The following is a 41,310-nucleotide window of genomic DNA, read 5'->3' on the forward strand; positions in this document are numbered from 1 at the left end:
TGGCTCAGGAAGACTCTATTAATTGGTACATGCGACGAGATGACCGCATCGCTGATTTTAAGAGACTTGGACATAATCCCGCCTATCTGACAGGGGTGAAATTCGACACGAAGCGTATCACTTTCAGTTCTAACATCAACGATGTCGTGAAGGAATCGGATACACTGATTTTCGTCACCCCCTCTCCTTATCTGAAAGCTCATCTGAAAAAGCTGAAAACAAAGATTAAGGATAAGTTTATTATCACTGCTATCAAAGGAATCGTACCCGATGACAACGTGATTGTATCGGAATATTTCACAAAAGAATATGGCGTACCACCCGAAAACATCGCAGTACTGGCAGGTCCCTGCCACGCAGAAGAAGTAGCGCTGGAACGCCTCTCTTATCTGACCATCGCCTGCCCGGACAAGGACAAAGCGCGCATCTTCGCCCGCCGTTTGGGAAGCAGCTTCATCAAGACTTCCGTCAGCGACGACGTAGCCGGCATCGAATACAGTTCGGTGCTTAAAAATGTATACGCCATTGCCGCCGGCATCTGCAGCGGACTGAAATACGGCGATAACTTCCAGGCAGTACTGATATCCAATGCGATTCAGGAAATGAACCGCTTCCTGAATACAGTACATCCCCTGAACAGAAATGTAGATGATTCTGTTTATTTAGGAGACTTATTGGTGACAGGATACTCCAACTTCAGCCGTAACCGCACGTTCGGTTCGATGATAGGCAAGGGATATTCCGTTAAAAGTGCGCAGATTGAAATGGAAATGATCGCGGAAGGATACTACGGCACGAAGTGCATCAAAGAGATCAACAAGCATCACCACGTCAACATGCCGATACTGGATGCCGTATACAATATCTTGTATGAACGCATCTCACCCATGATAGAGATCAAATTGCTGACTGATTCTTTTAGATGAGAAAAATAGGTAATAAGTAATAAGTATTAGGTATTAACCGTAGCCACCTAAGCTTTACGTCTCATGCATAATACTTATTACTTAATACCTATTACCTATTACATATTACTTAAAATTGATAGATATGATTAGCTTGAACATTGAAAAAACATTTGGATTCATCTCCAAAGAAAAGGTTTCTGCTTATGAAGCCGAGGTAAAAGCTGCACAGGAAATGCTGGAAAAAGGAACAGGAGAAGGTAACGACTTCCTGGGATGGTTACATCTGCCTTCGTCCATCAGCAAAGAGCATCTGGCTGACCTGAACGCTACTGCAAAAGTATTAAGAGACAACTGCGAAGTAGTGATCGTAGCAGGTATCGGTGGCAGCTATCTGGGCGCACGTGCCGTAATCGAAGCGCTGTCTAACAGTTTCACATGGTTGCAGGACAAGAAAACTGCTCCTGTCATGATCTATGCTGGACATAACATCAGCGAAGACTATCTGTATGAACTGACCGAATATCTGAAAGACAAGAAATTCGGCGTTATCAATATCTCCAAATCGGGAACGACTACCGAAACCGCTCTTGCTTTCCGTCTGCTGAAAAAGCAATGTGAAGACCAACGCGGCAAAGAAACCGCCAAGAAAGTCATCGTTGCCGTGACAGACGCCAAGAAAGGTGCTGCACGTGTGACTGCCGACAAAGAAGGATACAAGACATTTATCATTCCGGACAACGTAGGCGGACGTTTCTCTGTGCTCACTCCGGTTGGTTTGCTGCCGATCGCAGTTGCCGGATTCGACATCGACAAACTGGTTGCCGGTGCTGCCGATATGGAAAAGGCATGCGGTTCTGACGTTCCGTTTGCAGAAAACCCTGCGGCTATCTACGCTGCTACCCGCAACGAACTGTACAGACAAGGCAAGAAGATTGAAATCCTTGTCAACTTCTGCCCGAAACTGCACTACGTAAGTGAATGGTGGAAACAGCTTTACGGAGAATCCGAAGGTAAAGACAACAAGGGTATTTTCCCCGCATCTGTTGACTTTTCTACCGACCTGCACTCTATGGGACAATGGATTCAGGAAGGCGAACGCTCGATCTTCGAAACTGTGATCTCACTGGATAAAGTAGACCATAAACTGGAAGTTCCTTTCGATGAAGCTAATCTGGACGGCCTGAACTTCCTTGCCGGCAAACGGGTGGACGAAGTGAACAAAATGGCCGAACTGGGAACTCAGCTGGCTCACGTAGACGGCGGTGTACCCAACATGCGCATCGTTCTTCCGGAACTGAGCGAATACAACATCGGCGGTCTGCTGTACTTCTTCGAAAAAGCTTGCGGCATCAGCGGCTATCTGTTGGGCGTGAATCCTTTCAACCAACCGGGCGTGGAAGCATACAAGAAAAATATGTTTGCTTTGCTGAACAAACCGGGATACGAAGAAGAATCAAAGGCTATTCAGGCTAAACTGTAATATCCAATAACTGACAATAAAAAGAAGCGGCCTCTCCGGAGACCGCTTCTTTTTATTATATTTCCTTCGTTACGTTAAAGTGACTCACTCCCTTTCAGGATTCATTCATTCTCAACGACTTCTGTTTTCAAGTCAATCACTTCCTGCGCTCCTTCACACTCCGCTTTTGAAGAGAGATAAAAAGATAATTGTACATCACCATTTTTATCTACATGCTCAATAGTGGCATGAACCAGCACCTTAGTCTTTGTCACGCCATCTTTGAAGCGCAACTGCCCTTTTTCTTCGTCTGTCAGATTTCCTTCGGTAGTGACTTCTGTCTTTTCATAACGGAGCTCAGTCTTCATCTCTTCCCCATTCTGAAGCTGGAAAGATTTCAGTTCGGCTCCATTGCCGTCCAAGATCAAAAACGCATCCACCTTATCTCCCACTTTCAAAGCAGGCATTTCACTCATCCGGTTTGCATAGTCTTCGCGGATGGTTTCTCCATCGCCTTGATCTACTTTCACATATAGCTTTTCTATCGTGATAACAGGGCTTTCTCCGCTATCCGAACAAGCACCCAGAAACAATGGCAGCAGAAACAATACTTTCTTTTTCATGCTATTGACTAGTTTTATCATGCTACAAAAATACATATTATCTTCTAAACGACAAATTATCATACGATTTATCATCCAAAACACAACCAGCAACTATCTCCTCCATTCTGTTATATCTCTCATTTTTTATGACTATCTTTGCTTCGTATATCTCTTTTTATCCCAAGAATAAATGAATTCTAAATAAAAGAACAATGGAAAAATTAGTAAGAAGACCGAATGCAGTGATATTGTTTATCAGCTTGTCACTACTGATGATGTTAACCACCGGTTGTCAGGAAATCAAACTCAAAGCAGGCATCGAGGCTGCCAACAAACAATGTCCGATAGACATGGGAGAGACCGGAAAAATCACCAGCATCGTCTATGATGGAGAGAACGTAGTGTATACCTTTTATCTGAACGAAGAGGCTGCCAACATCAAGACTCTGCAGAAAAATCCGGAAAGCATGAAGACTTCCCTGAAAATCATGTTCCAGAATCCGAATAAAGAAGTAAAGTCATTGCTGGACCTTGTTGTAAAATGTAAAGCGGGCCTGCAAATGATATATATAGGTAAAGATTCGGGAGAGCAGGTAGTCTGCGAACTGACAACAGATGAAATTAAGGAAATTCTCAATAAGGATGTCGACACCACCGAAAGCGACCTGGCTAAACTGGAAACGCAGGTACAGATGGCAAACTTACAGTTCCCGATACAGGCAAGTGAGGACGTTCTGATCGAGAAAATCGAACTCAGCGATGAAGCAGTGATTTATATCTGTCGTGTTGACGAAGATCTGTGTGATATGAACCAGATTAAAGCAAATGCCGCAGAGGTGAAACAAGGTATTATCGAAACATTAGGCAATCAGACCGATCTTGCTACCCAACTGTTTATCAAAAGTTGTGTGAATTGTGACAGAAATATAGTCTACAGATATATCGGCAAACAATCGGAAGCTCAGCATGATGTAGTGATCACCGTGCCTGAACTGAAAGATATGCTGAAAAAAGAATAAATATCAAACAGATTCCATCTAACCCAATTATGAGAAAGAAACTGAAAGCCGTCCTGTTCGATATGGACGGCGTGCTCTTTAACTCCATGCCCTATCACTCCGAAGCATGGCATCAAGTCATGAAAACTCACGGCCTTGATCTGAGCCGGGAAGAAGCATATATGCACGAAGGACGCACGGGGGCATCGACTATCAATATCGTATTTCAACGTGAATTAGGAAAAGAGGCCACACAAGAGGAAATAGAAAGTATATATCACGAAAAAAGTATCCTGTTCAATTCTTATCCGGAAGCAGAACGTATGCCCGGCGCATGGGAACTTTTGCAGAAAGTAAAGAGTGAAGGGCTGACTCCTATGGTAGTCACTGGTTCGGGACAGCTTTCTTTGTTGGAACGTCTGGAACACAATTTTCCGGGAATGTTTCATAAAGAGCTAATGGTGACCGCTTTTGACGTGAAATATGGCAAACCTAATCCAGAACCTTATCTGATGGCATTAAGAAAAGGAGGGTTCAAAGCTGACGAAGCAATCGTTATCGAAAATGCCCCATTGGGCGTGGAAGCAGGACATAAAGCCGGAATTTTCACAATCGCGGTCAATACCGGTCCGTTGGACGGACAGGTGTTGCTGGATGCCGGAGCCGATCTGCTGTTTCCTTCTATGCAGGCACTCTGCGATAGCTGGGATACAATCATGTTATAAACCTATAAATACCGATTCTACTATGCAAAAGTTATTATCCTTACCTCCCAACTTAATTGACAGTTTTCATCAACTGGAAGAAGTGAATCATACTGACTGGTTTTGTACATCAGACCCTGTAGGCAGCAAGTTAGGCTCCGGAGGAGGAACGACCTGGCTGTTGCAGGCCTGCCATCAGGCTTTTGCACCGGAAGAGACTTTCAGCAAATGGATTGGAAACGAAAAAAAGATTTTGCTGCATGCGGGAGGACAAAGCCGCCGCTTGCCCGGCTATGCTCCTTCGGGCAAAATACTGACTCCCATACCGGTTTTCAGTTGGGAGAGAGGACAAAAGCTGGGACAGAATCTGCTGTCGCTGCAACTTCCGCTATACGAAAGAATCATGAAGCAGGCTCCGAAAGGCTTGAACACGCTGATAGCCAGCGGAGACGTATATATCCGTTCGGAAAAACCGCTGCAAAACATTCCGGAAGTAGATGTCGTATGTTATGGTTTATGGGTGAATCCTTCACTGGCTACTCACCACGGAGTATTCGTATCGGACCGCAAGAAGCCGGAAGTGCTCGACTTCATGTTGCAGAAACCTTCTTTAGAGGAATTGGAAGGATTATCAAAGACCCATCTTTTCCTGATGGATATCGGTATATGGATATTAAGTGACCGTGCCGTTGAGGTATTGATGAAACGGTCATTAAAAGAAGGCACGAATGATATCAGCTACTACGATTTATATTCGGATTATGGCCTGGCACTGGGAGAGCATCCCCAAACGACAGACGACGAAGTAAACAAACTTTCGGTAGCAATCCTGCCTTTACCCGGCGGAGAGTTTTATCATTTCGGAACGAGTCGGGAACTGATTTCTTCCACACTCGCCATACAGGATAAAGTGCGTGACCAAAGGCGTATCATGCACCGGAAAGTAAAACCGAATCCTGCCATCTTTATACAAAACTCGTTTACCCAAGTGAAGTTATCTGCAGAGAACGCCAATTTATGGATTGAGAACAGCCACGTAGGAGAAGGATGGAAATTAGGTTCACGACAGATTATTACAGGAGTTCCCGAAAACCATTGGAATATAAACCTGCCGGACGGAGTCTGCATCGACATCGTTCCTATGGGAGACGCAGCCTTTGTCGCACGGCCTTATGGGCTGGATGATGTTTTCAAAGGTGATTTAAGAAATGACTCGACCACCTACTTGGGGAACTCTTTCACACAGTGGATGAAGGAAAGAGAGATTGGGCTGGAAGACATAAAAGGACGTACAGATGATCTGCAAGCTGCTCCTGTTTTCCCCGTAACGACTTCCATCGAAGAACTGGGTATTTTAATACGCTGGATGACAGCTGAGCCACAACTAAAACAAGGAAAAGAGTTATGGCTGAGAGCTGAAAAACTATCCGCTGACGAGATATCGGCACAAGCGAACCTGGAACGTCTTTACGCACAGCGCAGCGCTTTCCGCAGGGATAACTGGAAAGGATTGTCCGCCAATTATGAGAAGAGTGTATTCTATCAGCTTGACTTGCAAGACGCAGCCAATGAATTTGTCCGGCTCAATCTGGATGTTCCCGCTGTCTTGAAAGAGGATGCCGCACCCATGGTGCGTATACATAACCGTATGCTTCGGGCACGTATCCTGAAGCTGCAAGGCAATGAAGGCTGCAAAGGAGAAGAACAAGCTGCGTTCCAGCTACTCCGTGACGGATTACTGGAAGCCGTTGCCGGAAAAAAGAACTATCCGAAGCTCAATGTTTATTCGGATCAGATCGTATGGGGACGTAGTCCGGTGCGCATTGACGTTGCAGGAGGATGGACAGATACACCTCCTTACTCTCTCTATTCGGGAGGAAGTGTAGTCAATCTGGCGATTGAGTTGAATGGGCAGCCGCCGTTACAAGTATACGTCAAACCATGTCACGAGTTCCATATCGTACTTCGTTCCATTGATATGGGAGCTGTGGAGGTTATCCGAAGTTATGAGGAATTGCAGGATTACAAGAAAGTCGGTTCGCCTTTCTCCATACCGAAGGCAGCACTTACCTTGGCAGGATTTGCCCCATTATTTGCGGCGGAATCTCATGCGTCATTGGAAGAACATCTAAAAGCGTTCGGTTCAGGACTGGAAATCACTTTACTGGCTGCCATTCCGGCAGGTTCGGGACTAGGTACCAGTTCTATCCTTGCATCTACCGTACTCGGAGCTATCAATGATTTTTGCGGACTGGCATGGGATAGGAACGACATCTGCAATTATACACTGGTATTGGAACAATTACTTACCACCGGCGGCGGATGGCAGGATCAATACGGCGGCGTATTCCCCGGCGTAAAACTGTTGCAATCCGAATCCGGCTTCGAACAACATCCATTAGTACGGTGGTTACCCGACCAGCTCTTTGTGCAGCCGGAATATCGGGATTGCCATCTGCTTTATTATACCGGAATCACCCGTACAGCCAAAGGCATCTTAGCTGAAATTGTCAGTTCCATGTTCCTTAACTCCGGAAAGCATCTTAGTTTATTAGCAGAGATGAAAGCCCATGCGATGGATATGAGCGAAGCTATCCTGCGAGGTAATTTCGAAACTTTCGGCAATCTTGTCGGCAAAAGCTGGATACAAAACCAAGCATTGGACAGTGGCACGAATCCACCGGCAGTAGCAGCTATTATCGAACAGATTAAAGATTATACGCTAGGATATAAATTGCCCGGTGCAGGAGGTGGCGGTTACTTATATATGGTGGCTAAAGATCCGCAAGCGGCCGGATGCATCCGTCGGATATTGACCGAACAGGCTCCTAATCCGCGTGCACGCTTTGTTGAAATGACGCTTTCCGATAAAGGATTACAGGTATCGAGAAGCTAAGAAAAAAGTTATATAAGAACAAAAATCCCTTGATAACCACTGATTATCAAGGGATTTTTATGTGACCCCGGTGCGATTCAAACGCACGACCTTCAGAACCGGAATCTGACGCTCTATTCACTAAGCTACGGGGCCATTTCCTAAATGCGATGACAAAAGTATAAAAAATCTTCTCATCTTCCTAATGATTCATCTTTTTTTATAGTTCTTAAGTCAGTATCGCCCCTTAACATTCTGTTATTTTGAAATGCTTTAGAGCATATACTTTATCAATTTGACAATCTTTTAGAGATTATCCAATACAGATATCAATATTATTCCTATCTTTGCCGACAATTAACAATCAACAATCCTATGAGTTACTTGATAAAACCAAAGAACTATAAACCGTTACTCGACTTAAAACAAACAGAGTTGGGAATCAAACAAATAAAAGAGTTCTTCCAGTTAAACTTGTCATCCGAATTACGCCTCAGACGCGTGACAGCCCCTCTTTTCGTATTGAAAGGGATGGGTATCAATGACGATTTGAATGGTATAGAACGTCCCGTTTCATTCCCTATCAAGGATTTAGGTGACGCACAAGCAGAAGTCGTTCATTCATTAGCCAAATGGAAAAGATTAACTCTCGCCGATTACAATATCGAACCGGGATACGGTATCTATACCGACATGAACGCCATCCGTTCTGATGAAGAACTCGGAAACCTCCATTCGCTCTATGTAGACCAATGGGACTGGGAACGTGTCATCACCAACGAGGACAGAAACGTAGAATTCCTGAAAGAGATCGTAAATCGTATCTACGCTGCCATGATCCGTACAGAATACATGGTATATGAAATGTATCCGCAGATCAAACCTTGTCTGCCCCAGAAATTACATTTTATCCATTCGGAAGAACTACGCCAACTCTATCCGAACCTGGAACCCAAATGCCGCGAGCATGCCATCTGCCAAAAATACGGTGCCGTATTTATCATCGGTATCGGTTGCAAGCTAAGCGACGGCAAAAAACATGACGGACGTGCACCGGACTATGATGACTACACATCCACCGGCCTGAACAACCTGCCCGGACTGAACGGTGACCTTTTACTTTGGGATGATGTACTGCAACGCTCCATCGAACTATCCTCTATGGGTGTTCGTGTAGACAGAGAAGCGCTACAACGCCAGCTCAAAGAAGAAAACGAAGAAGAGAGACTGAAACTTTATTTCCACAAACGATTAATGGACGACACACTTCCACTATCTATCGGTGGCGGTATCGGTCAATCCCGTTTGTGTATGTTCTACCTTCGCAAAGCTCATATCGGAGAAATACAAGCCAGCATCTGGCCGGAAGATATGCGCAAAGAATGTGAGGAACTTGATATACACCTTATATAATTGCTATGAACGTACAAATAGAAGAAAGCTGGAAAACACACTTACAGCCGGAATTTGAAAAAGATTACTTTCGCACACTGACGGAATTCGTAAAAAGTGAATACAGCCAGTATCAGATTTTCCCTCCGGGAAAACTTATTTTCAACGCCTTCAACCTCTGTCCTTTCGACAAGGTGAAGGTAGTAATCATCGGACAAGACCCGTACCACGGACCGGGCCAGGCACACGGGCTCTGTTTCTCTGTAAACGACGGAGTACCTTTCCCTCCTTCTTTGGTCAACATCTTTAAAGAAATAAAGGCAGACATAGGTACAGACGCTCCTACTACCGGAAACCTGACTCGCTGGGCTGAGCAAGGAGTATTATTGCTCAACGCCACTCTGACTGTACGCGCTCATCAGGCAGGCTCTCATCAGAATCGTGGATGGGAAGCTTTTACAGATGCCGCTATCCGCGCACTGGCAGAAGAACGGGAACATCTTGTATTTATCCTGTGGGGAGCTTATGCTCAACGAAAAGGAGCTTTCATCGACCGCAACAAGCATCTGGTACTTAGCTCTGCCCATCCCTCTCCCCTTTCTGCCTACAATGGTTTCTTCGGAAACAAACACTTCAGCCGTGCAAACGATTATCTGAAAGCAAACGGAGAAACGGAAATAATATGGTAAGAAGTTGAGAATTGAAAATGGAAAGTTGAGAGTCGGCTGCACAATAAATGATGACGCTGCATAGTAACTCTCAACTCTCCATTCATCTTATTATTGCTAGATATTGTTATATATCTGTCTACACTTTTCTATTCTTAAATATCCGCATTAGCTTACCTTACACAACACTAAGTCTATTTAATCTTAAAAAAATATTTCTCATACATAAAGCTAGCCAATAGATCAATCCTATAAAACAAGATTAAATCCAAACACCATATAATATTATCAGTATTTATTTCACTACTACAAAATATACAATGAACTATTGTTCATAAATTCTATAGAATTGAAAATCATTAATTTAAGTTCAGTTCTTTTTCCATAAATAATTCTACCTTTGCTTTGTACTCATGAGACAAAAAATTATCAACCTTTAAACCAAAAGTAAAATGAAACGAACAAATTTATTTTTCGGTTTGGCATTTGCATTATTCTGCTCATTGCCAATGTATGCACAAACAGTATCTGAAGATGTAGATATCAACACTACATCAGAATCTGCAACTCCCAGATTTGTCAACATGTTCATTAATGATAATGGTGCCATTTATCCCATTTACGTACCCAATTTATCTGAAAACACAAAGATTCAGGAAGTTTGGAATGAAGCCTCTGCTATCTTGGGCACAAGGTATTTTGATCTTTACTATAATGGTCAAAAGTTGAGCTTAGACAAGAGTTTCGCTGATTATTGGATCACAGGTAATATTTCTGTTTACCTTGAAGTTAGAAGGCGTTAAGTTAACAATTACTTTTCTTACAGAGAGAGTGTGTTGTCCGGAGCACACTCTTTTAAACAAATACTTTTTCTTAGTCTATTTCTCTCTCTTGCCTAAATAAATTATATATACTATATTGATCAAACACATGCATTTTCATTTCTTCATCGCCAAAATCTGTATTTAATAGACTTTTATCTATTTCGTATCTGAATTCAAATCACAAAATACAAAATTAAGTGATTATATATAAATGATAAATATATTCTTAGATAAATATTCATCATTCATAAACTTAAGTTCATCAACACCTCTATATTTGCATTTTTTATTACTAATACATATTAAACGCATAGCATTTTCCATTACATTTATAACAAAAAGCCTACCATAACTCATAATAAAACGAATAATATGCATAGTAAAAATGATTTCAACATTGAAAATTACATAAAAGCTCTATCCACATACATACCAGCGTCCTCCATGGTCAAACTAAAAAAAGCATATAAAGCCTTCACTTTTACAAAACACCCTAAATCAACTATTCTTGAAAACAGACAACTGAATGATTCATTTTGCATCCTTATATGTGGGACCATAAGACATTACACAATAGATAGTAACACAGCAGAAGAACAAACATTACGATTCACCCTCTCAGGCAATTTACTGTGTCAATATGGAACCGCTACAGAAGCAACAGAATATTTAAGCTGCCTATCTGAATGTACCATTTTATCTGTCTCAAATACAATTTTAGCAGAGATAGGAGAAGAAACAAATTTGAGAATATACTGTCAAAATATTATAAAAGAAAACTTAGAGTTAGAAGTGGCTCTATTAAGAATGCCACCAGAAAAGCGATATATAAAACTATGCAAACAATATCAAAACATATTTCTGACGGTCCCATTAAAATACATTGCGTCATTTTTAGGAATCACTCCCCAAGCTTTATGCAGAATTAGAAAGCGTTTACTAATAACACCCTAATACCACTGAATATTACTTTGCGTCTGACTTCTCTGCTCATATTTCAAGTCTTGAAGAATACTTGCATTAGCACGAATCGTAACATTATAGTATTTCCAACGTCCAAATGGTGAAAGACTGGCAGACAAGTTAAAGCAGTGCAAATCACGAGAAATCGTACAGGAAGTCTGCGTTATTTCCTTCGCTTGGAAATCGTAACCCGAATTGAACGAAAGCGACCAGTTATTGGAAATCTTCACATTACCATTCATATTGATATTGTGAGTATAAGTAAACGGATATCTCATCGAATAGCGATTAATAGGCTTAGTCCTATCTTCACGAATATTAAATGAATAACTGAAACTTAAAGACCAAGGCATCTTGAATACTTGATAACCATCCGGGTCGGCTTGCGCCTTCTCTACTTTCTTGGTCGTAGTTCCATCTTCCGTACCTTCAGAATCTTCTCCGTCTCCATCTTCTGACTCCTTCTTGTCTTTATCCTTCTCGTCTTCCTTCGGACCGAACCACTTTTTCCAGGTATCGTTATTAAAGGTATAGTTAAAAGAAGAACCATACCCCTGAAAACGTCCGAAACGTCCATACGACCATTCAGTTCGATTACCTTCGACCACATTACCACTTTTATCAAACGTATAAGCGTAAGTAGCAAATGATGCATTCATATTGAAAGTATAATTCTTTGTCAGTTTCAGTCGAAGATTCATACTCAAGGGGCTCCATGGCTTTTCCTTTGCAGCCATATTATATGACATATTCACACTCAAATCATCAATCAAGCTGACTTTCTTTAATGTATCCTTCTTAGCATCATAATATTTCATCTCCAGATTATTAGCAATCGAGAAACTAACCGTTCTCGAACCCTCACGTGAAGGGACTCCAAAAGGCTGTCCCGTATAGGGTGAATAATACTGAGTATTTCCGTTATTATCCGTATACTCTTCCCAGTATTTACTAAATGCAGGAGCACCACTGATACCAACCTGCGGAGTGACAACGTGGCGAATCTGTATCTCTTTCTTCTTCATGAAAAGAGGTTTGTACATACCATACAGTTTAGTACTTAAAGACAAACTGGCTGAATAGTTGGAAACACGATAAAAGCCATTAATAGTATCATTCAGATTCTGTTCCAAACGCCCTGTTTCCTCATTATACGTCTGATTTATCTTGCGGGTGTACCAACGCTCCGTATAATTCACCGAAGGATTGACCTGCAAATACTTGAACAGTGTAAAAGTAGCACTGACAGGAATATTATGGTTCATCGCATTTTCCCATCCGCTGATGCCGGTCTTGAACAGACGGTCGTCTTTAGTACGGATACTGTTCGTCAGACGTCCTGTATAGCTGACAGAAATCTTCTCATACCAACGCTCGGCTCCGGCAGCCTTCTTCCGCTTGAAGGGAAACAGACGGCTCAATGTAATATTAAGGTCAGGAAGCGTTACTGCAATGGATGAGTCACGCATGGTCTGCGCAATATTGGTCGTTCCAGACAAGGTCAGACCGATATCGGGGAAACTACGGGAGTAACTGATACTTGATGTCTTTGTATTCTGAGTCAACAACTGGGAGTTATAAAGGTTGTTGATGTTAGATCGTTCGTAACTACTGGTAGAGAAGTTCACACTGGCGGAGAAAGTACTGTTCGGACTTGCCTTGGCATCCTGACGGTGGTTCCACACTACCTTGAAGTCTTTGGCAACCGTATAATCCGGCATTCCTTTGTCTCCGGTCTTGGTCACCTGATAATCCGCCTGCAATGTACCGGAGTATTTGTACCTCTTATTATAATTGGTCAATCCGGAAAGCCGCCATGAACCTTTCGTGAATATATCTCCTGTCAGCTTCAAGTCCATGATGTCACTCATAGCAAAGTAATATCCGCCTTCCGCCAGACCGAAACCACGGCTTGAATCATCCATATACGTCGGCATAATGAAACCCGAAGAATAGCTGCTGGAGAAAGGGAAGAAGAAAAACGGCACAGCCAGCGGCAGGGGAACATCTTCCACCACAAGATAGGCAGGTCCTGTCACTACATTCTTCTTGGGGCGCACTTTGGCTCTTGTCAACTGCATATAGAAGTGAGGATGGTCATGATGATCACAAGTCGTGTAGCGACCGTGCTCCATAAAGATTTCATCATTTGCTCCTTTCTTGGCTCTGCTACCGGTCACATAACCTTCACCCTGTTGAGTGATAATATCGGTGATTCCCGCTTTTTTGCTCTTGAAGTTATAGCTGATTGTTTCTGTATCGTATGCAGTTTCACCTTCTTTAAAGACAGGTTTACCTTTGATCGTTCCCGTCGTGTCTTTAATACCATAGGCGTGTACTGTACTACTGTCCAGATTCATGGAAATCACTTCCGCTGCCAGCTCAATGTTCTGATAGTTGACTTTGCCGCTACCATAAAGCGTAGCGGCACCTCCCAATGTAAAAGTGGTGGAGTCGTTAGATTCATAAATAACCGGTGCATCGAGCGGTTGTTTCTTTGTCGGTGCTACAGAGTCAACGCGTACCACAACTGTATCCGCCCCTAACGAATCTTTCCTGTTAAGGGAATCCGTTTGTGCAGTGTTGGAGGCAATCATCCCTCTTCTTCGACGCTGAGACGTAGCCTCATCAGGAAGCATCAGCAAGACAATCAGCAATATGAATGATATAATTATTTTTGCTCTCAATGGCGCCATTAACTAATAGTTTTACGCTTGAAGTGGCAAAAGTACACAATCTTCATCAATAATGCGTGAGAATCTCCGTTATTTAATTATTTTTTAGTGCTATAAAAACAAAGAGCACCACCCATCAAAGCGGTTTAGACCTTCTTCACCATATTTTGCAATGCTTTTCCGGGCTTTTTCTACTGTCTTTTCTTCGTCAAGATGAGTTTTAGAAAAGAATTTATCGGCAAAACAGATTATTTGCTCTTCCAGAGTGACGGGCACCATCTCACGATGAGGAACAGGAAGCTGGCGTTCTATGATTTCTTCCAGTGTCAGTCCGGCTCCGGTGTGACGTTCGCAAACCAGTGCATGGCGTTCAAAACCTTCTTTTCGTAAAAGGTCTGCACCCAGATAGCCGTGCGCGATGTAGGGATGCTCTCCGAAACATTGGATGGTGGGAGCATCGGTCATAAAGATTCCTATATCGTGCAGAAGCGCGGCTTCTCTGACAAAGCTGCGGTTGATAGGTAAGTTAGGATGTGCATCTACAATCTTCAAAGCTTTTTGGGCTACAGAAAGGCTATGTATTAGTAGAATGTGTCGTTGTTCCGTATCCTGCGGATAAAATTTGTCGATGATTTCTATTGGATTCATACTTTTTCACTAGTTATTACTTGTTCCCTTACTGATAAATGATATTTTTGTGCAATATTACAAAAATTTACTGATATGCAAGCCAGAAGTTCCCTCATTCTTTTCTCTCTGTTCATAATACTGTGTTCTACATACGCCAGTGGAAAAGTAATTACGGGTGCCGAGCGTATGGATCAATACCTGCCGTTAATCAAAGGAAAGCGGGTAGGAATGGTGGTAAACCACACTTCCATCGTCGGCACAGAGCCAATTCATCTGCTGGATACTTTATTAAAACAAAAAATCGATATAGTGAAAGTCTTTGCACCGGAACACGGTTTCCGCGGCAACGCGGATGCCGGTGAAACAGTAAAAGACGGAAAAGACAGCCGTACGGGAGTAACCATCGTCTCGCTCTACGGAGATAATAAAAAACCGACTGCCGCCCAACTGAAAGATATCGATGTAATCTTGTTCGACATCCAGGATGTGGGCGCACGTTTCTATACATATATCAGTACGATGTATTATGTAATGGAAGCTTGTGCGGAAAACAAAAAAGAGATGATTATACTGGACCGCCCCAATCCATGCGATTACGTAGAGGGACCTGTATTAAAAGCCGGATATAAAAGTTTTGTCGGAATGCTGCCTTTGCCGGTTCTTCACGGTTGTACTATCGGAGAGCTGGCGCAGATGATCAATGGAGAAGGATGGATGACTACCCAGGCAAAGACTTGTCCGCTGACTGTGATTCCCGTAAAAGGGTGGAAACACGGACAGCCCTATGTACTTCCCGTGAAACCATCTCCCAACTTGCCCAATGCACAATCCATCCGCCTTTATGCCTCACTTTGCCCTTTTGAAGCAACACGTGTCAGTGTGGGACGCGGAACGACCTTTCCTTTTCAGGTGTTAGGCGCACCTAACAAAAAGTATGGCGATTTTGCCTTCACTCCGCGCTCCCTGCCGGGATTCGACAAAAATCCGATGCACAAAGGAGTCACTTGTTATGGCGAAGATTTACGGAACGTAACAGACGTAAACGGTTTCACGCTCCGTTACTTTCTGCGTTTCTACCGTTTATCCGGCGAAGGCGCAGCATTCTTCTCCCGTCCCCGATGGTTTGACTTACTGATGGGAACGGATTCGGTACGCAAAGCGATCCTTAAAGGAGAATCGGAAGAGGAAATCCGTGACAGCTGGCAAAAGGAGTTGCAGACCTACCGTGATATGAGACAGAAGTATTTACTTTACTAAGGAACGGTTCCTCCACTTCTCAGCATTCCGTTCGAACTCTTCGGCTTTCTTTCCACTCAACCTTGCAGGCATTTCAAGTATCTCCGGAATGTCTTTTGCATTGTCAATGATTTGAGTGCCGGAAGCGTTCTTCACAATACGGACATCATCGTACAGTGAGTCATTCTCCAGATAAGCTTGCATCCGGAGCGTGTCTCCCGTCACGTCGATATGCTGGTAGAAACGGTGGTTCGTCCCGAAACGATCATACTTATCATTGAAAGATAGACGGTAACTCTTCGGGGAAGCGTGGCTTACCAGATACAACGGGGTGGTCATTTCGCCCTCATCGTTCTTATTAGTCATACGGGCATAGTTATGCTCATGTCCCTGAAGCACTAAGTCTACTCCATATTCACGGAACAGTCCGTCGAACATCCAGCGCACGGCAAGGTTGTTCGTCTTACCTTTTATAGAATATACCGGGTGATGGAGCATGACGATCTTCCATTTCTTTTTCGAAGCCTTCAGCGTTTTCTCCAGCCATTCCCGTTGAGAGAAGAGGAACCAAGGATCACGGTTACTATCCAGCGTGATGATAGTGGCATCGTTGTAATCAATAGAATATACATTATTATTTTTATACCTCGATTCGAGCAGATAAGAAAAGACATAAGCAAATCGTTTCTCCAAAACACGTACCAGTCCTTTTACATATTCATGATTTCCCGGAGAAACCAATATCGGTTTGGTGGGAGCTATGGAATCCACGCTCTGATAGGCTTCATCCCAGTAACAGTTCATCGGACGCTCTGCAAAGTCACCGGCAAACATATAGAAGTCCGCCTGCGGATAGCGATGGCGCACATTTTCCATAAAGCCACGTGTCTTTCCACGCAAAGTATCCTGCACGTCACCTATAAATACAAAGGAGAAATGATCAGTCGAATCGGGTTGCATCGTGAACGAATACCAATCGGATGAGCGATCGTCATTCCATACCCGATAAGAGTAGGAATCGCCATAAGAGAGTTCTTTAAATTTTGCCCAGTTGGCATAACCGAACCCGCCCAGTGTACGGAGAAATTTGGAAGAGCCGTCAACGAGAAGAGTATCTCCGGAACCGATCTTTGTATATTCCAGCTTTGCCTGCTTGGAAACGCCTCCGCACACCCAGCTCACATTACGGGACAGTTCGCCGTCATTTCCGAATGTCAGAAATACCCGTTGCGGGTCTTCCGTCAGCACATAGCGTATTTCAGGGATATTGTGGAACCAGACTTTCCAGCGTATCTTACAAATGACACCACCGACAATCAATATCAGGAGAACGATGCCCCAAGCTATTTTCTTCTTCGTAATCTTCATTTTTCCGATTTTAAAAACTGGTAGCAAAGATAAATATAGTGTCCCATAAATCGGAAATTATGTCCTTTTTTAACCTTTAACAAATTCACCTCTACATGAGAATTTAAATATCTAAAATTGCTGTCATCTGTCACCAAAAGCTAAATAACACACTGATTATAAGCTAATAAAGAGGTGACAGCAGGGCGTGACAGCATTGTGACAGCACATTTTGTTGTCACAATGCCGTCACGCTTTGCTGTCATATCCTGCTACTATCATATATTGCTCCTTGGAATGATAAATCAAAGAATAGCTTAGTCTAGTTGGTTTCCATGCGATGAAACTATAGTTCCAAGCTGAAGAAACCAAAGTTTCAAGCAGAGGAAACTCCAGTTTCAAGACGATGAAACTAAAGTTTCATCAAGCAAAAAACAATTTCTACAATAGGAAACTATCAGCAGTAAGGTAGCTTCAGTCTCTTGTTTTTCTCTTCTTCCACAATTGCCAGCTATTAATAATATTTTGCCACATATTAACACATCACCATACAAATCTGATTATCAGCAAATAAATCCACCTATTACTAATAGCAGGTAACAAAAAAACGAAGAAAATCGCTTAGTGGTGGGCTTCGTGTACAAAGGCAACAAAGGGAAATTACCTGCCAAAAAAGAGATAGGCTTTCGCTCTACAATAACTTTCTCAGTTCCTCAATGTCAGGCAAGGCGTTACGAAGTCGTTCCGGCATATCTTTGGATGTACGGTAAGTAGCGACTCCCATCGGCTTGTTATAATCACGAACTGCAAATTCTACAAAAGTTTGATTCATTTCTCTGCAAAGTATTATTCCGATAGAGGGATTCTCGTGCGGTTTTCTCACATATGAATCCAAAGCGGAAAGATAAGTATTCAGTTGTCCTAAATACGAACTGCGGAATTTCCCGGACTTCAATTCAACCGCCACTAAAGAATTAAGTTCCCGATTGAAAAACAACAAATCAATGAACATTTCCTCTCCAGCCACTTCAACACGATATTGATTGCCTATAAAACTGAAATCCTGCCCAAAAGTCATAATAAACTTCTTCACGTTGGCAACAATCGACTTTTCTACTATCTTTTCGTCTAAATCCTCTTCCTGCTCATCCAGTTCCTCCACATTGATGAAATCAAGCAAGTATTCATCTTTGAATGAACAAACAGCTTTTAGCGCTTGCTTAGTATCAGGCAATGTTTGTGCGAAATTGTTAGGCAAAGTTCCCCGGTGGCTGTACAGGTCTGCTTTTAAGTAATCCCTTAAAGTGTATTTACTCCAATAGCGAATAGCGCACTCATGTATATAAAATAGCCTTGCTTCCAAAGTTTTAGCTTTGGATATTATTTCGATATGATGACTAAAGCCGATTGAAAAGAAGTCTGACCAGTTAAATTCATCAGCCAGTGGCTGGCGAATTACGCTCAACAGCAATTTTTCATCTAATACCAAATCGCCAGCCAGTGGCTGGCGATTTAGAACAGGTTCCCATTCTTCATAGAAAACTCGCATATTCTTTATATTCGAAGTTGAAAATCCCCTTAGCCCCGGCAATTCTTTTTGCAACAGAGAAGATATTTGCTCTATTGCTCCTTTACCCCAAAAGCCTATACGGGAATTTTTCGACACGTAACGTCCGATGCCGTAATAAAGAGATAGCTGTTCTTTGTTCACCGATGTGGCTGCACGGTACTGGCTGCGCAGAATAGCTTCTTTTATGGTCTTTACCGCTTCTCTATAATTCTGATTTATATCCATTTGCGTTTTGTTATATGCGACAAAAGTACAAAAATAATGCTGGCGAAAAGAAAACAAAGGTGTTTTTCTCTTTTCGCCAGCATACATATTTTGCTGTTCATGGAAGGAACAATGCTCCTACAGCCGAATCATATTCTGTTGAACCATAATGATAGCTATCTATACGCTCCTCTATATAAGTAGGAAAATAGGAAAAACAAAGGAAAAGAGAGATACAAACAACAAATAACTAAATATCAATATCTTATATTCACTATTTTATCTCTTTCTTTCTCTTCTTCCACAACTGCCAGCTATTGATGATGTTCTGCCACAGGACATACGAACCGGGAGCAACAGACGATAACGGGTTCAGATAAGTATGCGCCATCCAGATAGCAAGAATCGTATTCTTCTGCCCCAGTGCCTGCCCGCCACTGATGCGGTCATTATAGACCGAGCCGATAGTCTTTCCCAAAAAGAACTGCAAGCAACAGGCAATCAAGGCACCGACCGCAATCATTATTTCCGTGAAACCATCCGCAGGATCGTTTAGTAACGAATACAGGGTCTGAGCCGTCACAATAGCCAAAGAGACCGCCCACAAATAAAAGGCGAGTTCATGATATCCCAGTAACTTCTGATGCACTTTCGGCAGGAATTTACTCAACAGCCATGCTGCAAGGAAAGGGCAGATCAACAAGGGGAACACCTTACTCAAAATAACCCAAAATGCTCCCCAAAAACTTACATCCGGATTTACCTCTATCAAAGGGAAGAGAATAGGCACCGCAATAGCAGCACCGATATTACCCAACAATGTATAAGTAGTCAGACTTGCCGCACTCCCTCCCAACTTGGAAGTAATCACCGCAGCAGCCGTAGCCGTAGGACAAATAATACATACCATCACCCCCTCCGCTACAATCTTATTGAAACGGTAAAGCAATAAATAAGCAAGGAAAGCACCCCCGATCTGAATCAGCAACAACCATGCGTGCAACGGTTTAGGCTTCAAATCATGCGGTGATACCTTACAGAAAGTCAACAGTAACATCGTAAAGATAAGATAGGGAGTCAGAAAAGAAAAGTAGATAAATATCGGATAACCGACAGCACCTACCAGCATCGCAATAGGCAACGTCCAATTCTTCAAAAACTTAAGCATCGTCGTATATTTTTTCTTGGAGATGCAAAGTAACAGAGATTTCGGGAGAAAAGCTACCATTAAACCGAAAAAAACACAAAACTTAAGTGTAAATCATGAGTTTTCTGCAAAATTCTACTACATTTGCACCGTATTTAAATATGAAACCGCATAGAACCTACATATTATATATATCAATCTGCCTCTGGCTACTTGCTTCTCCCCTATGTATCGGCAATTTATGGGGGAAAGATTTCGTAGTAGTCATCGATGCCGGACATGGCGGTCACGACCCTGGTGCCATCGGGAAAATATCCAAAGAGAAAAACATCAATCTGAACGTCGCACTGAAACTGGGAAACCTGATCAAAAAAAACTGCGATGACGTCAAAGTGATCTATACCCGCAGCAGGGATGTCTTTATCCCCCTGGACCGACGGGCAGAAATAGCCAATAACGCAAAAGCCGATCTCTTTATCTCTGTCCACACCAACGCTCTGGCAAAAAACCGCACCGCCAAAGGAGCTTCTACATGGACACTGGGTCTGGCCAAATCCGATGCCAATCTGGAAGTAGCCAAACGAGAGAACTCGGTAATCCTCTATGAAAGCGACTATCAGACCAGATACGCCGGCTTCAACCCGAACTCGGCGGAATCCTACATTATCTTCGAATTTATGCAGGATAAATACATGGAACAAAGCGTACATCTGGCATCACTTGTACAGAAGCAATTCCGCCATACCTGCAAACGGGTAGACCGCGGAGTGCATCAAGCCGGATTCCTGGTGCTGAAAGCAAGCGCCATGCCAAGTATCCTGGTAGAATTGGGCTTCATCTCAACTCCGGAAGAAGAACGCTATCTCAACTCGGAAGCCGGAGCCAACACAATGGCCAAAGGCATCTACCACGCATTCTTAAACTACAAAAGAGAACAGGAGATACGCCTGACCGGAGCCAGCAAAACAATTATCCCAACCGAAGAACCGGCAACAAGCGCTCCGGAACAAAGGGAACTGATGGCCGAAGCAAGTACAACACCCGCCACCGCCACAAAAACAGCTCCCAAACGACCTATTGTCTCAGAAAGCGCAACCAATGACAGCGAAATAACGTTTAAGATACAGATACTCACCTCCTCAAAGCCTCTTACTAAGAATGACAAACGACTGAAAGGACTGAAGGATGTGGATTATTACAAAGAAAAAGGACTGTACAAATATACGTATGGCGCTTCCAGTGATTACAATAAAGTATTACGCACCAAGCGTACCATCTCGGCACAATTCAAAGACGCATTCATCATCGCCTTCCGAAACGGCGAAAAGATGAATGTCAACGAAGCGATAGCCGAATTTAAAAAAAGAAGAAATAAATAGAAAATAAAATGAAGTACATTACAAAAGAAGTTCGAATAGGAATTGCAGGTATCGTAGCATTATGCGTGCTTGTCTATGGAATTAATTGGCTGAAAGGCATACATATGTTTCAGCCTTCAAGCTATTTCTATGCCAAGTTTCAGAATGTAAACGGACTGACCAAGTCGAGCCCTGTTTTTGCTGATGGCGTTCGTGTAGGTATTGTACGCGACATCGAATATGACTATGTAAATCCCGGAAATGTGATCGTTGAAGTCGAACTGGACACCGAACTCCGCATCCCGAAAGGAAGTAGCGCAGAACTTGTATCCGAACTGATGGGAGGCGTACGCATGAATATTCTTCTCGCCAACAACCCGCGTGAGAAATATGCCATAGGCGACACCATCCCCGGCACATTGAACAACGGAATGATGGAAAGCGTAGCGAAACTCATGCCCCAAATTGAGAGTATGTTACCGAAACTGGATTCCATCCTCACCTCACTGAACAACATCGTAGGTGACAAGAGCATCCCTTCTACGCTGCACTCTATCGAAACGACTACCGCCAATCTTGCTGTAGTCAGCTCTCAGATGAAAGGACTCATGAGTAAGGACATCCCCCAGCTGACCGGCAAGCTCAATACCATCGGAGATAATTTTGTAGCGATCAGCGGTAACTTGAAGGAAGTGGACTACAGCGCCATTTTCCAAAAAGTTGACGCAACACTCGCTAACGTAAAAATGATTACAGAGAAGTTGAACAGCAAAGATAACACTATCGGACTGCTCTTCAACGACCCTGCTTTATATAACAATCTGAACGCTACCACAGAGAATGCGGCGAGCTTACTGGAAGACCTGAAAGCACACCCCAAACGGTACGTTCATTTCTCTTTATTCGGGAAGAAAGACAAGTAGCAAATCTTTCTTATATAGATTTTATCTAAATAAGCAGGCGGTATATAAAAGGGAGTATAACCTCTGCAAAAGTCTATCTACAGACCGAAATAATATTCCCGTACAAACAAGTACGGGAAGTATAAAAGAGTAAGAATAAAACGATAAACAACTAAAATACAGATACTTATAATTTTGCAAGAGAGGGGAAACAGACAGTGTTCCAACACAATTCTATAAGTCATTGAAAGTAAACACATTATTGTTTGCCCGAGAAAAACAAGAAAAAGCTAATTTGTTTTTTCCAAATAAGATTCCCAATTTTGCAAACGTAGAAGTTTCGCTTAATTTAATAAATGTATTAAAGTCACTATGATTGAATCAAATCATGTTGTACTTTGGAACCGCTGTCTCGAAGTAATTAAAGACAATGTTCCAGAGACGACATATAATACTTGGTTTGCCCCGATTGTTCCATTAAAATATGAGGACAAAACATTGATCGTACAGATCCCGAGCCAGTTTTTCTATGAAATACTGGAAGAGAAATTCGTGGATTTGCTGCGAAAGACATTGTACAAAGCTATTGGCGAAGGCACCAAGTTAATGTATAACGTCATGGTCGACAAGACTTCGATTCCGAATCAAACCGTGAATCTCGAAGCAAGCAATCGTTCTACAGCTGTTACTCCTAAAAGCATCGTCGGTGGCAACAAGGCGCCCAGTTTCCTGAAAGCTCCTGCCGTACAGGACTTAGACCCGCACTTGAACCCGAACTATAACTTCGAGAACTTTATAGAAGGATACAGCAACAAACTTTCAAGAAGCGTAGCAGAAGCGGTTGCGCAAAATCCAGCAGGTACTGCCTTCAATCCATTGTTCCTTTACGGAGCGTCCGGAGTGGGGAAAACACACCTGGCAAACGCAATCGGTACTAAAATCAAAGAATTATATGCCGATAAAAGAGTATTGTATGTTTCGGCACATCTGTTTCAAGTGCAATATACAGACTCCGTACGTAATAACACGACCAACGACTTTATCAACTTCTACCAGACAATTGATGTATTAATCATTGATGATATTCAGGAATTTGCCGGAGTAACGAAAACTCAAAATACTTTCTTCCATATCTTCAATCATTTACATCAAAACGGAAAGCAGCTTATACTGACTTCCGACCGTGCCCCTGTATTATTGCAGGGTATGGAAGAACGTCTGTTGACCCGTTTCAAATGGGGAATGGTGGCAGAACTGGAAAAACCGACTGTCGAACTCCGCAAAAACATCCTGCGGAACAAGATACACCGCGACGGTCTGCAATTCCCACCGGAAGTGATCGACTATATCGCTGAAAATGTAAATGAGAGTGTACGAGACCTGGAAGGTATCGTCATCGCCATTATGGCACGCTCTACTATTTTCAACAAAGAAATAGACTTGGATTTAGCCCAACATATTGTACACGGCGTAGTTCACAACGAAACAAAAGCAGTTACCATTGACGATATACTGAAAGTAGTATGCAAGCACTTTGATCTGGAAGCATCGGCTATTCACACCAAATCCAGAAAAAGAGAAGTGGTTCAGGCACGTCAGATTGCAATGTACCTGGCTAAGAATTATACGGATTTCTCAACTTCAAAAATCGGTAAGTTCATCGGCAATAAGGATCATGCGACAGTGCTGCATGCTTGCAAGACTGTAAAAGGTCAGTTGGAAGTAGATAAAAGCTTTCAGGCTGAGGTACAGGAGATTGAGTCGTTGCTGAAGAAGAAAGCATAATTCAAGTAATAGGTATTAAGTAATAGGTAATATCGAAGCTGCATAAACAAGTGCAGTCCGCATAGCTATTACCTATTACTTATTACCTATTACTTATTACCTATTACTTATCATTAGAATCCTTGTTGACGAAGCACTTTCAACAAGTTCTCAGACATAAATTCATTGTCTTTCTTTGTATAACGTACATCCGTAAATACTTGTGCCAGAGTTTCTTTCTTATTTTCTTCTATAAACTGTTTATTTTCCGGCAGTGATTCTTTATACTCGTACAAGCGATCGATGTCTTCCGGAGTATAATCATGGTAAACTTCCTGATGCACGGCAGCTTCGAGAGGCAAGCGGTCCACCTGGGCCGGAGTACCGTCCGGATAGCCGACTGTGATCGTCGTAATAGGGAATACCAGTTTCGGCAGTTGAAGTGTATCGATGATCATTTGCGGGTTATAAGTAGTCGTTCCCAGATAACAGATACCCAAGCCTGCCTCTTCTGCCAATGTGCAGAAGGTTTGCGCAACCAACAAGGTATCCATAGATGCATTCATAAAAGACATTAAATTATCGTAGCCGGGAACAGCGTTTCTCTGTTCACACCACTTGCTGAAACGGCGGAAATCGGCACAAAAAGTAAGCACGACAGGTGCCCCTTTTACCATCGGCTGATTGAAATGAGCAGGAGAAAGTTTCTCTTTCATTTCTGCATCGCGAGTCACTATAACACTATAAAGTTGCATCCCTCCCATCGTAGAAGCGCGGAAAGAGGTTTCGAGCAAATCATTTAACAAATCAGGAGCAATATCTTTTTGCTGGTATTTCCGGATTGTTCTTCTGTTCTTTACGGTTTCAAACATATCTTTTTTTTGCAAAGATACAAAAAGAAATATTATTTTGCCATATCAATGAAATAATCTAATTTTCTTTTTGGAAAACTTAAAGCCATGAACAAAAAGCAAAGTTATCTGTTAATCAAAGACTTAACAATAACAAACGGAAAACTTAAAGCCTGTTGATAAAATGTTGCATTTTTATTTTGATAGATAAAAAAACATTCTTAGCTTTGCAGCCACATTTGTTACTGATAAGTAAACTTCTACACATTACTTATTAAATAATAAAATCTAAGACACATTGGATCGTGGAAAAACAAATTTATTCTTATGACGAAGCCTACGAAGAATCTTTACGATATTTTCAAGGCGACGAGCTTGCTGCAAGGGTTTGGGTAAACAAGTACGCAGTAAAGGATTCTTTCGGAAACATCTATGAAAAATCTCCGGAAGATATGCATTGGAGAATTGCCAATGAAGTAGCACGTATCGAGGCAAAGTATCCGAATGCACTGACAGCAAAGGAACTGTATGATCTGCTGGATCATTTTAAGTACATCGTTCCGCAAGGAAGCCCGATGACGGGTATCGGTAATGACTATCAGGTCGCTTCACTATCCAACTGCTTCGTAATCGGGGTAGACGGCGCAGCAGACTCTTATGGCGCTATCATCAAAATCGACGAGGAACAAGTACAGCTCATGAAAAGACGTGGAGGAGTAGGTCATGACTTGTCTCACATCCGCCCGAAAGGTTCTCCCGTTAAAAATTCGGCATTGACTTCCACTGGTCTCGTTCCGTTCATGGAACGTTATTCCAACTCTACCCGCGAAGTCGCTCAGGACGGTCGTCGTGGTGCACTGATGCTGAGTGTGTCTATCAAGCATCCGGATTCGGAAGCCTTCATCGACGCTAAAATGACGGAAGGAAAAGTTACCGGAGCCAATGTTTCCGTAAAGCTGGACGACGCTTTCATGCAGGCGGCAGTTGACGAGAAACCTTATATACAACAATATCCGATTGAATCGGCAAATCCGACTACCACTAAAGAAATAGATGCTTCCACATTATGGAAGAAGATTGTGCACAATGCATGGAAATCGGCAGAACCCGGTGTTTTATTCTGGGATACGATTATCCGTGAATCTGTGCCCGATTGCTACGCAGATTTAGGTTATAAGACTGTATCTACCAATCCATGCGGTGAAATTCCATTGTGTCCTTATGACTCTTGTCGTCTGCTGGCTATCAATCTATATTCTTATGTAGTAAATCCGTTTAAACCGGATGCCTATTTTGATTTCGAATTGTTCAAAAAACACGTTGCGCTGGCTCAACGCATCATGGACGACATCATCGACCTCGAACTGGAGAAGATCGAACGTATCATGGAAAAGATCGATCAAGACCCGGAAGGCGAAGAGGTAAAACATGCCGAACGCAACTTGTGGAACAAGATATATAAGAAGAGCGGTCAAGGTCGCCGTACAGGTGTGGGAATCACTGCGGAAGGCGATATGCTTGCTGCTTTAGGTCTGCGCTACGGAACCGAAGAAGCAACCGAATTCTCTGAAAAAGTACATAAGACAGTGGCCCTCGGTGCCTATCGTTCTTCGGTTGAAATGGCAAAAGAACGCGGTGCTTTCGAAATATACAGCAATGAGCGCGAACAGAACAATCCGTTCATTCAGCGTCTTGCCGAGGCTGATCCGGAACTGTATGCAGAAATGAAGAAATATGGCCGTCGTAATATTGCATGTCTGACGATTGCTCCTACAGGAACAACCAGTCTGATGACACAGACGACTTCCGGTATCGAACCGGTCTTCCTACCCGTTTACAAGCGCAGAAGAAAAGTAAACCCGAACGATACGAATGTACACGTTGACTTTGTTGACGAGACAGGCGACGCATTCGAAGAATATATCGTATTCCATCATAAATTCGTGACATGGATGGAAGCTAACGGATACGATCCCGCCAAGCGTTATTCGCAGGAAGAGATTGACGAGCTGGTGGCCAAGTCACCTTATTATAAAGCGACTTCCAATGACGTAGACTGGTTGATGAAAGTGAAGATGCAGGGAAGAATCCAAAAATGGGTAGACCACTCTATCAGCGTAACCATCAACCTGCCGAACGATGTAGACGAGGATCTTGTCAACCGCCTGTATGTAGAAGCATGGAAATCCGGTTGCAAAGGATGTACGGTATACCGCGACGGCTCACGTTCCGGAGTATTGATTTCAACCAAATCGGATAAGAAAGAAACTCTTCCTCCTTGCAAACCGCCTACGGTAGTAGAAACACGCCCAAGAATACTGGAAGCCGACGTGGTTCGTTTCCAGAATAACAAAGAGAAATGGGTGGCTTTTGTAGGACTGCTGGATGGACATCCTTACGAGATATTCACCGGTTTGCAGGATGACGATGAAGGTATCCTGTTGCCGAAAAGCGTAACCAGCGGACGTATTATCAAGAATATAGACGAGGATGGAACCAAGCGTTACGACTTCCAGTTCGAAAATAAACGTGGATACAAGACGACTATCGAAGGATTGTCAGAGAAGTTCAACAAGGAATACTGGAACTATGCAAAACTGATCTCCGGTGTACTCCGTTACCGGATGCCGATCGAGCAGGTTATCAAGCTGGTAGGTTCTCTGCAACTAAACAGCGAGAGCATCAACACTTGGAAGAACGGTGTAGAACGTGCATTGAAGAAATATATTCAGGACGGAACGGAAGCCAAAGGAAAGAAATGCCCGAATTGCGGTAATGAAACTTTGGTCTATCAGGAAGGCTGTCTGATCTGTACCACTTGCGGTGCTTCCAGATGCGGTTAACATGTGATGTATGTTAATTAATATATAAACAAAAGATTAAAAGGAGTCCTAATACGGCTCCTTTTATTTTTTATTCAAAAAAATGTCTTATACTTGCATAGTCATTAGTGTCTAATCAAAATCTAATATATATGACTGTATCATTTAACATCGAATATCGTACCAGTTGGGGAGAAGAAGTCAGGATTGCCGGGCTGCTGCCGGAGTCGATCCCCATGCATACCACAGACGGCATATACTGGACGGCAGACGTGGAACTGGAAGTTCCCAAAGAAGGAATGACTATCAATTACAGCTATCAGATAGAACAAAACCAAATCATCATCCGCAAAGAATGGGACAGTTTTCCGAGACGTCTCTTTTTATCCGGTAACTCTAAAAAGAAGTATCAGATTAAAGACTGCTGGAAAAATATCCCCGAACAATTGTATTACTACAGTTCGGCCTTCACGGAAGCCTTGTTAGCCCATCCCGACAGAGCTGAAATTCCGCATTGTCACAGAAAAGGGCTGGTCATCAAGGCATACGCCCCACGCATCAACAAAGACTATTGCCTGGCAATTTGCGGAAATCAGAAAGCATTGGGAAACTGGGACCCGGACAAAGCGATTCCCATGAGCGATGCCAACTTTCCGGAATGGCAGATCGAGCTGGATGCAAGTAAGCTGAAATTCCCGCTGGAATACAAATTCATCCTTTACCATAAAGAAGAAAAGAAAGCAGACTGCTGGGAAAATAACCCCAACCGCTATCTTGCCGACCCGGAACTGAAAACAAATGAGACGCTGGTCATCTCCGACCGATATGCATATTTCGATATTCCGGTATGGAAAGGGGCCGGTATAGCCATCCCTGTCTTTTCACTGAAATCAGAGAACAGTTTCGGAGTAGGAGATTTCGGAGATTTGAAACGCATGATTGACTGGGCTGTAAGTACCCAACAAAAGGTTATACAGATATTACCGATCAATGATACGACCATGACTCATGCGTGGACCGATTCTTATCCATATAATAGTATCTCCATTTATGCTTTCCACCCGATGTATGCGGATATAAAGCAGATGGGAACACTGAAAGACAAGTCAGCCGCAGCGAAGTTCAACAAAAAACAGAAAGAACTCAACGGCCTGCCGGCGATGGATTATGAAGCTGTCAACCAAACGAAATGGGAATACTTCCGACTGATCTTCAAGCAGGAAGGAGAAAAAGTATTAGCCTCCGGAGAGTTCGGCGAATTCTTTAATGCCAATAAGGAATGGCTGCAACCTTACGCTGTTTTCAGCTATCTGCGCGATGCCTTTCAGACACCTAATTTCCGTGAATGGCCCAGACATTCCGTTTATAATGCACAAGATATAGAGAAGATGTGCCGGCCGGAATCTGTAGATTACCCGCACATCGCACTTTATTATTATATCCAGTTTCACCTGCACCTGCAATTGGTAGCCGCTACGAAATACGCCCGCGAACACGGTGTCGTACTCAAAGGAGATATCCCTATCGGCATCAGCCGCAACAGTGTGGAAGCATGGACCGAACCTTATTACTTCAATCTCAACGGGCAGGCGGGCGCCCCTCCCGATGATTTCTCGGTGAACGGACAAAACTGGGGATTCCCCACGTACAACTGGGACGTCATGGAAAAGGACGGCTACCGCTGGTGGATGAAGCGTTTCCAAAAAATGTCAGAGTACTTCGACGCTTACCGGATTGACCACATCCTCGGTTTCTTCCGTATCTGGGAAATCCCGATGCATGCCGTACACGGATTACTCGGACAGTTCATTCCCTCCATCCCTATGAGTCGGGAGGAAATCGAAAGTTACGGACTCCCCTTTCGGGAAGAATATTTGATTCCATATATTCATGAATCCTTCCTCGGGCAAGTATTCGGTCCGCATACCGATTATGTGAAACAGACTTTTCTGCTTCCTGCCGAAACACCCGGTGTTTATCACATGAAACCGGAGTTCACCACCCAACGGGAAGTGGAGAGTTTCTTTGCAGGAAAGAATGATGAAAACAGTCTTTGGATTCGGGATGGACTATACACTTTGATCAGTGATGTTCTTTTTGTACCGGACACGAAAGAAAAAGATAAATATCATCCGCGCATCGGAATACAACGCGATTTCATCTTCCGTTCACTCAATGAACAGGAGCAGAATGCGTTTAACAGACTGTATGATCAGTATTATTATCACCGCCACAACGAGTTCTGGCGCCAACAGGCTATGAAGAAACTACCGCAACTGACACAATCGACACGTATGCTGGTTTGCGGAGAAGACCTGGGTATGATTCCGGATTGTGTTTCGTCCGTCATGAATGATCTTCGTATCCTCAGTCTGGAGATTCAGCGGATGCCAAAGAATCCGATGCACGAGTTCGGATATTTAAATGAATACCCATACCGGTCGGTTTGTACCATCTCCACTCATGATATGTCTACTTTGCGAGGCTGGTGGGAAGAAGATTACCTGCAGACACAGCGTTACTACAACACGATGCTGGGGCATTACGGAACCGCACCGACAGTCGCCACTCCCGAATTGTGCGAAGAAGTGGTGCGCAATCATCTGAAAAGCAATTCCATACTTTGTATTCTGTCCCTGCAAGACTGGCTGAGCATTGATGGCAAATGGAGAAATCCGAATGTGCAGGAAGAACGGATTAATGTACCATCCAATCCGCGCAATTATTGGCGTTACCGGATGCACCTCACTCTGGAACAGTTGATGAAAGCAGAAGAACTCAATGACAAGATACGTGAGCTAATAAAATACACCGGCAGAGCTCCCAAGAAATAAATATCTTTAGGCACGGGTGACACGGATTAACACGTTTTTTAGACCTATAATCTCTTAAAACTGTAAATCCGTGTCATCTGTGCCTGAATAAAATCAACTGATAGTTTTGACACCTCCGTTTCTCTCCCATGCGGCAATTCTTTATCTTCCTTCATTCCGTTTTTTCCAATTAATCAAGTATCTTTGCAACGCAAAAACGCAACGCAAAATAAATGGGAGACAATCAGCATCGGCGTATTGATTTTGTGGACTTAACCAAGGGAGTCTGCATTATTCTGGTAGTGATGGCGCATATCGGAGGCGCTTTCGACCAACTTGACAAGCATTCCATGCTATCCTGCTTTCGCATGCCTCTCTATTTCTTTATATCAGGAATTTTCTTCAAGCCTTATGAAGGATTATACGGGTTCATTATCCGAAAGACCAATAAGCTAATCATTCCCTTTATCTTCTTCTACGTCAGCGCCTTTCTACTAAAATACATTGTATGGAAGATTGCACCGGGAACTTTCCATCTCCCTGTGTCATGGAGAGAATTACTGTTTGTCTTTCACGGGCACGACCTCATCAAGTTCAATCCTCCCATCTGGTTTCTGCTTGCTCTGTTCAACTGCAATATCCTGTTCTATCTGATTCATTATCTGCGTGACAAGCATTTATCTCTGATGTTTGCAGCAACGTTACTGATCGGATGCACAGGATTCTTCCTGGGCAAATTTCACATCGAACTTCCTTTGTATATAGACGTTGCCATGACTGCCCTCCCCTTCTATGTGGCAGGTTTCTGGGTTCGCCGATATAATTTCTTCCTGTTCCCCAGTCATCGGTTCGACAAGATTATTCCCTCATTTGTCCTGCTGGCACTGGTCGTAATGTACTTCACCGCCACCACGCCGGGTATGCGGACCAACAATTATCCCGGCAACATATTCCAGGTATACATTGCCGCATTTGCCGGAATCTTTATGATTATGCTGATCTGTAAGAAAATAAAAAGAATAAGCATCGTTTCTTATCTGGGGCGATATTCCATTATCACACTCAGTATTCATGGACCGATTATACACTTTGCAAGACCGGTCGTTTCGCATTATATTCATAACGACTGGGCAGAAGCAAGCGCACTGCTCCTGCTGACATTGACCATCTGCATTCTCTTTACCCCTATCCTGCTTAAGATAATTCCACAGTTGGTGGCACAAAAGGATTTATTAAAAGTCAAATAACAAAACATTGTGCAAGCCAAACTTTTCTTAACTCTAAGTTTAATTATCAAATAATTTACTACTTTTGTTCCAAAGAACTATAGACCGAGAACAAATGAATATAACGATTGTCTTAGGAGATAAAATTCCATCTATAAAATACGGCGGAACTCAAAGAGTAATGTGGTATCTGGGTAAAGAACTCAATAAGCGCGGACACAAAGTCACCTTCATCGCAGGAAAAGGTTCCTCCTGCCCTTTCGCTAAAGTGATAGAACTGGACCCTAGCGTAAATCTGAACACCCAAATCCCCACAGACGCGGACATCGTACATTTCAACATTCCCGTTCCCGAAGGAATCACCAAGCCGCACTTACTGACCATACACGGCAATGGAATCCCGGCCAACGCAGACCGGAACATCGTTTTTGTCTCACGTAATCATGCACAAAGACTTGGAAGCGAATCATTCGTTTACAATGGACTGGACTGGGATGACTACGGTCCCGCCAACCTCACCCTTTCCAGAAAAAACTACCATTTTCTAGGCAAAGCAGCCTGGAAGGTCAAAAATATCAAAGGAGCTATCGCCGTTGTCCAAAGCATCAAGAACGCACAACTGGACGTTTTAGGCGGTTATCGCCTCAATCTCAAAATGGGCTTCCGATTCACATGGAATCCACGGATTCATTTTCATGGAATGGTAGATGATTCAAAGAAAAAAGTTATTATTGAGCAGTCAAAAGGGCTTATTTTCCCCGTTACATGGCACGAACCTTTCGGACTTGCAATCACTGAATCCTTATACTTCGGAGCTCCCGTATTCGGTACTCCCTACGGTGCGCTTCCCGAACTCGTTTCACCGGAAGTCGGTTTTCTGACCGCCCACGGACAGGAAATGGCCGAACATATACAGTCAGCACAATATTCTCCGAAAGTCTGCCACGAATATGCCAGAGATCTATTCAATTCAAGTGTCATGGCAGAAGCCTATTTAAAGAAATATGAAACTGTACTGAACGGCGAACCTTTGAATAAAGAAGTCCCCCATATTATAGATATCGCACGACGTCTTCCATGGGACTAAAAATGGCAGTTGAATTACATAGCTGATGAGTACAATCTCATTTATAAAGCCTTTCATTCATTTAATAAGCGAACAAAAATGATCGAAAACACTTTATAAAAAGAAATAAAGCCTTACCTTTACTTTTTTAGAAAACAAAAGATATGAAGATAAACAACAGCTATATTTTGCTGAAAGACATCTGCTGCTTTGCTTATCATGGAGTAGCCCCCCAAGAGAATATCATTGGAAATGAGTATATTATCAACTTGAAGTTGAAGGTAGATATCAGTCAGGCTATTCAAACAGACGACGTGGTGGATACGGTCAACTATGCCGAAATACACGAAGCCGTGAAAGCTGAAATGTCCATCCCGTCGAAGTTGCTGGAACACGTATGCGGACGAATAGCTAAAAGACTACTGGCAGAATTTCCTGCCATTGAAGAAATAGAACTTCGTCTTTCCAAACGGAATCCGCCTATGGGAGCAGACATCGACTCAGCCGGAGTAGAACTGCATTGCAGCAGATAAGTACCTTTGCTTTATCAGTTTGTGTTATTATCAAGAAGCACATTGGTCTGTCATCCTATCATCCGGACTGCCACATCCGGTCAACTTATTTACAACACCCTATCATTCCGCTTGTGCCAAGTAATGGGCACAGTTATGCCAAAGGAGTGTCACGGTTGTGACAAGGGTGTGGCACAGTTGTGACAAAGGCTTGGAAACAGTTGTGACAAGGGCATGGCACAGTTGTGCCAAAGGCGTGGCATCGTCGTGCCAAAGGCATGGCACAAGTAAGGCTGCCTCATTTCTACTTGAAGCAGCCTCACACTATCATATTTTCAGTCTATAACGACCTATCTCTTCTTTCTTTTTCTTTTATTTACCGATTCTACAGCTTCCGTTACCACGGATTTGTTTTCGAACCGTTTCGTATAACTGGAATAGTCCGGATGGGTACGTTCGTAATCGGGATCCATAAACAGAGGGCTGGAAATGATATGATCCGCCGTAGAACGGTTACAACAGAAAACGATGTTCTCAACACCGGCCAGTCGGGTTAATGCTTTAACATCCGTATCATGTGGCTGCAAAGTCATAGGGTCAGTGAAAAAGAATAGATAATCAATCTGACCGTCCACAATACGCGATCCCATCTGCTGGTCACCTCCCAAAGGACCGGATTTCAGAATTGTGAAGTCCCACTCCACTTCAGGATGCTTCTCCTTCAGTGCTTCCAGAATCAGAGTACCTGTAGTACCTGTACAATAGAATTTATTTCCCATCAACAGTTCCGAGTTCCACAGCACCCATTCGATGAGGTCTTTTTTCATGGCATCATGTGCTACCAGCCCGATGCCTCTCCTTACTTTTGGTTCCATTTTGTTATCCTTTTAAATCCGACAATTGAGAGAATCTTTTGCACCCTCCCACATAAAACTGCCACAAGATACTACTTTTTATCCGTTCAGGGATTGGATTCAAAGAAGTTTTTCTTAAGTTTTCTTTACGGGAAGAAGAAAATGAAGGACAAATCTGTTTATATTCTTTCCGGGCACGCATCACCGCACGGGCGTTGTCTAACTGCCCCTTCAGCAGAAATGTGAATGCAGCCACGTAATCGAGACAAGTCCGGATACGCATCACTTTATTTAACTCTTCGTCCGAAAGATTCTTATAGAGCATGACAAGATTATTACGAAAATTCAAAAAAGTCTTGCGGGGATTCTCCTTTTTCAGAGTTGCACCACCGACGTGATAGACCGTACTTTGAGGAATGCAAACGATTTCCCGACCACGGGAACGTAGTCGCCAGCATAAATCAATCTCTTCCATGTGGGCAAAGAAACGTCCGTCCAGTCCGCCCGCCTCACGATAATCCGCATGACGGATAAACAGGGCGGCTCCCGTTGCCCAGAAAACTGGCAGGATCGTATCATACTGTCCCTCATCCTTTTCAACCACTCCCATTATACGCCCACGACAGAACGGATAGCCGTACTTATCTATAAATCCTCCGGCTGCTCCGGCATATTCAAAATACTCTTTTTGCCGCTGGCTACGGATTTTCGGCTGACAGGCAGCTACCTCCGGATGGCCATCAAGATAGGAGATCATCGGTTCAAGCCAATGTTCGGTCACCTCAACATCAGAATTCAGAAGTACCACATACTCCGCTTCTACCTGCTGCAAAGCCAGGTTATATCCATCTGCGAATCCATGATTCTGATCCAGCACAATGATCCGGACACAAGGAAATTCCTCCCGAAGCATTTCCACAGAAGCATCCGTAGAGCCATTGTCGGCCACACAGACTTCTACTTCTTCGCTCTTCGAATAGCGGATCACGGACGGAAGAAAAGTACGAAGCATATCGCACCCGTTCCAATTCAAAATAACCACTGACACTTTCATCCTTACCCCCTTTCACATTCAGCCTTAGAAGCTTTCCAACGTTTATGAGACCACAGCCAATAAGCCGGTTCCCTGCGAATCGTCTGTTCCAGATAATCAGCAAACATTTCCGTAATTTCTCCTTCACCCGTCTCCTTCGGTTTCTCTGTCATCAGCTTAAACTCAGCTACACAATACCCTCTGCCGGGTTTTGTCAGATCACAATAGAACACAGGGAAGTTCATCATTTTCGCAATGCGCTCCGCACCATTCAGAAAGGCGGTTTCCTGCCCCAAAAAAGTAGTCCAGTATTTTTCGTTTCCGCTGGGCCACTGGTCAGTAATCAGACCGACAACCATCTTTTTGCCTTCACGCTTCAACTTGATAATTTCGCGTGCCGTAGAATGTTTCGGAACGTTATATCCTCCGAAGCGGGAACGGATGCGCTGGAACAATTCGTTCAAGTATTTATCTTTCAGAGGTTTATAGACTTGCATCGGTACATCACCCGGTTTCATAATAGATCCCATCCCGATCAGCCATTCATAATTGGCATAATGAGGAATCATTACGATGATTCCGCCATATTTCTCGGTCAGTTCCAGATATTGTTCCGTATTCTTATAAGTCATCCGCTTATAAAGGTCTTCGGGTGACATATGAAGCATTTTCAAGTCTTCAAGCATATAGTCGGAAAGGTAACGATAGAAACGGCGTTCGATCTGCAGCCTTTCTTTCTTGTCTTTTTCGGGAAATGATTTCTTCAGATTCTCCCGTACTACTTTCCGGCGATACCTCCCTATACGGTACATCAACAGGTAATTGAAATCCGAAAGTAAGTACAATATCCGGAAGGGAAGCGCCGAAAACAGCCACATCCCGCTATATACCAGCCAATAGATAAATCTAGACTTCATAATTCATCAGAATTGTGCCTTTAAGCGCTGTCATGTCTTCATTAAATTCTCCCAGTCGGACGTTAATCATCTGATTGTCCAATGATTCGTCATTCTCCACTTCTACGCGGATATAGTTAGCGGTAAACCCGTGCATCGGTGTACCTGCTTTTGATTTTTCCATCAATACCTGCATGGTCTGCCCGATATGACGGGTATAGAAAGCCCGTGTCTTTTCATCAGAAAGTGTCAGCAAGCGCTGGCTGCGCTGATGTTTCTCTTCCGGCGAAACCACATAATCTATCTTCAAGGCCTGCGTCCCCGGACGTTCGGAGTAGCTGAACACATGCAACTGTGTCACATCCAGTCCGGAAATAAACTGATAAGCCTGTTCAAAATACTCTTCCGTCTCTCCGCGAGTACCTACAATCACATCGACTCCGATAAAGGCATCCGGCATCACTTCCTTGATTTTCTTTACTTTAGAGGCAAAAAGAGCCGTATCATAACGACGGCGCATCAATTTCAGCACTTCATCGCAACCGGATTGCAACGGGATATGAAAATGAGGCATAAATCTACGGGAACGGGAAACGAACTCGATGATTTCATCAGTCAGCAGATTGGGCTCGATAGAAGAAATGCGGTAACGTTCGATGCCTTCCACCTGATCCAGCGCTTTCACCAGATCAAAGAAAGTCTCACCGGTAGTCTTACCAAAATCGCCGATATTCACGCCTGTCAGTACGATCTCTTTTCCGCCTTCGGCAGCAGCCTGCCTTGCCTGCTCCACCATAGAGGCAACAGTACCGTTACGGCTGCGTCCACGGGCAAAAGGAATGGTACAATAAGAACAGAAATAATCGCATCCGTCTTGTACTTTCAGGAAGAAACGAGTACGGTCGCCCCGTGAACACGAAGGAGAAAACGAACGGATATCTTTGGTGGTGGTAGTAAATGCCTCTCCCTCTTCATGCTTATGGAGGTCGCCGAGATACTGCAACAAGTCTCCTTTCTGCTCGGCACCCAGCACTACATCTACTCCTTTTATCTTTGCCACGTCGCCGGGTTTCAACTGCGCGTAACATCCGGTCACTACCACAAAAGCTCCGGGATGCTGCTTGACCAACCGATGAATAGCCTGACGACATTTCTTGTCTGCCATCTCCGTCACCGAACAAGTATTTACTACACAGATGTCTGCTTTTTCCCCTTTACGTGCAGTCCGGACTCCTGCCTCCCGCAGGATTTTGCCGATAGTTGAAGTCTCTGAAAAGTTCAATTTGCAGCCTAACGTATAATAAACGGCTGTCTTATTTTGAAATACAGTGGTATCTATCATAATCTGTTATAACGCATATTTCCTGCAAAGTTACACATTATTATTAGTAAAACACTTTAGGATACGAAAGTTTATTCCTATTTTTGCACAATTCACTAAAAAACGTGCAATGATTAAAGAGAATTTCATTAAACTATACGAAAATAGTTTTCGGGAAAATTGGGATTTACCTTGCTATACCGATTATGGTGAATCCGTTCATTATACTTATGGCCAGGTAGCCGGAGAAATCGCCCGTATGCACCTGCTCTTCAAACACTGCAGCCTGCGTAGAGGAGATAAAATAGCCGTTATCGGCAAAAATAATGCCCACTGGTGCATCGCCTACATGGCAACCATCACCTACGGAGCCATCATCGTCCCTATCCTGCAAGACTTTACGCCCAACGATGTGCATCATATCGTCAACCATTCCGAGTCCGTTTTCCTCTTTACCAGTGACAGCATCTGGGAAAACCTGGAAGAAGAAAAGCTGACCGGACTGCGCGGAGTTTTTTCGCTCACCGACTTCCGCTGCCTCTATCAGCGGGACGGAGAAACTATTCAGAAGTTTCTGGTACACCTCAATGATGAAATGTACGCCGCCTATCCGAAAGGATTCACGCGCGAGGACATTCAATACACTACGTTATCCAATGATAAGGTAATGCTGTTGAACTACACATCGGGAACTACCGGCTTCAGCAAAGGGGTAATGTTGACGGGCAACAATCTTGCCGGCAATGTCACTTTCGGCATCCGCACGGAGTTACTTAAAAAAGGAGATAAAGTGCTTTCTTTCCTGCCACTGGCACACGCCTACGGTTGCGCTTTCGACTTTCTGACTGCAACTGCTGTCGGAACTCATGTCACCCTGCTCGGTAAAACGCCTTCTCCCAAAATTATCATGAAGGCTTTTGAGGAGGTAAAACCGAACCTGATCATCACTGTTCCGCTGGTCATCGAGAAAATATATAAAAATGTCATCCAGCCGCTCATTAATAAGAAAGGTATGAAATGGGCGTTAAACATTCCTTTGCTCGATACCCAGATTTACAATCAGATACGGAAAAAGCTGATAGACGCCTTGGGCGGACGTTTCAAGGAAATCATCATCGGAGGCGCTGCCATGAATCAGGAAGTGGAAGAGTTCTTCTACAAAATAAAGTTCCCTTTCACCATCGGTTATGGCATGACCGAGTGCGGACCACTGATCAGCTATGCTCCCTGGAATGAATTTATTTTAGGCTCTTCCGGCAAAGTGCTGGATATCATGGAGGCACGCATCTATAAAGAAAATCCGGAAGCGGAAACCGGAGAGATTCAGGTACGTGGCGAAAACGTGATGGTGGGATATTATAAGAATCCGGAAGCCACGCAGGAAGTGTTTACCGAAGACGGCTGGCTGCGCACCGGCGACCTTGGTACTATGGACGCCAGCGGAAATATCTTCATCCGCGGACGACTCAAAAGCATGATTCTGAGTTCGAGCGGACAGAACATCTTCCCCGAAGAGCTGGAAGCCAAACTCAATAACCTGCCATTCATTCTTGAAAGCCTCGTCATCGAACGCAACAAGAAACTGGTGGCACTGGTCTATGCGGATTACGAAGCGCTGGATTCTCTCGGATTGAACAATCCGGATAACCTGAAAACCATCATGGATGAAAATCTGAAGAACTTAAATAATAATGTAGCTGCGTATGAAAAAGTCAGCAAGATTCAGCTTTATCCTACGGAATTTGAGAAAACCCCGAAAAGAAGCATCAAAAGGTATCTATATAACAGTATAGCTGTCGATTAGTATGTTTTAAAACATGGATTGAAGGCGTAATATAACAAGCTTCTAAAAAAAATTATAAAAATAGTTGGCTTTTCGAGAACAACATATTGAAAAAGTACATAACTTTGCAGCGTTTTAATAAAGCAATTGATTGTATTACGTTTTTAAAAAGCAAAGAAAATGAAAAAATTAGTTTTGATGGCCGTAGCTATCGTAGCAGTATCATTCGCATCTTGTGGTAACAAAGCAGCTGACGCAGCAAAAGCTCAACAAGATTCTATCCGCATCGCTGACTCAATCGCAGCTGTAGAAGCAGCAGCAGCTGAAGCAGAACAAGCAGCAGCTCAGGCAGCAGCTGACTCTTTGAATGCAGATAGCACTGCAACTGAAGCTGTAGCTGAATAATTCAGAACAGCCTAGAGAGAATTGAAAGTCTGACATGCTAAAAGCATGCACAGACTTTTTTTTATGCCTTATTTAGCGTATGAGCTTTTCACAAAGGGAGCATCCAGCAAATAATCCAGACTTACCTCGACACTTTTCTCTACGGGCATGCTGTAGCTTTCTATCTCTGCAACAAGATGCTTCACACCAGCTGTCTTTGCATTCTTGAAAATAGCGTCGAAACCAACCATTCCGCTCTGCCCGATTTCTCTGTGATCTTTGATATGGAACATTTTAAAACGACCGGGGTATTTATTAAAATAATCGACCGGACTGTTTTGTCCGCGAACTACCCAATAAACATCCATCTGGAAGAAAACATATTCAGGATTGGTATGCTCAATCATGTAATCATACATCACTTTATCTTCTACCTTCTGAAATTCATGAGCATGATTATGGTATCCGAACGACATCCCCTGCTGTTTACAACGTTTGCCTATTTCATTGTAATAAGCACAATATGTATCCAACTCCTTAAGTGTTTTAGGCACATCCATCCAAGGAGCTACAATGTAACTCATACCGGCAGCTTTATGATCAGCAATACACTGGTCCCACCATTGAAGTGAACTTGAAAAATCACCGGAAGCTAATTCTTCTTTCGACAATCCTCTTGTGCAATGTGAGGATAAAACCTTCAGCCCGGCAGATTCTACATCTTTTTTAAATTGGTCGGGAGTTCTGTCGTAAAACTTTCCATTATTATAATTGGCGGCTTCCACACTGGTATATCCCATTTTCGCCAAGTTCTTCAGAAGAGTAATATAAGCGGCGTCACATTTGCCGTCCTTATTGTCTACCTTATTCAATATATCCCTGACAGAATAGAGTTGAATCGCTACTTCTTTTTTAGCTTTCGCTTTTGTTTTAGACTGTGCCATGGCCGTAAACGGAATCATTAAAAGAAGAGCCAGCGCACATAGATTTATTTGGAGTTTCATGTTTGTAGATAAAGGGGTTCATGTATTAAAATAAAAAAGCTGTGTCAGAAGTTCGTCGGGCATATCATTCTGTCATTCAGAACTAAATGCCATGTTGATGTTACTTTTGACACAGCCTATCTTTGAATTATTTATGTGATCAGTCCAGAACTTTCACGCGGATATTGCGGAACCAAACGTCATCACCGTGATCCTGCATTCCGATAAATCCTTCGTGGTTTTCGCCACCGCAATTATTCAGCAGTTCGAAAGCCAACGGCCATTTGTCCTGGCTGAATTTGCTGGCTTGCAAAAGGTCAGTCCATTGTTTGGTCCACAAGTGGTATTCGAGTACATTCTCGTCATTCTGTCCGTGAACAACAGTACCTTTATAAACCATGATCTTAGCCTTGTTCCATTCGCCGAAAGGTTTCGCATTCTGAGGAACTGCCGGAATCATGTCATATAAAGAAGCCGACTGACGGTTATTGTCTTTACCCAATTTTGCATCCGGATGATTGTCATTGTCCAATACCT

The 41,310-nt window shown here is 43.3% G+C and carries 33 protein-coding genes and 1 tRNA gene (1 of these 34 cut by a window edge); 20 read left to right on the forward strand and 14 right to left on the reverse strand.

Annotated features, from left to right (window positions below; all coding sequences use genetic code 11):
* Together KTR07_RS17220 and KTR07_RS17225 are read left to right on the forward strand one after the other, a co-directional pair.
* Positions 1 to 926: the 3' portion of an NAD(P)H-dependent glycerol-3-phosphate dehydrogenase gene (locus KTR07_RS17220; protein ID WP_008759775.1), read on the forward strand. It extends 70 nt beyond the left edge of the window; the window shows 926 of its 996 coding nt (coding positions 71-996); its start codon lies beyond the left edge, outside the window; it ends in the stop codon at positions 924 to 926.
* Between the two features lie 124 nt (positions 927 to 1,050).
* Positions 1,051 to 2,388, forward strand: a complete 1,338-nt coding sequence (locus KTR07_RS17225; protein ID WP_008759774.1) for a glucose-6-phosphate isomerase — start codon at positions 1,051 to 1,053, stop codon at positions 2,386 to 2,388.
* A gap of 101 nt (positions 2,389 to 2,489) precedes the next feature.
* Here the strand turns inward: KTR07_RS17225 and KTR07_RS17230 are convergent, their stop codons facing one another.
* Positions 2,490 to 2,990: a DUF5035 domain-containing protein gene (locus KTR07_RS17230; RefSeq protein WP_008766609.1), complete on the reverse strand. Its 501-nt coding sequence runs from the start codon at positions 2,988 to 2,990 to the stop codon at positions 2,490 to 2,492.
* Positions 2,991 to 3,184: 194 nt separating this feature from the next.
* Between KTR07_RS17230 and KTR07_RS17235 the strand changes: the two genes are divergently transcribed.
* The 3 genes from KTR07_RS17235 to KTR07_RS17245 are packed head-to-tail and all read left to right on the forward strand — an operon-like array spanning position 3,185 to position 7,570.
* Positions 3,185 to 3,991: a hypothetical protein gene (locus tag KTR07_RS17235; RefSeq protein ID WP_008766610.1), complete on the forward strand. Its 807-nt coding sequence runs from the start codon at positions 3,185 to 3,187 to the stop codon at positions 3,989 to 3,991.
* 29 nt (positions 3,992 to 4,020) lie between these two features.
* Entirely contained in the window at positions 4,021 to 4,695 is a 675-nt protein-coding gene (locus tag KTR07_RS17240) for an HAD family hydrolase (RefSeq protein WP_008759771.1), read from the forward strand.
* Entirely contained in the window at positions 4,625 to 7,570 is a 2,946-nt protein-coding gene (locus tag KTR07_RS17245; protein ID WP_072066181.1) for a bifunctional fucokinase/fucose-1-phosphate guanylyltransferase, read from the forward strand. The genes KTR07_RS17240 and KTR07_RS17245 overlap by 71 nt, the downstream gene beginning before the upstream one ends.
* Positions 7,571 to 7,632: 62 nt before the next feature.
* On the opposite strand, the gene KTR07_RS17250 is transcribed toward KTR07_RS17245, so the two are convergent.
* Positions 7,633 to 7,705 (reverse strand) — tRNA-Arg (locus KTR07_RS17250).
* Between the two features lie 219 nt (positions 7,706 to 7,924).
* Here KTR07_RS17250 and asnA point away from each other — a divergent pair.
* The 4 genes from asnA (at position 7,925) to KTR07_RS17270 (ending at position 11,387) form a co-directional block, all read left to right on the forward strand.
* Complete coding sequence (gene asnA, locus KTR07_RS17255; RefSeq protein ID WP_011108145.1) at positions 7,925 to 8,962, forward strand: aspartate--ammonia ligase; 1,038 nt, start codon at positions 7,925 to 7,927, stop codon at positions 8,960 to 8,962.
* Between the two features lie 5 nt (positions 8,963 to 8,967).
* Positions 8,968 to 9,630 (forward strand): uracil-DNA glycosylase, encoded by a 663-nt coding sequence (gene ung / locus KTR07_RS17260; protein ID WP_008759768.1) that lies wholly within the window; start codon positions 8,968 to 8,970, stop codon positions 9,628 to 9,630.
* Between the two features lie 431 nt (positions 9,631 to 10,061).
* Positions 10,062 to 10,412 carry a hypothetical protein gene (locus KTR07_RS17265; protein ID WP_011108146.1) on the forward strand — a complete coding sequence of 117 codons (351 nt, stop codon included), beginning with the start codon at positions 10,062 to 10,064 and terminating at the stop codon, positions 10,410 to 10,412.
* A gap of 465 nt (positions 10,413 to 10,877) precedes the next feature.
* Complete coding sequence (locus KTR07_RS17270; protein ID WP_161800193.1) at positions 10,878 to 11,387, forward strand: Crp/Fnr family transcriptional regulator; 510 nt, start codon at positions 10,878 to 10,880, stop codon at positions 11,385 to 11,387.
* Here the strand turns inward: KTR07_RS17270 and KTR07_RS17275 are convergent.
* Both KTR07_RS17275 and KTR07_RS17280 read right to left on the reverse strand, forming a co-directional pair.
* On the reverse strand, positions 11,384 to 14,092 hold the full coding sequence (locus tag KTR07_RS17275; protein WP_117981368.1) for a putative LPS assembly protein LptD: 2,709 nt from the start codon (positions 14,090 to 14,092) through the stop codon (positions 11,384 to 11,386). The genes KTR07_RS17270 and KTR07_RS17275 overlap by 4 nt on opposite strands.
* Positions 14,093 to 14,182: 90 nt before the next feature.
* Positions 14,183 to 14,719, reverse strand: coding sequence for an HD domain-containing protein (locus KTR07_RS17280; protein WP_011108149.1), 537 nt, complete (start codon positions 14,717 to 14,719; stop codon positions 14,183 to 14,185).
* A 75-nt stretch (positions 14,720 to 14,794) separates the two neighbouring features.
* Between KTR07_RS17280 and KTR07_RS17285 the strand changes: the two genes are divergently transcribed.
* Complete coding sequence (locus KTR07_RS17285; RefSeq protein WP_008759766.1) at positions 14,795 to 15,958, forward strand: exo-beta-N-acetylmuramidase NamZ domain-containing protein; 1,164 nt, start codon at positions 14,795 to 14,797, stop codon at positions 15,956 to 15,958.
* On the opposite strand, the gene KTR07_RS17290 is transcribed toward KTR07_RS17285, so the two are convergent.
* From KTR07_RS17290 to KTR07_RS17300, 3 genes are all read right to left on the reverse strand, one after another.
* A complete protein-coding gene (locus KTR07_RS17290) occupies positions 15,947 to 17,305 on the reverse strand; it encodes a metallophosphoesterase family protein (protein WP_048697046.1) in 1,359 nt (452 codons plus the stop codon). The two genes, KTR07_RS17285 and KTR07_RS17290, sit on opposite strands and share 12 nt — an antisense overlap.
* Before the next feature lie 670 nt (positions 17,306 to 17,975).
* Positions 17,976 to 19,079 carry a YhcG family protein gene (locus KTR07_RS17295; protein WP_008759764.1) on the reverse strand — a complete coding sequence of 368 codons (1,104 nt, stop codon included), beginning with the start codon at positions 19,077 to 19,079 and terminating at the stop codon, positions 17,976 to 17,978.
* A 253-nt stretch (positions 19,080 to 19,332) separates the two neighbouring features.
* Positions 19,333 to 20,286: a bile acid:sodium symporter family protein gene (locus tag KTR07_RS17300; protein ID WP_048697043.1), complete on the reverse strand. Its 954-nt coding sequence runs from the start codon at positions 20,284 to 20,286 to the stop codon at positions 19,333 to 19,335.
* 80 nt (positions 20,287 to 20,366) lie between these two features.
* On the opposite strand from KTR07_RS17300, the gene KTR07_RS17305 reads away from it, so the two are divergent.
* From KTR07_RS17305 to dnaA, 3 genes are all read left to right on the forward strand, one after another.
* The gene (locus tag KTR07_RS17305) at positions 20,367 to 21,584 is read left to right on the forward strand and encodes an N-acetylmuramoyl-L-alanine amidase (RefSeq protein ID WP_032840465.1); all 1,218 of its coding nucleotides are present in this window, start codon (positions 20,367 to 20,369) and stop codon (positions 21,582 to 21,584) included.
* An 8-nt stretch (positions 21,585 to 21,592) separates the two neighbouring features.
* On the forward strand, positions 21,593 to 22,486 hold the full coding sequence (locus tag KTR07_RS17310) for an MlaD family protein (RefSeq protein ID WP_008759761.1): 894 nt from the start codon (positions 21,593 to 21,595) through the stop codon (positions 22,484 to 22,486).
* A 351-nt stretch (positions 22,487 to 22,837) separates the two neighbouring features.
* Positions 22,838 to 24,250 carry a chromosomal replication initiator protein DnaA gene (gene dnaA, locus KTR07_RS17315; protein ID WP_008759760.1) on the forward strand — a complete coding sequence of 471 codons (1,413 nt, stop codon included), beginning with the start codon at positions 22,838 to 22,840 and terminating at the stop codon, positions 24,248 to 24,250.
* Between the two features lie 113 nt (positions 24,251 to 24,363).
* On the opposite strand, the gene KTR07_RS17320 is transcribed toward dnaA, so the two are convergent.
* Complete coding sequence (locus KTR07_RS17320; RefSeq protein WP_008763940.1) at positions 24,364 to 25,101, reverse strand: NADPH-dependent oxidoreductase; 738 nt, start codon at positions 25,099 to 25,101, stop codon at positions 24,364 to 24,366.
* Between the two features lie 284 nt (positions 25,102 to 25,385).
* On the opposite strand from KTR07_RS17320, the gene KTR07_RS17325 reads away from it, so the two are divergent.
* The 5 genes from KTR07_RS17325 to folB all read left to right on the forward strand — a co-directional run bounded on the left by KTR07_RS17325 (position 25,386) and on the right by folB (position 33,540).
* The gene (locus tag KTR07_RS17325) at positions 25,386 to 27,923 is read left to right on the forward strand and encodes an adenosylcobalamin-dependent ribonucleoside-diphosphate reductase (protein WP_008759758.1); all 2,538 of its coding nucleotides are present in this window, start codon (positions 25,386 to 25,388) and stop codon (positions 27,921 to 27,923) included.
* Positions 27,924 to 28,054: 131 nt separating this feature from the next.
* Complete coding sequence (locus KTR07_RS17330) at positions 28,055 to 30,736, forward strand: 4-alpha-glucanotransferase (protein ID WP_008763941.1); 2,682 nt, start codon at positions 28,055 to 28,057, stop codon at positions 30,734 to 30,736.
* Positions 30,737 to 30,948: 212 nt separating this feature from the next.
* Positions 30,949 to 31,962, forward strand: a complete 1,014-nt coding sequence (locus tag KTR07_RS17335; protein ID WP_054960215.1) for an acyltransferase family protein — start codon at positions 30,949 to 30,951, stop codon at positions 31,960 to 31,962.
* A gap of 94 nt (positions 31,963 to 32,056) precedes the next feature.
* Positions 32,057 to 33,028 carry a glycosyltransferase family 4 protein gene (locus KTR07_RS17340; protein ID WP_008759755.1) on the forward strand — a complete coding sequence of 324 codons (972 nt, stop codon included), beginning with the start codon at positions 32,057 to 32,059 and terminating at the stop codon, positions 33,026 to 33,028.
* Between the two features lie 143 nt (positions 33,029 to 33,171).
* The gene (gene folB, locus KTR07_RS17345; RefSeq protein ID WP_008759754.1) at positions 33,172 to 33,540 is read left to right on the forward strand and encodes a dihydroneopterin aldolase; all 369 of its coding nucleotides are present in this window, start codon (positions 33,172 to 33,174) and stop codon (positions 33,538 to 33,540) included.
* 329 nt (positions 33,541 to 33,869) lie between these two features.
* Here folB and KTR07_RS17350 read toward each other — a convergent pair whose 3' ends face one another.
* The 4 genes from KTR07_RS17350 to mtaB are packed head-to-tail and all read right to left on the reverse strand — an operon-like array spanning position 33,870 to position 37,644.
* Complete coding sequence (locus KTR07_RS17350) at positions 33,870 to 34,394, reverse strand: methylglyoxal synthase (RefSeq protein WP_008759753.1); 525 nt, start codon at positions 34,392 to 34,394, stop codon at positions 33,870 to 33,872.
* Positions 34,395 to 34,398: 4 nt separating this feature from the next.
* Entirely contained in the window at positions 34,399 to 35,427 is a 1,029-nt protein-coding gene (locus KTR07_RS17355; RefSeq protein ID WP_008759752.1) for a glycosyltransferase family 2 protein, read from the reverse strand.
* A 2-nt stretch (positions 35,428 to 35,429) separates the two neighbouring features.
* On the reverse strand, positions 35,430 to 36,323 hold the full coding sequence (locus KTR07_RS17360) for a lysophospholipid acyltransferase family protein (protein WP_008759751.1): 894 nt from the start codon (positions 36,321 to 36,323) through the stop codon (positions 35,430 to 35,432).
* A complete protein-coding gene (gene mtaB / locus KTR07_RS17365) occupies positions 36,313 to 37,644 on the reverse strand; it encodes a tRNA (N(6)-L-threonylcarbamoyladenosine(37)-C(2))-methylthiotransferase MtaB (protein ID WP_008763943.1) in 1,332 nt (443 codons plus the stop codon). The genes KTR07_RS17360 and mtaB overlap by 11 nt, the downstream gene beginning before the upstream one ends.
* Positions 37,645 to 37,753: 109 nt before the next feature.
* Here mtaB and KTR07_RS17370 point away from each other — a divergent pair, with 109 nt between their 5' ends.
* Both KTR07_RS17370 and KTR07_RS17375 read left to right on the forward strand, forming a co-directional pair.
* The gene (locus tag KTR07_RS17370; protein ID WP_054960538.1) at positions 37,754 to 39,427 is read left to right on the forward strand and encodes a long-chain fatty acid--CoA ligase; all 1,674 of its coding nucleotides are present in this window, start codon (positions 37,754 to 37,756) and stop codon (positions 39,425 to 39,427) included.
* A gap of 159 nt (positions 39,428 to 39,586) precedes the next feature.
* Positions 39,587 to 39,811: a hypothetical protein gene (locus KTR07_RS17375; protein WP_008759748.1), complete on the forward strand. Its 225-nt coding sequence runs from the start codon at positions 39,587 to 39,589 to the stop codon at positions 39,809 to 39,811.
* Between the two features lie 68 nt (positions 39,812 to 39,879).
* On the opposite strand, the gene KTR07_RS17380 is transcribed toward KTR07_RS17375, so the two are convergent.
* Both KTR07_RS17380 and KTR07_RS17385 read right to left on the reverse strand, forming a co-directional pair.
* A complete protein-coding gene (locus KTR07_RS17380; RefSeq protein WP_008763945.1) occupies positions 39,880 to 40,794 on the reverse strand; it encodes a sugar phosphate isomerase/epimerase in 915 nt (304 codons plus the stop codon).
* A 139-nt stretch (positions 40,795 to 40,933) separates the two neighbouring features.
* Positions 40,934 to 41,310: DUF1080 domain-containing protein (locus KTR07_RS17385; protein WP_217315336.1), on the reverse strand; the 377-nt coding region annotated here is incomplete at its 5' end.

This window comes from Bacteroides sp. MSK.20.82 (assembly GCF_019052485.1).
GTDB classification, from domain to species: domain Bacteria; phylum Bacteroidota; class Bacteroidia; order Bacteroidales; family Bacteroidaceae; genus Bacteroides; species Bacteroides thetaiotaomicron.

Coding starts and splice junctions, on each gene's coding strand:
- KTR07_RS17265 (WP_011108146.1), top strand. CDS start 10,062: ATGAAACGAACAAATTTATTTTTCGGTTTGGCATTTGCATTATTCTGC.
- KTR07_RS17355 (WP_008759752.1), bottom strand. CDS start 35,427: ATGAAAGTGTCAGTGGTTATTTTGAATTGGAACGGGTGCGATATGCTT.
- ung (WP_008759768.1), top strand. CDS start 8,968: ATGAACGTACAAATAGAAGAAAGCTGGAAAACACACTTACAGCCGGAA.
- folB (WP_008759754.1), top strand. CDS start 33,172: ATGAAGATAAACAACAGCTATATTTTGCTGAAAGACATCTGCTGCTTT.
- dnaA (WP_008759760.1), top strand. CDS start 22,838: ATGATTGAATCAAATCATGTTGTACTTTGGAACCGCTGTCTCGAAGTA.
- KTR07_RS17300 (WP_048697043.1), bottom strand. CDS start 20,286: ATGGTAGCTTTTCTCCCGAAATCTCTGTTACTTTGCATCTCCAAGAAA.
- KTR07_RS17240 (WP_008759771.1), top strand. CDS start 4,021: ATGAGAAAGAAACTGAAAGCCGTCCTGTTCGATATGGACGGCGTGCTC.
- asnA (WP_011108145.1), top strand. CDS start 7,925: ATGAGTTACTTGATAAAACCAAAGAACTATAAACCGTTACTCGACTTA.
- KTR07_RS17275 (WP_117981368.1), bottom strand. CDS start 14,092: ATGGCGCCATTGAGAGCAAAAATAATTATATCATTCATATTGCTGATT.
- mtaB (WP_008763943.1), bottom strand. CDS start 37,644: ATGATAGATACCACTGTATTTCAAAATAAGACAGCCGTTTATTATACG.
- KTR07_RS17290 (WP_048697046.1), bottom strand. CDS start 17,305: ATGAAGATTACGAAGAAGAAAATAGCTTGGGGCATCGTTCTCCTGATA.
- KTR07_RS17295 (WP_008759764.1), bottom strand. CDS start 19,079: ATGGATATAAATCAGAATTATAGAGAAGCGGTAAAGACCATAAAAGAA.
- KTR07_RS17280 (WP_011108149.1), bottom strand. CDS start 14,719: ATGAATCCAATAGAAATCATCGACAAATTTTATCCGCAGGATACGGAA.
- KTR07_RS17305 (WP_032840465.1), top strand. CDS start 20,367: ATGAAACCGCATAGAACCTACATATTATATATATCAATCTGCCTCTGG.
- KTR07_RS17340 (WP_008759755.1), top strand. CDS start 32,057: ATGAATATAACGATTGTCTTAGGAGATAAAATTCCATCTATAAAATAC.
- KTR07_RS17375 (WP_008759748.1), top strand. CDS start 39,587: ATGAAAAAATTAGTTTTGATGGCCGTAGCTATCGTAGCAGTATCATTC.
- KTR07_RS17320 (WP_008763940.1), bottom strand. CDS start 25,101: ATGTTTGAAACCGTAAAGAACAGAAGAACAATCCGGAAATACCAGCAA.
- KTR07_RS17380 (WP_008763945.1), bottom strand. CDS start 40,794: ATGAAACTCCAAATAAATCTATGTGCGCTGGCTCTTCTTTTAATGATT.
- KTR07_RS17310 (WP_008759761.1), top strand. CDS start 21,593: ATGAAGTACATTACAAAAGAAGTTCGAATAGGAATTGCAGGTATCGTA.
- KTR07_RS17285 (WP_008759766.1), top strand. CDS start 14,795: ATGCAAGCCAGAAGTTCCCTCATTCTTTTCTCTCTGTTCATAATACTG.
- KTR07_RS17225 (WP_008759774.1), top strand. CDS start 1,051: ATGATTAGCTTGAACATTGAAAAAACATTTGGATTCATCTCCAAAGAA.
- KTR07_RS17335 (WP_054960215.1), top strand. CDS start 30,949: ATGGGAGACAATCAGCATCGGCGTATTGATTTTGTGGACTTAACCAAG.
- KTR07_RS17370 (WP_054960538.1), top strand. CDS start 37,754: ATGATTAAAGAGAATTTCATTAAACTATACGAAAATAGTTTTCGGGAA.
- KTR07_RS17360 (WP_008759751.1), bottom strand. CDS start 36,323: ATGAAGTCTAGATTTATCTATTGGCTGGTATATAGCGGGATGTGGCTG.
- KTR07_RS17350 (WP_008759753.1), bottom strand. CDS start 34,394: ATGGAACCAAAAGTAAGGAGAGGCATCGGGCTGGTAGCACATGATGCC.
- KTR07_RS17245 (WP_072066181.1), top strand. CDS start 4,625: ATGCCGGAGCCGATCTGCTGTTTCCTTCTATGCAGGCACTCTGCGATA.
- KTR07_RS17330 (WP_008763941.1), top strand. CDS start 28,055: ATGACTGTATCATTTAACATCGAATATCGTACCAGTTGGGGAGAAGAA.
- KTR07_RS17235 (WP_008766610.1), top strand. CDS start 3,185: ATGGAAAAATTAGTAAGAAGACCGAATGCAGTGATATTGTTTATCAGC.
- KTR07_RS17270 (WP_161800193.1), top strand. CDS start 10,878: ATGGTCAAACTAAAAAAAGCATATAAAGCCTTCACTTTTACAAAACAC.
- KTR07_RS17230 (WP_008766609.1), bottom strand. CDS start 2,990: ATGAAAAAGAAAGTATTGTTTCTGCTGCCATTGTTTCTGGGTGCTTGT.